The sequence below is a fragment of the Kitasatospora sp. NBC_01560 genome, assembly GCF_045208415.1.
Classification (GTDB): Bacteria; Actinomycetota; Actinomycetes; order Streptomycetales; family Streptomycetaceae; genus Kitasatospora.
The window spans coordinates 1434449-1492119 of record NZ_CP109364.1 but is presented as its reverse complement, the minus strand read 5'-3'; the positions used below and the strand labels follow the sequence as shown (position 1 = coordinate 1492119).

The 57671-nt window shown below is 75.2% G+C and carries 5 protein-coding genes and 2 pseudogenes (2 of these 7 running past the window's edge); all 7 read left to right on the top strand.

The window, feature by feature from the left end:
• Window positions 1-15486, top strand: partial view of a type I polyketide synthase gene (locus OH807_RS06050; protein ID WP_406194814.1) — the 3' portion only. Its footprint begins 12810 nt before the window's first position; 15486 of the gene's 28296 nt are visible here — the last part of the coding sequence; its start codon lies beyond the left edge, outside the window; its stop codon occupies window positions 15484-15486.
• Window positions 15483-25841, top strand: a complete 10359-nt coding sequence (locus tag OH807_RS06045) for an SDR family NAD(P)-dependent oxidoreductase (protein WP_406210738.1) — start codon at window positions 15483-15485, stop codon at window positions 25839-25841. Before OH807_RS06050 ends, OH807_RS06045 begins: the two co-directional genes overlap by 4 nt.
• A 76-nt stretch (window positions 25842-25917) precedes the next feature.
• Window positions 25918-40272 (top strand): annotated as a pseudogene (locus OH807_RS06040) (type I polyketide synthase); the annotation flags it as partial.
• Window positions 40249-40554: pseudogene (locus OH807_RS06035) on the top strand (acyl carrier protein); the annotation flags it as partial. The pseudogenes OH807_RS06040 and OH807_RS06035, both read left to right, overlap by 24 nt.
• A 156-nt stretch (window positions 40555-40710) precedes the next feature.
• Window positions 40711-41502 carry a thioesterase domain-containing protein gene (locus OH807_RS06030; RefSeq protein ID WP_406210735.1) on the top strand — a complete coding sequence of 264 codons (792 nt, stop codon included), beginning with the start codon at window positions 40711-40713 and terminating at the stop codon, window positions 41500-41502.
• A 186-nt stretch (window positions 41503-41688) separates the two neighbouring features.
• Window positions 41689-57246: a type I polyketide synthase gene (locus OH807_RS06025; protein WP_406210732.1), complete on the top strand. Its 15558-nt coding sequence runs from the start codon at window positions 41689-41691 to the stop codon at window positions 57244-57246.
• Between the two features lie 85 nt (window positions 57247-57331).
• Window positions 57332-57671 carry the 5' portion of an SDR family NAD(P)-dependent oxidoreductase gene (locus tag OH807_RS06020; RefSeq protein ID WP_406194812.1) on the top strand. The gene runs 30836 nt beyond the window's last position, so the window shows 340 of its 31176 coding nt (coding positions 1-340); it begins with the start codon at window positions 57332-57334; the stop codon falls past the right edge of the window.

Here is a 57671-nt window from a genome sequence, read left to right as displayed (position 1 = left end):
GCGTCCGCAACCGCGGCCGCCGACGACGTGGCCGAGGCGCTGACGGCGCACGGCGCGCAGCTACGGCGACTGGTGCTGGACGGGGCCGGCACCGACCGGGCCGCCCTGGCCGAACGCCTCCGGGAGCTGGGCGAGCCGGGGGGCCTGGGGGAGTTCGCCGGCATTGTGTCGGCGCTGGCCGCCGACGAGGCGCCCAGCGAGCGCCACCCGGCGCTCTCCGCGGGCCTCGCGCTGACCCTCGCCCTGGTCCAGGCCCTGGGCGACGCGGGCATCGACGCGCCGCTCTGGTGCGTCACCCGCGGCGCCGTCTCCACCGGGCGGGCCGACCGGCTGACCAACCCCGTCCAGGCGCAGATCCACGGCCTGGGCTGGACGGTCGCGCTGGAGCACCCGCAGCGCTGGGGCGGTCTGGTCGACCTGCCCGAGACCCTGGACCGTCGGGCCGGCGAGCGGCTGGCCGCCGTCCTCGCGGGCGGCACCGGCGAGGACCAGGTCGCCGTCCGGCCCTCCGGCGCGCTCGCCCGGAGGATCGTGCGCGCCGCCGCGGCCGCCACCGAGCCCGCCGCCGGGTGGACGCCGCGCGGCACCACCCTGGTGACCGGCGGCACCGGTACGCTCGGCCCGCACCTGGCCCGCTGGCTCGCCGAACAGGGCGCCGAGCGGCTGGTGCTGACCAGCCGCCGGGGCATGGCGGCGCCCGGCGCGGCCGAACTGCTCGCCGAGCTCGCCGAGCGGGGCTGCCAGGCCACCGTGGTCTCCTGCGACCTCACCGACCGCGACGCGGTCGCCCGCCTGCTGGCGGAGCTGGAGGCCGAGGGCCACACCGTCCGCACGGTGGTGCACACGGCTGCCGTGATCGAACTCGCCTCGCTGGACGAAACGACCCCCGAGGCCTTCGCCCGGGTCGTGCACGCCAAGGTCGCCGGTGCCCGGCACCTCGACGAACTCCTCGACGACGAGCAGCTCGACGCCTTCGTCCTCTACTCCTCCACCGCGGGCATGTGGGGCAGCGGGCAGCACGCCGCGTACGTCGCGGCCAACGCCTACCTCAACGCGCTGGCCGAGCACCGCCGGGCCCGCGGCGCCCGCGCCACCTCCGTCTCGTGGGGCATCTGGGCCGACGACCTCGAACTCGGCCGGGTCGACCCGGGCCAGATCCGCCGCAGCGGCCTGGTCTTCATGGAGCCGCAGCAGGCCCTGGCCGCACTGCGCCAGGCCCTCGACGAGCAGGGCGTGCTGGCCGTCGCCGACATCGACTGGGATCGCTACCACCCGGTCTTCACCTCCGGCCGCCCGACCGCGCTCTTCGAGCGCATCCCGGAGGTACAGCGCCTCCTGGCGGAGGCCGAACGCCCGGCCGGCGACGGCGAGTTCGCCGCCCGGCTGCGGGCGCTGCCGGGCGGCGAGCAGGGCCGGGTGCTGCTGGACCTCGTCCGCGCCGAGGCGGCCACCGTGCTGGGGCACGCCTCGCCCGAGGTGCTGTCCGAGCAGCGGGCGTTCCGCGAGGTCGGCTTCGACTCGCTGACCGCCGTGGACCTGCGCAACCGGCTGGCCGGCGTGACCGGGCTGACCCTGCCCAGCACCATGGTCTTCGACTACCCGAACCCCCTCGCACTGGTGGAGTTCCTGCGCACGCGGATCGCCGGCGCATCGGCGGCGGCCACCGCCGTGCCGCAGCACGCGGGCGGCGCCGCCGACGAGGACCCGATCGCCATCATCGGCATGAGCTGCCGCTACCCCGGCGGGGCCGGCTCGCCCGAGGCCCTGTGGCAGCTGGTCTCCCAGGGTGGGGACGCCATCACGGAGTTCCCGCCCGACCGTGGCTGGGACACCGAGGGGCTGTACGACCCGGACCCGGACCGCCCGGGCCGCACCTACTCGGTCCGCGGCGGCTTCCTGCACGAGGCCGCCGACTTCGACGCCGCGTTCTTCGGCATCTCGCCGCGCGAGGCGCTGGCGATGGACCCGCAGCAGCGTCTGCTGCTGGAAACCGGCTGGGAGGCGATGGAGCGGGCCGGGATCGACCCCGCCGCGCTGCGCGGCAGCCGGACCGGCACCTTCATCGGCGCGAGCTACCAGGACTACGTCGCGGGCGGCTCCGGCCAGGACGGCGCTGAAGGACACCTGATCACCGGCACCATCCCCAGTGTGCTGTCCGGGCGGCTCTCCTACACCTTCGGCTTCGAAGGCCCGGCCGTCACCCTGGACACCGCGTGCTCCTCCTCGCTGGTCGCGCTCCACCTGGCCTGCCAGTCACTGCGCAACGGTGAGAGCACGCTCGCCCTCGCGGGCGGCGTGAGCATCATGGCCACGCCCAACGCGTTCGTCGGCTTCAGCCGGCAGCGGGCGATGGCCGTCGACGGCCGCTGCAAGGCGTACGCCGAGGCCGCCGACGGCATGAGCCTGGCCGAAGGCGTCGGCCTGGTCCTGGTCGAGCGGCTCTCCGACGCGCGGCGCAACGGGCACCGGGTGCTGGCCGTGGTCCGGGGCAGCGCCGTCAACCAGGACGGCGCCTCCAACGGGCTGACCGCGCCGAACGGCCCCTCGCAGCAGCGGGTGATCCGCCAGGCGCTGGCGAACGCGCGGCTGACCGCCACCGAGGTCGACGTCGTGGAGGGCCACGGCACCGGCACCCGGCTGGGCGACCCGATCGAGGCCCAGGCGCTGCTGGCGACCTACGGCCAGGACCGGGAGCACCCGCTCCTGCTCGGCTCGGTCAAGTCGAACATCGGCCACACCCAGATGGCCTCCGGCGTGGCCGGCGTGATCAAGATGGTGATGGCGATGCGGCAGGGCGTGCTACCGCCCACGCTGCACGTCGACCGGCCGTCCTCGCACGTCGACTGGTCGGCCGGTGCGATCGAGCTGCTGACCGAGCAGCGCGAGTGGCCGTCGACCGGCCGGCCGCGCCGTGCGGGCGTCTCCTCCTTCGGCCTCAGCGGCACCAACGCGCACCTCGTCCTGGAACAGGCGCCGGCCGCGGCCGGGCCCACCGCCGCCGAGCCCGCCGCCGAGCCCGCCGCGCCGTCCGCCGTCCCGGTGGTGCTCTCCGCGCGGACCGACCTCGCGCTGCGCGCCCAGGCCGACCAGGTGCTCACCCTGCTCGGCCGGCGGCCGCAGCTGCCGCTGACCGACCTGGCCCACTCGCTCGCTACCACCCGCTCCGCACTGGAGCGGCGGGCGGCCGTGGTGACCGGGCAGCGCGAGGAGCTCGCACGCGCCCTCACCGCTCTGCGGGACGGCCTGCCCGACGGCGCCCTGGTCACCGGCCGGGCCGCCCGGGGCCGGCTGGCCTTCCTCTTCACCGGACAGGGCAGCCAGCGGCCGGCGATGGGCCGGGAGCTCTACGAGCGCCACCCGGTGTTCGCCGAGGCCCTGGACGCCGTCCTGAACCGCTTCGACCTCGAACTCGACCGCCCGGTCAGGGAGGTGCTGTTCGCCGAGCCGGGCACCCCGGAGTCCGGGCTGCTGGACGACACCGGCTTCACCCAGCCCGCCCTGTTCGCGGTCGAGGTGGCGCTCTACCGGCTCGTCGAGTCCTGGGGCCTGCGGCCGGACCACCTGGTCGGGCACTCGGTCGGCGAGCTCGCCGCCGCGCACGTGGCCGGCGTGCTCTCCCTGGACGACGCCTGCCGCCTGGTGGCGGCCCGCGGCCGGCTGATGGCCGCGCTGCCCGCCGGGGGCGCGATGGCCTCCCTGGAGGTGGGCGAGGAGGAGGTGCGGCCGCTGCTCGACGCGGCGGTCTCGATCGCCGCGGTCAACGCGCCGGCCTCCCTGGTCGTCGCGGGCGAGGAGGCGGCCGTCCGGGCGCTGGTCGACCGGTTCACGGCCGACGGGCGCCGGGCCAAGCGGCTGCGCGTCTCGCACGCCTTCCACTCGCCGCTGATGGACCCGATGCTCGCCGCGTTCGCCGAGGTCGCCGCCACGGTGACCTACCACCCGCCGGTGATCCCGCTGGTCTCCACCGTCACCGGCGGGCTCGCCACCGCCGAGCAGCTCTGCTCGCCCGACTACTGGGTCGACCAGGTCCGCCGCACCGTGCGCTTCGCGGACGCCGTGCGCCTGCTCGCCGACCAGGGCACCACCACCTTCCTGGAGCTGGGCCCCGACGGGGTGCTGGCCGGTGCCGCCCGGGACACCCTCGGCGACGCGGCGCAGCCGGTCACGATCGCGGCCCTGCGGCGCGGTCGTGCCGAGGAGGCGACCCTCACCGGCGCGCTCGCCCGGCTCCACGCGAACGGTGTGCCGCTGGACTGGGACGCGGTCTTCGCCGGCACCGGCGCCCGCCGCGTCGACCTGCCGACCTACCCGTTCCAGCGCCGGCGCTACTGGCCCGAGGCCGACGCCGTCCGGCCCGCCGGCCGACCGGACCCTGCGGACGCGCAGTTCTGGTCCGCGGTGGAGCGCGCCGACCTGCCGGCGCTCGGCGCCGGACTGCACCTGGACGACGACACGCTGCGGGTGATGGTGCCCGCGCTGTCGACCTGGCGCCGCGGGCAACGCGACCGCTCGACGGTGGACGGCTGGCGCTACCGCGTCACCTGGAAGCCGCTCCCCGCCCCGCCGGCCACGCGTCCCACCGGGACCTGGCTGGTCCTCCTGCCGGCCGGGGAGACGGCCGGTCAGGCGTGGCTCGACACGCTGTTCGACGACCCGGTCCGGCTGGCGGTCAGCGGGCCGGACCGGGCCGAGCTGGCCCGGAGCCTGCGTGAACTCACCTCCGACAGGCAGGAGTTCGCCGGGGTTCTGGCGTTGCTCGCGCTGGGCGGGGACGGCCTGCTGTCGACCGCCATGGCGGTGCAGGCACTCGGCGACGCCGGCATCGAGGCCCCGCTCTGGTGCCTGACCCGCGGCGCCGTCACGACCGGCCGCTCCGAGCACCTCACCGACCCCACCCGGGGTGCGGTCTGGGGCCTCGGGCGCAGCGTCGCGCTCGAACACCCGCAGCGCTGGGGCGGCCTGGTCGACCTGCCGGAGACGGTCGACGAGACGGCCGTCCGCCGGCTGTCGGCCGTGCTGGCCGGAGCCACCGGCGAGGACGAGGTGGCGCTGCGGCCCACCGGCGCCTTCGCCCGGCGGCTCGCCCGGCACCCGGCGGCCGACCGGCCTGCGGACCGGGCGTTCACCCCCACAGGCACCGTGCTGGTCACCGGTGGCACCGGCGGCCTCGGCGGCCACGTCGCCCGCTGGCTGGCCGGCCGGGGCGCCGAGCACCTGCTGCTGGTCAGCCGCCGCGGCCCCGAGGCCCCGGGAGCGGACGAGCTGAGCCGTGAACTCACCGCGCTGGGGGCCAGGGTCACCGTGGCCGCCTGCGACACCGCCGACCGGGAGCGGCTGGCGGCCGTGCTGGCCGCCGTGCCCGAGGAGCTCCCGCTCACCGCGGTGTTCCACACCGCCGGCGTGGTCGCGGACGGCGTCCTCGACACCCTGACCGCCGAGAGCTTCGCGGCCGTCATGCGGCCCAAGCTCGACTCCGCGGTGCACCTGCACGAGCTGACCCGCGACGCAGGCCTGACGGCCTTCGTCCTCTTCTCCTCCACCACCGGCACGTTCGGTGCCGCCGGACAGGCCAACTACGCCGCCGCCAACGCGGCCCTGGACGCCCTCGCGCAGCACCGCCGGGCCGAGGGCCTGCCCGCGACCTCCGTCGCCTGGGGCCCCTGGGCCGGGGCCGGCATGGCCGCCGACGGCGCCGGTGTCGAAGCGCGGGTGCGCCGGGGCGGCTTCGCCCCGATGGCGCCCCGGCTCGCCCTGGCCGCACTCGGTCACGCCCTCGGGCAGGACGAGCCGGTGGTGGCCGTGGCGGACATCGACTGGCAGCGGTTCGCCGCGGTGTTCACCACCCTGCGGCCGAACCCGCTGGTCGCCGACCTGCCCGAGCTGCGCCGGGCACCGGCCGCGGACCGGTCCGCGGCGGCCGACGGGGAGTCCGGGCTGCGGCAGCGACTGGCCGAGCTCACCGGCGCTGCCCGCGCCCGCCTGGTCCAGGACCTGGTGCGCGCCCACGTGGCCGCCGTCCTCGGCCACGCCGACGCCGCGGCCGTCGAGGCCGACCAGGCCTTCACCGACCTCGGCTTCGACTCGCTGACCATCGTCGAACTGCGCAACGCCCTGAACGCCACGACCGGCCTGCGCCTGCCCGCCACGCTGGTCTACGACCACCCCAACCTGCACGCGCTCGCCGACTTCCTGCTCGCCGAACTGCTCGGCGAGCTGCCGGACCACGACACCGTCGCCCCGGCCCCCAGGGCCGTCGACGACGACCCGGTCGCGATCGTCGGCATCGGCTGCCGCTTCCCCGGCGCCGTGGAGTCCCCGGAGGACCTCTGGCGGGTGCTGGCGCGCGGGGAGGACGTGATCTCGGGTTTCCCCACCGACCGGGGCTGGGACCTCGACACCCTCGGGCACGGCGCCTCGGCCACGCTCCAGGGCGGATTCCTGGACGGCGTGGGTCGGTTCGACGCCCCGTTCTTCGGGATCTCGCCGCGCGAGGCGATCGCGATGGACCCCCAGCAGCGGCTGCTGCTGGAGACCACCTGGGAGGCGCTGGAGCGGGCCGGTATCGCCGCGGACTCGCTGCGCGGCAGCGCCACCGGCGTCTTCGTCGGCACCAACGGCCAGGACTACACCTCGGTGCTGCGCCGCGGCACGGTCGAGGTCCAGGGTCACGTCGCCACCGGCAACACGGCCAGCGTCATGTCCGGGCGGCTCTCCTACACGCTGGGCCTGGAGGGCCCTGCCGTCACCGTGGACACCGCCTGCTCCTCCGCCCTGGTGGCCATGCACCTGGCCGCGCGCACGCTGCGCAGCGGCGAGTGCTCGCTGGCGCTGGCCGGCGGTGTGTCGGTGATGTCCAGCCCCGACGCGTTCATCGAGTTCACCGCCCAGGGCGGCCTGGCCCCCGACGGCCGGTGCAAGGCGTTCGCCGACTCGGCGGACGGCACGGCGTGGTCGGAGGGCGCGGGCGTGCTCGTGCTGGAACGACTCTCCGACGCCCGCCGCAACGGCCACCGGATCTGGGGCCTCCTGCGCGGCGCGGCCGTCAACCAGGACGGCGCGAGCAACGGGCTGACCGCGCCGAACGGGCGCGCGCAGCAGCGCGTCGTGCGCGAGGCGTTGGCCGACGCCGGCCTGACGCACACCCAGGTCGACGCGGTGGAGGCGCACGGTACCGGGACCACCCTGGGCGACCCGATCGAGGCCAACGCGCTGATCGCGGCCTACGGGCGGGACCGGGAACGGCCGCTGCTGGTCGGCGCGGTCAAGTCGAACCTGGGGCACACCCAGGCGGCGGCGGGCGTCGCGGGCGTGATCAAGATGGTCATGGCGATGCAGCACGGCGTGCTGCCGAGGACGCTGCACGTGGACGAGCCGTCCTCGCACGTCGACTGGGACGGCGGCGCCGTGACGCTGCTGCGCGAGGCGCAGCCCTGGCCGTCCACCGGAGCACCGCGCCGGGCGGGCGTCTCCGCCTTCGGTGTCAGCGGGACCAACGCCCATGTGATCGTCGAGCAGGCGCCGACCGTCGAGGCTCCGGCCGAGGCGCCCGTGGTGTCGCCCTCGGCGGCGCCGTGGGTGGTGTCAGGCAAGTCGTCGGCGGCACTGGCCGCCCAGCTGGAGCGGGTGTCCGGAGTGGGTGGGCCGTCCCCATTGGATGTGGGATTCTCGCTCGCCTCGGGGCGGGCGGCCTTCGGGCACCGGGCGGTGCTGCTGGACGGCGCCGAGCTGGCCCGGGGCGTGGCCGCGGATCGCTCGCCGGCCGTGCTCTTCTCCGGCCAGGGCTCGCAACGCCTCGGCATGGGACGGGAGTTGTACGACCGGTTCACGGTGTTCGCCGAGGCCTTCGACGCGGTGTGCGCACAGCCGGGCTTCGAGGCGGTGCGCGAGGTGGTCCGGGGCGAGGACGCCGAGCTGCTGGACCGGACCGCGCACGCGCAGGCCGCTCTGTTCGCGGTCGAGGTGGCGCTCTTCCGGCTGGTGGAATCCCTGGGCGTCCGGCCCGAGTTCGTCGCCGGACACTCGATCGGCGAGGTCGCGGCCGCGCACGTGGCCGGGGTGTTCTCGCTGGCCGACGCCTGCGCCCTGGTGGCCGCCCGCGGCCGCCTGATGCAGGCGCTGCCCGCGGGCGGGGCGATGGTGGCCGTCCAGGCCACGGAGGACGAAGTCCTTCCGCTACTCGGTGAGTTGCTGTCGATCGCCGCCGTCAACGGGCCGCAGTCCGTGGTGCTGTCCGGCGCCGAGGACGAAGTCCTGCGCGCTGCTGGGGAGTTCGAGGCCAAGGGTCGCAGGACCAGTCGGCTGCGGGTGAGCCATGCCTTCCACTCGCCGCTGATGGAGCCGATGCTGGCCGAGTTCCGCGCCGTGGTGGCGGGCCTCTCCTTCGGGCGGCCGTCGATCCCGCTGGTGTCGAACCTGACCGGCGGAATCGCGACGCCCGAGCTGGTCGGCACACCGGAGTACTGGGTGCGCCACATCCGGGAGACCGTCCGGTTCGCCGACGGCGTCCGGGTGATGGCCGAAGCGGGCGCGAACGCCTTCCTGGAGCTCGGTCCCGACGGAGTGCTGACCGCGCTGGTGCAGCAGATCGTGGACCGGGAGACGGTGGCCGCGGCCGTGCTGCGCAAGGACCGCGCCGAGGAGACCGCCCTGGTCACCGGCCTGGCCCGGCTTCACGTCGCGGGTCTGCCCGTCGACTGGGCCGCGTACTTCGACGGCACCGGCGCCCGCCGGGTGGACCTGCCGACCTACGCCTTCCAGCGCGAACTGTACTGGCCGGAACCCGCGCCCGCACCGGTCGCCGCCACGGACCCGGCGGACAGCGCGTTCTGGTCCGCCGTCGAGCGCGAGGACCTGGAGCTGCTCGGCTCCACCCTGGAACTCGGCGACGACACCGCCCTGTCCGCACTCGTCCCGGCCCTGTCCGCGTGGCGCCGCAAGCGCTCCGAGCAGTCCACCGTCGACGCCTGGCGCTACCGGGTCACCTGGAAGCCGCTGGCCGCTCCGACGGCCGGCCCGCAACCGCCCACCGGGAGCTGGCTGGTGCTCGTCCCGGCGGGCCGCGCCACCGACCCGTGGCCGGCCGCGCTGACCGGCGCGCTCGGCACCGACACCGTCCGCGCCGAGGCCGACCCCGCCGACCAGGACGGGCTGACCGCCCGCCTGAAGGAGCTCGGCACCCCGTTCGCCGGCGTGCTGTCGCTGCTCGCCACCGGGGACGAGCCCCTTCCGGCCGGCCTGGCCCGGCCGGACGTGCTGGTCGCGGCGGTGGCCGCGGCCGGCATCGACGCCCCCGTCTGGTGCGCCACCCGGGGAGCGGTGTCGGCGGCCCGGTCCGAGGCACCCGCCGACCCGGCCCAGGCCGCGGTCTGGGGGATCGGCCGGGTGACCGCACTGGAACACCCCACCCGATGGGGCGGGTTGATCGACCTCCCGCAGGAGCCCGACGAGCGGTCGGCGGGCCGGCTGCGCGCCGCCCTGGCGCGCGGTGACGGAGAGGACCAGCTCGCGCTGCGTCCCTCCGGCGTCTTCGCCCGTCGGCTGGTCCGGGCCGCGACGGACCCGGCGGCCGCCGGCTGGCGGCCCAATGGCACCGTCCTGGTGATCGGTGCGGCGGCCGGCTTCGGCGGGCAGGTCGCCCGCTGGCTCGCCGGCCAGGGCGCCGGCCACGTGCTGCTGCTCGGCCCGGACCACCCGGACGACGCCGAGCCGACCGCACTCGCCGCCGAACTGGCCGGACTCGGCGTCGAGTTCACTCCGGCGACGGGCGATCCGGCCGACCCCGACCGGCTGGCGGCGATTCTCGCCGCCGTCCCGGAGCGGCTCCCGCTGACCGCGGTGGTCCACGCCGGCCACAGCGCCGACCTGCCCACGCTGAGCGCCGGTCTCGACACCCTCGAAGCGGCCCTCGGCGACCACCCCCTGGACGCCTTCGTGCTGTTCACGTCGATCGCCGGGATCTGGGGCGTCCGCGGCCAGGAGAGCGGAGCCGCCGCCGGCGCCTACCTGGACGCGGTCGCCGAGCGCCGCCACGCACGAGGGGCGAACGCCCTCTCCGTCGCGTGGGGCGCCTGGGCGGACAGCACCCCCGCCTCCCTCGCCCAGCACCTGCGGCTCAGCGGACTGCCCGTCATGGACCCCGGGCGGGCGCTGTCGGCGCTGCGCCGGGCCGTCACGGACGGCGTCCCCACCGTCACGGTGGCCGACGTGGCCTGGGACCGGTTCGCACCGGCGTTCACCCGGACCAGGCCGAACCCGTTCTTCGCGGAGCTGCCCGAGGCGCGCACCGCCGTCGCCCGCGCCGCGGCCGGTACACAGGAGCAGGCGTCCACCGCCGGCACCCTGCGGGCGGGGCTGCTCGCCCGCTCCACGGCCGACCGGGCCGAGGCGCTGCTGTCGCTGGTGCGCGCCGAGGTGGCAGCCGTGCTCGGCTACCCCGACGCCACCGACATCCCGTCGGGCCACGCGTTCAAGGACCTCGGCTTCGACTCGCTGACCGCCGTCGACCTGCGCAACCAGCTCAACACCGCCACCGGTCTCGCCCTACCGGCCACGCTGGTCTTCGACTACCCGACGCCGGCGGCTCTCGCGGACCACCTGCGGGCCGAACTGCTCGGCGCCGACGAGCAGGAGAGCGCCGCCCCGGCGGCACCCACCGCAGCAGGTGGCGCCGACGATCCGGTCGTGATCGTCGGCATGAGCTGCCGCTACCCCGGTGGCGTCCGCTCGCCGGAAGACCTGTGGGACCTGCTGCGGGCGGAGGTGGACGCGATCGGATCCTTCCCGACCGACCGCGGCTGGGACCTCGAACGGCTGGCCCGGGGCGATCAGGACGGCCGCGGCCGCAGCGTCACCCGCAGCGGCGGATTCCTCTACGACGTGGCGGACTTCGACGCCGCCTTCTTCGGCGTCGCGCCGCGGGAGGCGATGGTGGTCGACCCGCAGCAGCGGATCGTGCTGGAGGCCGCCTGGGAGGCGCTGGAACGCGCCGGGATCGACCCGGTCGGCCTGCGCGGCGGCGGCACCGGCGTGTTCATCGGCGGCGGCAGCGGCGACTACCGGCCCGCCGCCGGGCAGCTCGGCCACGTGCAGACCGCCCAGTCGGCCAGCCTGCTGTCCGGCCGACTCTCCTACACCCTCGGGCTGGAAGGGCCCTCGGTGACCGTGGACACCGCCTGCTCCTCCTCGCTGGTGGCGCTGCACCTCGCCGCCCAGGCGCTGCGCGCCGGGGAGTGCTCGACGGCGCTGGCGGGTGGGGTGACCGTGATGTCCACCCCGGTGGGCTTCGTCGAGTTCGGGGAGATGGGCGCACTCTCGCCGGACGGCCGCTGCCGGGCCTTCGCCGACTCGGCGAACGGCACCGGCTGGTCGGAGGGCGTCGGCGTGCTCGTCCTCGAACGGCTCTCGCAGGCCCGTCGCGAGGGGCACCGGGTGCTCGCCGTGCTGCGCGGCTCGGCGGTCAACCAGGACGGCGCGTCCAACGGCATCACGGCGCCCAACGGCCCGTCGCAGCAGCGCGTCATCCGCCGGGCCCTCGGCAACGCCGGCCTGTCGGCCGCGGACGTGGACGTCGTCGAGGCGCACGGCACCGGGACCACCCTCGGCGACCCGATCGAGGCCCAGGCCCTGCTGACCACCTACGGCCGCGACCGGGACCCGCAGCGCCCGCTGCTGCTCGGCGCCGTCAAGTCCAACATCGGCCACACCCAGGCGGCCTCGGGCGTCGCGGGCGTGATCAAGATGATCATGGCGATGCGGCACGGCGTACTGCCGAGGACGCTGCACCTGGAGACGCCGTCCTCGCACGTCGACTGGTCGGCGGGCGCGGTCGAACTGCTCGCCGAGGAGACCGCCTGGCCGGAGACCGACCGGCCGCGCCGCGCCGGGGTCTCGGCCTTCGGGGCGAGCGGCACCAACGCGCACGTGATCCTGGAGCAGGCCCCGGCGGACGCTCCTGACACCGCGTCCGGCCCGGCCGCGGTCACCCCCGCGGTGCTGCCGGTCGCGCTGTCCGCCGTCACCCCCGAGGCGCTGCGCGCCCAGGCCGGCCGACTGGCCGCCCACCTGGCCGCCCACCCCGGCCTGGCCGTCACCGACCTCGGATACTCCCTGGCCACCACCAGGTCGGCCTTCGAGTACCGGGCCACCGTGCTGGCCGGCGACCGCGACGAGCTGCTCGGCGGTCTCACCGCCCTCACGCAGGGCCGCGGTGCGGCACACCTGGTCCAGGGCCGGGCGGCCGGGCGCGGCCGGACGGCCTTCCTGTTCTCCGGCCAGGGCACCCAGCGCGTGGGCATGGGCCGGGAACTGTACGACCGGTTCCCGGTGTTCGGGCAGGCCCTCGACGAGGTGCTGGCCCACTTCGACGCCCTGCTCGACCGCCCGCTGCGGGACGTGCTGTTCGCGCCCGCCGGCACGGCTCCGGCCGCGCTGCTCGACGACACCGGCTACACCCAGCCCGCCCTGTTCGCGATCGAGGTGGCACTCTTCCGCCTGGTCGAGTCCTGGGGCGTCAGGCCGGACTTCCTGGCCGGCCACTCGGTCGGCGAGATCGCCGCCGCCCACCTGGCCGGGGTGTTCTCGCTGGCGGACGCCTGCACCCTGGTCGCGGCCCGGGCCCGGCTGATGGCCGCACTGCCCGCGGGGGGCGCGATGGTCGCCGTCCGGGCGACCGAGGAGCAGGTCGTCGCACGACTGACCGACGGCGTGTCGGTGGCGGCGGTGAACGGCCCGCAGGCCGTGGTGATCGCCGGCGACGAGGCGCGGGTGCAGCGGATCGCCGCCGCCTTCGAGGCGGACGGCCGGAAGACTAGGCGTTTGCGGGTGAGCCATGCATTTCACTCCGTACACATGGACGCGATGCTCGATGACTTCGAACGGGTCGCCCGGGGCATCTCGTACCACGCCCCGAGCGTGCCGCTGATGTCGAACGTGACGGGGGAGCCCGCCACGGCCGATCTCGTCCGCACCCCCGAGTACTGGGTGCGCCACGTCCGCGAGACCGTCCGGTTCGGCGACGGCGTGCGCGCGCTCGCCGCGAACGGCGTCACCCGGTTCCTCGAACTCGGCCCGGACAGCGCACTGACGGCACTGACCCGGGAGGTCCTCGACGGCGAACCCGAGCTGTCGCGCCGCCCCGTGCTCGCCGTGCCGGCTCTGCGCAAGGACCGGAACGAGGAGACCAGCCTGCTCACGGCACTGGCCCGGCTTCAGGTCGACGGCCTGGGCCCGGACTGGTCCGGCGTGTTCGCGGGCACCGGCGCCCGCCGGGTGGACCTGCCGACCTACGCCTTCCAGCACGAGCGGTTCTGGTTGCAGGCGGCCGAGGCCGACACCGCCGCCGGGACCGCCACCGGGACGGAGGACGAGGAGTTCTGGTCCGCGGTCCGCGAGGAAGCCTTCGACACCCTGGCCGGGACCCTCGACGTGGACAGCGACTCGCTGGCCAAGGTGCTGCCCGCCCTCCGTGACTGGCGCACCCGGCGCAGCGAGCAGGCCATCCTGGACGGCTGGCGGCAGCGGATCGGCTGGAAGCCGCTGGACCGCGCGGGAGCCGGCACCCCGAACGGGACCTGGCTCGCCGTCACCCCGGCCGGACGCTCCGCGGAGGGCCGGATCGCCGAGGTCGTGGCCCTGCTGGGCCCCGACGCCGTCGGCGTCGAGGCCGCCGCCGGCACCGACCGCAAGGCTCTGGCCGAGCGGCTGCGCGAAGCGGCCGGGGGCCGCACCGGCGTCACCGGTGTGCTGTCCCTGCTCGCCCTCGACGACTCGCCCGCGGCAACGGCGGACAGTGCGGCGCCCGCGGGCGTCTCCGGCACCGCGACCCTGCTGCAGGCGCTCGGCGACGCCGGGATCACCGCACCGCTGTGGTGCGTCACCCGGGGCGCCCAGGCGGTGTCCCCCGAGGAGCCGGTGGCCGGCCTGCACCAGGCCGGCGTCTGGGGCCTGGGCCGGGTCGCCGCGCTGGAGTACCCACGGCGCTGGGGCGGCCTGATCGACCTGCCCGACGAGCTCGACCGGAGCTCGGCGGCCCGGTTCGCCGGCTTCCTCGCGGACCCGGACGGCGAGGACCAGGTCGCGGTGCGGACCTCGGCGGTCTACGGCCGCCGCCTGCGGCAGCTGCCCGCCGGCGTCGGCCCGGTGCGCAGCTGGGACCCGGCCGGGACCGTCCTGGTCACCGGCGGCACCGGCGCCCTGGGCGCCCACGTCGCCCGGCGCCTCGCCGAGCAGGGCGCACGGCACCTGGTGCTGCTCAGCCGCGGCGGCCCGGCCGCGCCCGGCGCGGCGCAGCTGCAGGCCGAGCTGACCGCCGCCGGGGCCCGTGTCACCATCGCCGCCTGCGACGCCGCCGACCGCGACGCGCTCGCCGCCGTGCTGGCGGCAGTCCCCGCGGACGCGCCGCTCACGGCGGTCGTGCACGCGGCCGCCGTGGTCGACGACGGCGTCGTGGAGAGCCTCACCCCGGCCCGCTTCGAGCCGGTGTTCCGGGCCAAGGTCGCCTCGGCGCTCCTCCTGGACGAGCTGACGCGGGGGCAGGACCTCGCGGTCTTCGCCCTCTTCTCCTCCGCCTCCGCGGCGGTCGGCAACCCCGGGCAGGGCGCGTACGCCGCCGCCAACGCCGTGCTGGACGCCCTGGCCGAGCGGCGCCGGGCCCAGGGCCTGGCCGCCACCTCGATCGCCTGGGGAGCCTGGGGCGGGGACGGCATGGCCGCCACCGACCGGGCGGCCGCCGCGGCCCGGCGGACCGGCATCCGGCCGCTCGACCCGGACCTGGCGGTCCGGGCCCTGCGGCAGGCGGTGATGGACGCCGAACCGACGACGGTCGTCTCCGACGTCGAACCGGCGGCGTTCCTGCGGGCCTTCACGGCCGTGCGGCCCAGCCGGCTGCTCGCCGAACTCCCGGGCCACGCGGAGCTGCCCGCCGCCGGGACCGCACCGCGCGACAACGGACCGTCGGCCGGCCTCGCCCTGCGCGAGGAACTGGACGGGCTCTCCCACAGCCGCCGGTCGGCGGCCGTGCTGCGGCTGGTCCGCAGCCGGGCGGCGGAGGTGCTGGGCCACACGAGCACCGACCTGGTCGGCCCGGACAAGGCGTTCCGCGACCTCGGCTTCGACTCGCTGGGGGCGGTGGAGCTGCGCAACCAGCTCAACGCCGCCACCGGGCTGAGCCTGTCCGCGACGCTCGTCTTCGACCACCCGACGCCGGCCGAACTGGCCGAGCACATCCTGCGGGAGCTCTCCCCGGCGGGCCGGGACGAGCTGCCGGACGAGGCCGACCAGTCGCGGATCCGGTCCCTGCTCGCCTCCGTCCCGATCGCCCAACTGCGCCGGATCGGGGTGCTGGAACCGCTTCTGAAGCTGGCCGCCACCCAGGACACCGCGCAGGGCGAAGAGGCCGAGGACACCTTCGGCGAGTCCATCGACACGATGGATGTCGACGCCCTGGTGCAGGCGGCCCTGCAGCACACTTCTGACCACGAGCAGGACTGACGGAGCGACACATGACCACGCCCACCGACAAGGTTGTCGAAGCCCTCCGGTCCTCGATGAAGGAGACCGAACGGCTGCGGCGGCAGAACCGCAGTCTCGTCGCCGCGGCGACCGAGCCGATCGCCGTGGTCGCGATCGGCTGCCGGTACCCCGGCGGGGTGGCGTCCCCGGAGGACCTCTGGGAGCTGGCGGCGGCCGGCACCGACGCGATGTCCGCCTTCCCGGCCGACCGCGGATGGGATCTCGACGCCCTCCACGCGGCCGGCGTCGACGAGCGGGGCACCAGCGTCAGCCGGCGTGGTGGCTTCCTCGACTCCGTCGCCGGGTTCGACGCCGACTTCTTCGGCATCTCGCCGCGCGAGGCCGTCACGATGGACCCCCAGCAGCGGCTGCTGCTGGAGACCTCGTGGGAGGCGTTCGAGCGGGCCGGGATCGATCCGGTGACGCTGCGCGGCACCCGGACCGGTGTCTTCGTCGGCACCAACGGCCAGGACTACGCCTACCTCCTGGTGCGGGGCCTGGACGACGCCACCGGGGACATCGGCACCGGGATCGCCGCCAGTGCCGCGTCCGGCCGCATCTCGTACCAGCTGGGGCTGGAGGGCCCGGCCGTCACGGTCGACACCGCCTGCTCGTCCTCCCTCGTCGCCCTGCACTGGGCGGTGCAGTCCCTGCGGTCCGGCGAGTGCTCCCTCGCGCTGGCCGGCGGCGTGAACGTCATGTCGACGCCCGGCTCCCTGATGGAGTTCAGCCGGCAGGGTGGGCTGGCTTCGGACGGTCGGTGCAAGGCGTTCGCGGAGGCGGCGGACGGCACGGGCTGGTCGGAGGGTGTGGGTGTGCTGGTGCTGGAGCGGCTGTCGGACGCGCGGCGCAACGGGCATCCGGTGCTGGCGGTGGTGCGCGGCAGTGCGGTGAACCAGGACGGTGCCTCGAACGGCTTCACCGCGCCGAACGGTCCGTCGCAGCAGCGGGTGATCCGCGAGGCGCTCGCCAATGCAGGCCTGGCGGCCGCCGACGTGGACGCGGTCGAGGGCCACGGGACGGGCACGCCGCTGGGCGACCCGGTCGAGGCGCAGGCCCTGCTGGCGACGTACGGCCAGGACCGGGACGTGCCGCTCCAGCTGGGCTCGATCAAGTCCAACATCGGGCACACGCAGGCGGCTGCGGGTGTGGCGGGTGTGATCAAGATGGTGATGGCGATGCGGCACGGCGTGTTGCCGAAGACGCTGCACGTGGACGCGCCGTCCTCGCACGTCGACTGGTCGTCCGGTGCGGTCGGGCTGCTCACGGAGACGCGGCCCTGGCCCGAGCTGGACCGGCCACGGCGGGCCGGAGTCTCCTCGTTCGGGATCAGCGGGACGAACGCGCACGTGATCGTCGAGCAGGCTCCGGTGGAGGACGAGGTGGCTGCCGCGGAGCCCGTGGTGTCGCCGGGTGTGGTGCCGTGGGTGGTCTCGGGGAAGTCGGAGGCGGCACTCGACGCGCAGCTGGAGCGGGTGGCCGAGTCGGTTGAACTGTCGCCGGTCGATGTGGGGTTGTCGTTGGCGGGGCGTACCCGCTTCGGGCACCGGGCGGTGCTGTTGGACGGCGTGGAGGTGGCGCGCGGTGTGGCCGTGGGTCGTCGCTCGCTGGCGGTGCTGTTCTCCGGTCAGGGATCGCAACGCCTGGGTATGGGGCGGGAGTTGTATGCCCGGTTCCCGGTGTTCGCGGAGGCGTTCGACGCGGTCTGTGCGCAGCCGGGCTTCGGGTCGGTGCGCGACATCGTCTGGGGTGCGGACGCGGGGCTGCTGGATCGGACGGTGCATGCCCAGGCGGCGCTGTTCGCGGTCGAGGTGGCGCTGTTCCGGCTGGTCGAATCGCTGGGTGTGCGGCCGGACTTCGTGGCGGGGCACTCGATCGGTGAGGTGGCGGCCGCGCATGTGGCGGGAGTGTTCTCGCTGGCGGACGCCTGCACGCTGGTGGCTGCCCGTGGCCGGTTGATGGAGGCGTTGCCCGCGGGCGGTGCGATGGTCGCGGTCGAGGCCACCGAGGCCGAAATCCGGCCTTTCGTCGATGAGTTCGTGTCGATTGCTGCTGTCAACGGCCCGTTGTCCATCGTGGTCTCTGGGGTCGGGAGCGCAGTCGAGGGGGTCCGGGAGTTCTTCGCGGGGCAGGGTCGGAAGACCTCCCGTCTCTCGGTGAGTCATGCGTTCCACTCGCCGCTGATGGATCCGATGCTGGACGAGTTCCGCACGGTCGTGAAGGGCCTGTCGTACGGTGCGCCGGAGTTGGCGTTGGTGTCGAACGTGACCGGCGGTGTCGCGACGGCCGAGCTGGTGTGCTCGCCGGAGTACTGGGTGCGCCACGTTCGGGAGACCGTCCGCTTCGCCGACGGGGTGCGGGCGCTGGTCACCGAGGGTGTCTCGGCATGCCTGGAGCTCGGCCCCGACGGGGTGCTGACCGGGCTGGCGCAGCTGGCGGTGGCCGAGGAGCTCGCGGCGGCGCCGGCCATGCGCAAGGACCGCGGTGAGGAGTCTGCCCTGCTCGCGGGCCTGGCTCGGCTGCACGTCGCCGGCGTGGCCGTCGACTGGGTGCGGGTCTTCGACGGCACCGGCGCCCGCCGGGTCGACCTGCCCACCTACGCCTTCCAGCGTGAGCGCCACTGGCCGGCGCTGGCGCCGGCCGTGGGTGACGTGACGACGGCGGGGCTCTTCAGCGCCGGGCACCCGATGCTGGGTGCGGCGATCCCGCTGGCCGGCTCCGAGGCGGTGCTCTTCACCAGTCGGCTCTCCTCCCGGACGCATCCGTGGCTGGCCGAGAACACCATGGACGAGCCGGTGGCCTTCCCGGCCACCGGCTTCCTGGAACTGGCCGTCCGGGTGGGCGACCACGTCGGCTGCGACCGGGTCGAGGAGCTCACGCTGACCGCACCGCTGCTCCTCACGGGCCGCGACGGCGTCATGTTCCAGGTGCGGGTCGGCGCGCCGAATGAATCGGGTGCGCGAACCCTGGGCTTCTTCTCATGCGGTGAAGGGGCGCTGGACGGCTCCTGGACCGAGCATGCCTCGGGTGTGCTGGTGGTGGGGGAGCGGGTGGCGGACTTCGACGGGTCGGTGTGGCCGCCGCGTGGTGCGGTGGCCGTGGCGTCGGGCGACGGGCTGTCGGTGTGGCGGAGGGGTGAGGAGACCTTCGTCGAGGCCGCGTTGGCGGGTGAGGTGGGCCGGGACGCGGGGCGGTACGGGATTCATCCGGCGTTGTTGGGGGCGGTGGTGCGGGCTGTCGGCGGCGAGTTGGTGCCGGTGGCGTGGGGTGGTGTGTCGCTGCATGCGGCGGGTGCGGCGGTGGTTCGGGCGGGGGTGCTCCGGGTCGGTGGGGACGTGGTGTCGCTGGCGGTGGTGGATGTCGAGGGTGAGCCGGTGCTCTCGGTGGAGTCGCTCACGCTGGGCACTCTGGCGGCCGGGGCTGTTGCCGTGCAGGACGGGTTGTTGCGGTTGGAGTGGGTGCCGGCGGTGTCGCGTCCGGTGTCGGGGGTGGTGCGGTGTGTGACGTTGGGTGTGGAGGTGTCGTGCCTGGCGGAGGTGTCGGGGGATGCGGGGCTGGTGGCGGTTCCGGTGTCGGGCGCGGGGAGCGACGTTCCCGGTGGCGTGCATGAACTTTCGGCGTGGGTGCTGGGGTTGGTGCAGGAGTGGGTTGCTGCGGAGCGGTCGGCGCGGCTGGTCTTCGTGACGCGCAATGCTGTGCAGGCTGATGCCGGTGAGGTGGTGCGGGACCTGGCTGCCGGTGCGGTGTGGGGTCTGGTGCGCTCGGCGCAGTCGGAGAACCCGGGCCGGTTCCTGCTGGTGGATCTGGACGAGGGTGGTGAGCTGCCGGTCGGCGAGGTGCTGGCTGCGGACGAGTCGCAGCTGGTGGTGCGTGGTGGTGTGGTGCGGGTGGGTCGGTTGGGTCGTCTGGCGGTCGGTGGTGACGGGTCTTCGGTGTGGGCCGGGGCGGGGACGGTGCTGGTGACGGGTGGCACGGGTGGTCTGGGTGCGGTGGTGGCCCGGCATCTGGTGGTCGAGCACGGTGTGCGGAAGTTGCTGTTGGTGAGCCGGCGTGGTCTGGAGGCGCCGGGTGCGGTGGGGTTGCGTGCGGAGCTTGCGGGGCTGGGTGCGGAGGTCGCGGTCGTCGGGTGTGATGTGGCGGATCGCGGGGCGTTGGCCGGGGTGCTGGCGCGGGTGGGTGATCTGTCGGCGGTGGTGCACACGGCGGGTGTGCTGGACGACGGCATTGTCACGGGTCTGACGCCCGAGCGGCTCTCCGTCGTGTTGCGGCCGAAGGTGGATGCGGCCTGGTACCTGCACGAGCTGACCGAGCACCTGGACCTGTCGGCGTTCGTGCTGTTCTCGTCGGTCTCGGGTGTGATGGGCAGCGCGGGCCAGGGCAACTATGCGGCGGGCAACGTGTTCCTGGACTGTCTGGCGCAGTTCCGTGCTTCGCGTGGTCTGCCGGCGCAGTCTCTGGCGTGGGGTGCGTGGGTCCGGTCCGCGGGCATGACGGGGACGTTGTCGGAGGCGGACATGCGGCGGATCGCCGGGTCCGGGGTTCCGCCGCTGTCGGTGGAGCAGGGCCTGGCCCTCCTCGACGCCGCGACCACCACCGACGAACCGTTCCTGGTACCCCTCGGCCCGCTCGCCGGAACCGCGCAGCCGAACCGCGAGGTACCGCCGCTCTTCCACCACCTGATCCGTGGCGCACGGCGCAGGGCGGCGACCACGGCCGGCGGGGCCGGTACGGCCACCGCCCTCGCGACCCGCCTGCGCGAGCTGCGGGACGGCGACCGGGCCCGCTCCGTCGTGGACCTCGTCCGTAACGAGGCCGCCGCCGTGCTGGGGCACGCCTCCGCCATGTCGGTCGACGCGGGCCGGGAGTTCCGGGAGCTGGGCTTCGACTCGCTGACCGCCGTCGAGTTGCGCAACAGGCTGACCGCGGCCACCGGGCTGCGGCTGCCGGCGACCCTGGTCTTCGACTACCCGACCCCCACCGTCCTCGCCGAGCACCTCCTCGCCGAACTCCTCGACGACCAGGGGGAGAAGGACACCCCGGAGCCGGCCCTCCTGGACAGCAACGAGCCCATTGCCATCGTCGGCATGGCCTGCCGGATGCCCGGTGGCGCGGACACTCCCGAGGAGCTGTGGCAGCTGCTGTTCGACGGCCGGGAGGGGATGGCGGACTTCCCCACCGACCGGGGCTGGGACCTGCCGGCGCTCCTCGGCGGGGCCGGTGCGGACGGCCGCGGAGTCAGTGCGACCCGGCGTGGGGGATTCCTCGCTGGACTGGCCGGGTTCGACGCCGGCTTCTTCGGCATCTCGCCGCGCGAGGCACTGGCGATGGACCCCCAGCAGCGGCTGCTGCTGGAGACGTCCTGGGAGGCCTTCGAGCGGGCCGGGATCGACCCGGTGACGCTGCGCGGCACCCGGACGGGTGTCTTCGTCGGCACGACCGGCCAGGACTACGCCTCGCTGGTGATGAACTCCCGTGAGGACGTGGAGGGCCACGCCAGTACGGGCCTGGCGAACAGCGTGATCTCGGGCCGGATCTCCTACACCTTCGGCCTGGAAGGACCGGCCGTCACGCTGGACACGGCCTGCTCGTCCTCCCTGGTGGCGCTCCACCTCGCCACCCGGTCGCTGCGTAGCGGTGAGTCCTCACTGGCGCTGGCGGGCGGGGTGACGGTGCTCTCCACGCCGATGAGCTTTCTGGGCTTCACCCGGCAGGGTGGGCTGGCTTCGGACGGTCGGTGCAAGGCGTTCGCGGAGGCGGCGGACGGCACGGGCTGGTCGGAGGGTGTGGGTGTGCTGGTGCTGGAGCGGCTGTCGGACGCGCGGCGCAACGGGCACGAGGTGCTGGCGGTGGTGCGTGGAAGTGCGGTCAACCAGGACGGTGCCTCGAACGGCCTCACCGCGCCGAACGGCCCGTCGCAGCAGCGGGTGATCCGCGAGGCGCTCGCCAATGCAGGCCTGGCGGCCGCCGATGTGGACGCGGTCGAGGGCCACGGGACGGGGACGCCGCTGGGTGACCCGATCGAGGCGCAGGCGTTGCTGGCGACGTACGGGCAGGACCGGGACGTGCCGCTCCAGCTGGGTTCGATCAAGTCCAACATCGGGCACACGCAGGCGGCTGCGGGTGTGGCGGGTGTGATCAAGATGGTGATGGCGATGCGGCACGGCGTGTTGCCGAAGACGCTGCACGTGGACGCGCCGTCCTCGCACGTCGACTGGGACGGGGGAGCGGTCGCGCTGCTCACCGAGCCGACTCCGTGGCCTGCGGTGGACCGGCCATGGCGAGCCGGGGTGTCGTCGTTCGGGCTGAGCGGGACGAACGCGCACGTGATCGTGGAGCAGGCGCCGGTGGTGGAGGAGGTTGCCGCCGAGCCGGTGGTCTCGCCGGGTGTGGCGCCGGGTGTGGTGCCGTGGGTGGTGTCGGGGAAGTCGGAGGCGGCACTCGACGCGCAGCTGGCGCAGGTGGCCGAGTCGGCCGAACTGTCCTCGCTCGACGTGGGGTTGTCGCTGGCAGGGCGTACCCGCTTCGGGTATCGGGCGGTGCTGTTGGACGGCGTGGAGGTGGCTCGGGGCGAGAGCGGTGAGCGGTCGCCGGCGGTGCTGTTCTCCGGCCAGGGGTCGCAGCGGTTGGGGATGGGGCGGGAGTTGTACGCCCGGTTCCCGGTGTTCGCGGAGGCCTTCGACGCGGTGTGTGCGGAGCCGGGCTTCGGGTCGGTGCGTGACATCGTCTGGGGGGCGGACGCGGAGTTGCTGGATCGCACGGTGAACGCCCAGGCCGCGCTGTTCGCGGTCGAGGTGGCGCTGTTCCGGCTGGTGGAGTCGCTGGGCGTGCACCCGGACTTCGTGGCCGGTCACTCGATCGGTGAGGTCGCGGCCGCGCACGTGGCGGGTGTGTTCTCGTTGGCGGACGCCTGCACGCTGGTGGCCGCCCGCGGCCGGTTGATGCAGGCGCTGCCCGCGGGCGGTGCGATGGTCGCCGTCGAGGCCACCGAGGCCGAAGTCCTGCCTCTGCTGGGTGAGTCGGTGTCGATCGCGGCGGTGAACGGCCCGTCGTCCGTGGTGGTCTCCGGCGCTCACGAAGCAGTGGAGGTGGTCCGCGCACGCTTCGAGGGCGAGCGCCGCAGGACCACCCGGCTCAGGGTCGGCCATGCGTTCCACTCGCCGCTGATGGACCCGATGCTGGACGAGTTCCGCACGGTCGTCGAGGGTCTCTCGTACGGCGCGCCGCGGATCCCGCTGGTGTCGAACGTGACGGGCGGGCTCGCGACGGCCGAGCTGGTCGGTGCTCCGGAGTACTGGGTGCGCCACGTCCGGGAGACCGTTCGCTTCGCCGACGGCGTGCGGGCGCTGGCCGCGGCAGGAGCCTCCGCCTTCGTGGAGCTCGGCCCTGACGGGGTGCTGACCGCCCTGGCCCAGCCGGTGCTGGAGCAGGACGTGGTGGCGGTGCCGGCGCTCCGCAAGGACCGGGCCGAGGAGTCTGCCCTGCTCGCCGGCCTGGCCCGGCTGCACGTCGCGGGTGTGGCCGTCGACTGGGCCCGGCTGTTCGACGGCACCGGCGCCCGCCGCGTGGACCTGCCCACCTACGCCTTCCAGCACGAGAAGTACTGGCCCGTTCCCGCGGCCCGGACCGGCGATGTGAGCGGCGCGGGCCTCACCCCGACCGAGCATCCGCTGCTCGGAGCGGCGGTCGAGCTCGCCGGATCGTCGGCCGTGCTGCTGACCGGCCGACTGTCGACCGACTTGCAGCCCTGGCTCGCCGACTACCGGATCGGCGCGCCCGTCCTCCTCCCGGCCACCGGATTCCTGGAGCTGGCGGTCCGCGCCGGGGACCAGGTCGGCTGCGGCCGGGTCGAGGAGCTGACCCTGACCGATCCGTTGGTGATCGCCGAGGGGAGCGCCACCGTACTCCAGGTCTCGGTCGGAGCCGCCGACGGGAGCGGCCGTCGGCAGTTGAGCTGCTACGCGCGCCCGGCCGGCATGCCGGACGCCCCGTGGACCCGCCACGCCACCGGCACCCTCGCCGCGGACACGCGGACGGCGCCGGACTTCGACGCGGCGGTCTGGCCGCCCCGGGACGCCCTCGCGGTGGACCTGGCGGGCTTCTACGAGCCGACGGAGTACGGGGCGGCGTTCCGGACGCTGCGGTCGGTGTGGCAGCGCGGTGACGAGGTGTTCGTCGAGGCGGCGCTGCCCGGCCGGGCGGACGACGCCGGGGCGTTCGGTCTGCATCCGGCGTTGCTGGAGGCGGTCGTGCAGGTCGCCGGTCTGGCCGGGGTGGACGACGGCGAGAGCCTGGTGCCCTCCGCGTGGACCGGGGTGGAGCTCCACGCGAGCGGCGCGTCCGTGCTCCGGCTGCGCGTGGTGAAGACCGGCGACAGCTCGGTCGCCGTGGAGGCGGCCGATGCCGACGGTGCTCCGGTGCTGTCGGTGGAGTCCCTGGTGCTGTCCGCCCCCGCGGCCGCTCCCGACACCGCCGCCGACCGCGGCCCGGACGGGTTGTTGCGGTTGGAGTGGGTGCCGGCGGTGTCGCGTCCGGTGTCGGGGGTGGTGCGGTGTGTGACGTTGGGTGTGGAGGTCTCGTGCCTGGCGGAAGTGTCGGGGGATGCGGGGCTGGTGGTGGTTCCGGTGTCGGGCGCGGGGAGCGACGTTCCCGGTGGTGTGCATGAACTTTCGGCGTGGGTGCTGGGGTTGGTGCAGGAGTGGGTTGCTGCGGAGCGGTCGGCGCGGTTGGTGTTCGTGACGCGCAATGCTGTGCAGGCTGATGCCGGTGAGGTGGTGCGGGACCTGGCTGCCGGTGCGGTGTGGGGTCTGGTGCGCTCGGCGCAGTCGGAGAACCCGGACCGGTTCGCTCTCCTGGACGTCGAACGGGAGACGGAGGCGGCCGGCGTGGTCAGCGGCCTCGCCCCGTTGCTCGCCGACGGTGAGGCGCAGTTCGTGGTGCGTGGTGGTGTGGTGCGGGTGGGTCGGTTGGGTCGTCTGGCGGTCGGTGGTGACGGGTCTTCGGTGTGGGCCGGGGCGGGGACGGTGCTGGTGACGGGTGGGACGGGTGGTCTGGGTGCGGTGGTGGCCCGGCATCTGGTGGTCGAGCACGGTGTGCGGAAGTTGCTGTTGGTGAGCCGGCGTGGTCTGGAGGCGCCGGGTGCGGTGGGGTTGCGTGCGGAGCTTGCGGGGCTGGGTGCGGAGGTCGCGGTCGTCGGGTGTGATGTGGCGGATCGCGGGGCGTTGGCCGGGGTGCTGGCGCGGGTGGGTGATCTGTCGGCGGTGGTGCACACGGCGGGTGTGCTGGACGACGGCATCGTCACGGGTCTGACGCCCGAGCGGCTCTCCGTCGTGTTGCGGCCGAAGGTGGATGCGGCCTGGTACCTGCACGAGCTGACCGAGCACCTGGACCTGTCGGCGTTCGTGCTGTTCTCGTCGGTCTCGGGTGTGATGGGCAGCGCGGGCCAGGGCAACTATGCGGCGGGCAACGTGTTCCTGGACTGTCTGGCGCAGTTCCGTGCTTCGCGTGGTCTGCCGGCGCAGTCTCTGGCGTGGGGTGCGTGGGTCCGGTCCGCGGGCATGACGGGGACGTTGTCGGAGGCGGACATGCGGCGGATCGCCGGGTCCGGGGTGCCGCCGCTGTCGGTGGAGCAGGGCCTGGCCCTCCTCGACGCCGCCACGCAGACCGACGAGCCCTACCTGGTGGCGACCGGTCGGGCCGCCGGCGCCAGGCGCATGCAGGGGCACGTCCCCGCGCTGCTGCGCGGTCTGGTCCGGGGGGCCAGGCGGACGGCGTCGAGCGGGGGAGGCGGGGCGGCGACATCCGCGGCTCTCACCGCCCGGCTGCGGGCGATGCGGGACGGCGAGCGTCTTCGCACCGTCATCGACCTGGTCCGGACCGAAGGGGCCGCCGTGCTGGGGTACGTCTCCGCCAAGTCGGTGGACGCGGGCCGGGAGTTCCGGGAGCTGGGCTTCGACTCGCTGACCGCCGTCGAGCTGCGCAACCGGCTGACCACGGCAACCGGACTGCGGCTGCCGGCCACCCTGGTCTTCGACCACCCCACCCCCACCGTCCTCGCCGAGCACCTGCTCGGCGAACTCCTCGACGAGCACGGCACGGCCGACGCGTACGCGCTGCTGACGGAACTCGACCGCCTGAGCGCCGCGCTGACGGCCGAGGAGCCGGACGAGCCGACCAAGGCCGCGTTGTCCGTCCGACTGCGCCGGATGCTGGAGCAGGTGCAGGGCAACACGGCGGCCACCTCGGCGAGCAGTGTTGCCGAGCGGATCGAGTCCGCGAGCGCGGACGAGATCCTCGCCTTCATCGACAACGAGCTCGGCCGTCCGAGCGACCGCTGATCCGGTCCTCATCACCACAGGAAGGTTCCTCTCCACCATGTCGAACGACAGCAAGCTCGTTGACTACCTCAAGTGGGTCACGGCGGACCTGCACCAGACCCGCCAACGGTTGCTGGAGGTCGAGTCGGGCCAGCACGAGCCGGTCGCCATCGTGGGCATGGCGTGCCGGCTGCCCGGCGGGGTGGGCTCCCCGGAGGATCTCTGGCGGCTGCTCGCCGAGGGGCGGGACGGCGTCGCGGAGTTCCCCACGGACCGCGGGTGGGACCTGGACGCCCTGGCGGGTGACGGCAACGGGAGCAGCGCGGCGCTGGAGGGTGGCTTCGTCGATGCCGGCGCCTTCGATGCGGACTTCTTCGGCATCTCGCCGCGCGAGGCCGTGGCGATGGACCCGCAGCAACGGCTGCTGCTGGAGACCTCGTGGGAGGCGTTCGAGCGGGTCGGCATCGACCCGGTGACGCTGCGGGGCAGCCGGACCGGTGTCTTCGTCGGCACCGCAGGGGTGGACTACGTCGGCGTGGTGATGAACTCCGCCGAGGACGTGGAGGGCCACGCCACGACGGGCCTCACGGCGAGCGTGCTGTCGGGTCGGATCTCGTACGCACTCGGCCTGGAGGGGCCGGCGGTCACGCTGGACACGGCCTGCTCCTCCTCGCTGGTGGCCCTGCACCTGGCGGCGCACTCGCTGCGGTCCGGCGAGTGCGCGTTGGCGCTGGCGGGCGGGGTGACGGTGCTCTCCACGCCGATGAGCTTCTCCGGTTTCACCCGGCAGGGTGGGCTGGCTTCGGACGGTCGGTGCAAGGCGTTCGCGGAGGCGGCGGACGGCACGGGCTGGTCGGAGGGTGTGGGTGTGCTGGTGCTGGAGCGGCTGTCGGACGCCCGGCGCAACGGGCACGAGGTGCTGGCGGTGGTGCGCGGTAGTGCGGTCAACCAGGACGGTGCCTCGAACGGCCTCACCGCGCCGAACGGCCCGTCGCAGCAGCGGGTGATCCGCCAGGCGCTGGTGAGTGCCGGTCTGTCCGCGGCAGACGTCGATGTGGTGGAGGGCCACGGCACGGGTACGCCGTTGGGTGACCCGATCGAGGCGCAGGCGTTGCTGGCGACGTACGGCCAGGAGCGGCCGGCGGGCCGGCCGTTGCTGTTGGGTTCGCTGAAGTCGAACATCGGGCACACGCAGGCGGCTGCGGGTGTGGCGGGTGTGATCAAGACGGTGATGGCGATGCGGCACGGCGTGTTGCCGAAGACGCTGCACGTGGACGCGCCGTCCTCGCAGGTCGACTGGTCGGCCGGGTCGGTGGAGCTGCTGACCGAGGCGGTGGCGTGGCCGGAGAGTGACCGTCCGCGTCGTGCGGCGGTGTCGGCGTTCGGGATCAGTGGGACGAACGCGCATGTGATCGTGGAGCAGGCGCCGGTGGTGGAGGAGGTTGCCGCCGAGCCGGTGGTGGCGCCGGGTGTGGTGCCGTGGGTGGTGTCGGGGAAGTCGGAGGCGGCGCTCGACGCGCAACTGGTGCAGGTGGCCGAGTCGGCCGGACTGTCGCCGGTCGATGTGGGGTTGTCGCTGGCCGGGCGTACGGCGTTCGGGCACCGGGCGGTGCTGTTGGACGGCGTGGAGGTGGCGCGCGGCACGGCCGTGGAGCGGTCGCCGGCGGTGCTGTTCTCCGGGCAGGGGTCGCAGCGGTTGGGGATGGGGCGGGAGTTGTACGCCCGGTTCCCGGTGTTCGCGGAGGCCTTCGACGCGGTGTGTGCGGAGCCGGGCTTCGGGTCGGTGCGCGACATCGTCTGGGGCGCGGACGCGGAGCTGCTGGATCGCACGGTGCATGCCCAGGCCGCGCTGTTCGCGGTCGAGGTGGCGCTGTTCCGGCTGGTGGAGTCGCTGGGCGTGCACCCGGACTTCGTGGCCGGTCACTCGATCGGTGAGGTCGCGGCCGCGCACGTGGCGGGAGTGTTCTCGTTGACGGACGCCTGCACGCTGGTGGCCGCCCGCGGCCGGCTGATGCAGGCGCTGCCCGCGGGCGGTGCGATGGTCGCCGTCGAGGCCACCGAGGCCGAAGTACAGTCCCTGCTCAACGAGTTCGTGTCGATCGCTGCCGTCAACGGACCGTCGTCCGTGGTGCTCTCGGGTGAGTGTGAAGCAGTTGAGGCGGTCCGCGCCCACTTCGCGCACCAGGGCCGCCGGACCACTCCGCTGTCGGTGAGCCACGCGTTCCACTCGTCGCTGATGAATCCGATGCTGGACGAGTTCCGCACGGTCGTGAAGGGTCTGTCGTACTCCGCGCCGCGGATCCCGCTGGTGTCGAACGTGACGGGCGGGCTCGCGACGGCCGAGCTGGTCGGTGCTCCGGAGTACTGGGTGCGCCACGTCCGGGAGACCGTTCGCTTCGCCGACGGCGTGCGGGCGCTGGCCGCGGCAGGAGCCTCCGCCTTCGTGGAGCTCGGCCCTGACGGGGTGCTGACCGCCCTGGCCCAGCCGGTGCTGGAGCAGGACGTGGTGGCGGTGCCGGCGCTCCGCAAGGACCGGGCCGAGGAGTCTGCCCTGCTCGCCGGCCTGGCCCGGCTGCACGTCGCGGGTGTGGCCGTCGACTGGGCCCGGCTGTTCGACGGCACCGGCGCCCGCCGCGTGGACCTGCCCACCTACGCCTTCCAGCACGAGAAGTACTGGCCCAGGCCGGCGACGCACCTGGGCGACCTGACCGGGGCCGGGCTGATGCCCGCGGAGCACCCGTTGCTCGGCGCGACCGTCGCCCTGGCGAACTCCGAGGGCATGCTGTTCACCGGTCGGCTGTCGCCGAAGGCGCACTCGTGGCTGGCCGAGCACACCGTGGACGGGGTCGTGACCTTCCCGGCCACCGGCTTCCTGGAGCTGGCCGTCCGGGCCGGCGACTTCGTGGGCTGCGACCGGGTCGAGGAGTTCACCCTCTCGGCGCCGCTGGTCCTGGCCGAGAGCAGCGCGGTGTCGGTCCAGGTCTGGCTGGGCGCTCCCGACCCGTCGGGCGCGCGGACGCTGAGCCTCTTCTCGCGTCCTGACGGAGTCGTCGAGGGCCCTTGGACGGAGCACGCCTCGGGTGTGCTGGTGGTGGGGGAGCGGGTGGCGGACTTCGACGGGTCGGTGTGGCCGCCGCGTGGTGCGGTGGCCGTGGCGTCGGGCGACGGGCTGTCGGTGTGGCGGAGGGGCGAGGAGACCTTCGTCGAGGCGGGGCTGCCGGACGCGGTGGCCCGGGACGCTCAGCAGTACGGTATACACCCGGCGTTGCTGGCGGAGGTGGTGCGGGCCGTCGGCGGCGAGTTGGTGCCGGTGGCGTGGGGTGGTGTGTCGCTGCATGCGGCGGGTGCGCCGCGCGTGCGGGCGCGGGTGGTCCGGGTCGGCGAGGACGTGGTGTCGCTGGCGGTGGTGGATGTCGAGGGTGCGCCGGTGCTCTCGGTGGACTCGCTCGCGTTGGGCACTCTGTCGGCCGGGACGGCTGCGGCGCAGGACGGGTTGCTGCGTCTGGAGTGGGTTCCGGCTGCGTCGAGTCCGCCGGCGGTGTCGCGTCCGGTGTCGGGGGTGGTGCGGTCGGTGACCTTGGGCGTGGAGGTCTCGTGCCTGGCGGAGGTGCCGGAGGACGCCGCGCTGGTGGTGGTTCCGGTGGCCGGCGCTGGGTCGGACGTCCCGGGTGCGGTACATGAACTCACGGCTCGGGTGCTGGGGTTGGTGCAGGAGTGGGTTGCTGCGGAGCGGTCGGCGCGGCTGGTCTTCGTGACGCGCAACGCGGTGCAGGCCGATGCCGGTGAGGTGGTGCGGGACCTGGCTGCCGGTGCGGTGTGGGGTCTGGTGCGGTCGGCGCAGTCGGAGAACCCGGGCCGGTTCCTGTTGGTGGATGTGGACGAGGGCGCCGAGCTGCCGGTCGGCGAGGTGCTGGCTGCGGACGAGTCGCAGCTGGTGGTGCGTGGTGGTGTGGTGCGGGTGGGTCGGCTGGCCCGCCAGGCCACGGGTTCGGGATCCTCGGTGTGGGCCGGGGCGGGGACGGTGCTGGTCACGGGTGGGACGGGTGGTCTGGGCGCGGTGGTCGCCCGCCACCTGGTGGTCGAGCAGGGGGTGCGCACGCTCCTGCTGCTGAGCCGTCGCGGCCCGGAGGCGCCGGGAGCGGCGGAGTTGCGGGCGGAGCTCGCCGGGCTGGGTGCCGAGGTGGCGGTCGTTGCGTGTGACGCGGCGGACCGTGTGGCGTTGGCCGGGGTACTGGAGCAGGTCCGCGATCTGTCGGCGGTGGTGCACACAGCGGGTGTGCTGGACGACGGTGTCGTCACCTCGCTGACGGCGGAGCGCCTCTCGGCCGTGTTGCGGCCGAAGGTGGATGCGGCGTGGAATCTACACGAGTTGACCGAGCACCTGGACCTGTCGGCCTTCGTGCTCTTCTCCTCGATCTCGGGCCTGATGGGCAGCGCCGGTCAGGGCAACTACGCGGCGGGCAACCTCTTCCTGGACTCGCTCTCCCGGCACCGCCGTTCCCGTGGCCTGGCGGCGCAGTCGCTGGCCTGGGGCGCTTGGGCCCCCTCGGGCGGTATGACGGGGACGCTCTCCGAGGCGGATCGCCGGCGGATCGCCGCGTCCGGGGTGCCGCCGCTGTCGGTGGAGCAGGGCCTGGCCCTCCTCGACGCCGCGACCGCCACCGACGAACCGTTCCTGGTGCCCCTGGGCCCGTTGGTGACAGCGGGACCGCCGCGCCTTCGGGGCGAGGTGCCGACCATGTTCCGCGGCCTGGTCCGGGGCGGGCGCCGGATGGCCGCCACCACCGCGGACGGGGCCGGCACCGCGGTGGCGCTCGCCGCACGGCTGTGGGCACTGCGCGAGAGCGAGCGGGCCAGGCACCTGGTGGAGCTTGTCCGCACCGAGGCCGCCTCCGTCCTGGGGCACGCCTCGGCGCGGTCCATCGGCGCCGAGCGGGACTTCCACGACCTGGGCCTGGACTCGTTGACCGCGTTGGAGCTGCGCAACCGGCTGACGTCGGTGACCGGGCTGAGGCTGCCGGCCACCCTGGTCTTCGACCACCCGACCCCCACTGTCCTGGCCGAGCACCTGCTCGCCGAACTGCTGGACGATCACGGTGAGGTGACCGTCCCCGCTGCGGTGGCCGCGGGCATCTCGGACGACCCCGTCGCGATCGTCGGCATGGCCTGCCGCCTCCCGGGTGGGATCGCCTCCCCGGAGGAGCTCTGGCAACTGGTCCTCGACGGCGGGGAGGGGATAACCGACTTCCCCACCGACCGGGGCTGGGACTTGGACACCCTGCAGAGCGGCGGCCAGGACGGTCGTGGCCGCAGTGCCACCGCCAAGGGTGGATTCCTCTCCGAGGTGGCCGAGTTCGACGCCGGCTTCTTCGGCATCTCGCCGCGCGAGGCCATGGCGATGGACCCGCAGCAGCGGCTGCTGCTGGAGACCTCCTGGGAGGCGGTCGAGCGCGCCGCGATCGACCCCGCGACCCTGCGCGGCAGCCGGACCGGTGTCTTCGTCGGCACGGGCGGTCAGGACTACCTCATGCTGGTGATGAACTCGCGCGAGGACATCGAGGGCCACGCCAGTACGGGCCTCGCCGCGAGCGTGGTCTCCGGCCGCGTGTCGTACACCTTCGGCCTGGAGGGCCCCGCGGTCACCGTCGACACGGCCTGCTCGTCCTCCCTGGTGGCGATGCACCTCGCCGCCCAGTCGCTGCGCAGTGGCGAGTGCTCGCTCGCCCTGGCCGGTGGCGTCACCGTGATGTCCTCCTCCCTCGGTTTCCCCGGTTTCACCCGGCAGGGTGGGCTGGCTTCGGACGGTCGGTGCAAGGCGTTCGCGGAGGCGGCGGACGGCACGGGCTGGTCGGAGGGTGTGGGTGTGCTGGTGCTGGAGCGGCTGTCGGATGCCCGGCGCAACGGGCACGAGGTGCTGGCGGTGGTGCGGGGCAGTGCGGTCAACCAGGACGGCGCCTCGAACGGCCTCACCGCGCCGAACGGCCCGTCGCAGCAGCGGGTGATCCGTCAGGCCCTCGCCAACGCCGGCCTGGCGGCCGCCGACGTGGACGCGGTCGAGGGCCACGGCACGGGTACCACGCTGGGTGACCCGATCGAGGCGCAGGCGTTGCTGGCGACGTACGGCCAGGACCGGCCGGCGGGCCGGCCGTTGCTGTTGGGTTCGCTGAAGTCGAACATCGGGCACACGCAGGCGGCTGCGGGTGTGGCGGGTGTGATCAAGACGGTGATGGCGATGCGGCACGGCGTGTTGCCGAAGACGCTGCATGTGGACGCGCCGTCCTCGCACGTCGACTGGTCGGCCGGTGCGGTCGGGCTGCTCACGGAGGCGCTGCCCTGGCCCGAGGTGGATCGTCCGCGTCGTGCGGCGGTGTCGGCGTTCGGGATCAGCGGGACGAACGCGCACGTGATCGTCGAGCAGGCGCCGGCGGTGGAAGAGCCTGCCGCGGGGTCCGTGGTCTCGCCGGGTGTGGTGCCGTGGGTGGTCTCGGGCAAGTCGGAGGCGGCACTCGACGCCCAGTTGGGGCAGGTGTCCGCACTGGAGGAACTGTCCTCGCTCGATGTGGGGTTGTCGCTGGCCGGGCGGACGGCGTTCGGGCACCGGGCGGTGCTGCTGGACGGCGTGGAGGTGGCTCGGGGTGAGAGCGATGAGCGGTCGCTGGCGGTGCTGTTCTCCGGGCAGGGCTCGCAACGCCTGGGTATGGGACGGGAGTTGTATGCCCGGTTCCCGGTGTTCGCGGAGGCGTTCGACGCGGTGTGTGCGGAGCCGGGCTTCGGGTCGGTGCGTGACATCGTCTGGGGTGCGGACGCGGGGTTGCTGGATCGGACGGTGCATGCCCAGGCCGCGCTGTTCGCGGTCGAGGTGGCGCTTTTCCGGCTGGTCGAGTCGCTGGGCGTGCGGCCGGACTTCGTGGCCGGTCACTCGATCGGTGAGGTCGCGGCCGCGCACGTGGCGGGCGTGTTCTCGCTGGCGGACGCCTGCACGCTGGTCGCTGCCCGTGGGCGCCTGATGCAGGCGCTGCCGGCCGGCGGCGCGATGGTCGCCGTCGAGGCCGCCGAGGCCGAAGTCCTCCCCCTGATAGGCGAGTTCGTCTCGATCGCCGCTGTCAACGGACCGTCGTCCGTGGTGCTCTCGGGTGACCGTGAAGCGGTCGAGGCGGTCCGCGCCCACTTTGCGCACCAGGGCCGCCGGACCACCCCGCTGCCGGTGAGCCACGCGTTCCACTCGCCGTTGATGGATCCGATGCTGGACGAGTTCCGCACGGTCGTCGAGGGTCTCTCGTACGGCGCGCCGCGGATCCCGCTGGTGTCGAACGTGACGGGCGGGCTCGCGACGGCCGAGCAGGTGTGTTCGCCGGAGTACTGGGTGCGCCACGTCCGGGAGACCGTCCGCTTCGCCGACGGAGTAAGGGCGTTGGCCGAGAGCGGCGCGTCGGCCTTCCTGGAGCTGGGCCCCGACGGAGTGCTGACCGCCCTTGTCCGGCAGAGTCTGGACCAGGACAGCGTGGTGGCCCCGGTCCTCCGCAAGGACCGCGGCGAGGAAGCTGCCCTGCTCTCGGGCCTCGCCCGGTTGTACGTGGCGGGCGTGGCCCTCGACTGGGCCAGGCTCTTCGACGGCACCGGCGCCCGCCGCGCGGCACTCCCCACCTATGCCTTCCAGCACGAGCGCTACTGGCCGGACAACCGCCCCGTCGCCACCCGGGCGCCGGGCGCCGACGAGGATCCCTTCGACGCACGGTTCTGGGCCGCCGTGGACGGCGAGGTCCTGGACACGCTCGCGGCGGATCTCGACGTGGACAGCGAGGCCCTCGGGGCCGTGCTGCCGGCGCTCTCCTCCTGGCGGCGCCACCGCCGTGACCAGTCGCTGCTGGACGCCCTGCGCTTCCACGAGTCCTGGCAGCCGATGACCGGGGTGTCCGCACCCCGGGCGCCGGGCGGGTGGCTGGTCGTCGCCCCGGCGCGCACCTCCGACGAGGAGTGGACGGCTGCCGTGATCGAGGCGGTCGGACCGGAGGCGCTCTGCCTCACGGTCGAGACGGTCGAGTCCGCGCCGGACCGTCTCGCGCTCGCCACGCAGCTGCGTGAGCTCCCCACCACCGGAATCCCGTTCGCCGGCGTCGTGTCGCTGCTCGCGACGGCGGAGCCGGCCGGTGCCGGCGGGCCGGGGGCGGTGGTCTCGACCGCGGTGCTGCTCCAGGCCCTGCGGGATGCGGGGATCGCGTCGCCGCTGTGGTGCGTGACCCGCGGTGCGGTGGCGGTCGGCAGCAGTGAGTCGCCCGGGTCTCCGGCGCAGGCCGGGGTATGGGGCCTGGGCCGGGTCGCGGCGCTGGAGCACCCGCAGCAGTGGGGCGGCCTGATCGACCTGCCGGACTCGTTCGACCGGCGGGCGGCGCGACGCTTCGCGGGTGTGCTGGCGGGCCCCGGCGGTGAGGACCAGCTCGCGGTGCGGTCGGGGGCCGTCCACGCCCGCCGACTGGTGCCCGCTCCCGCCGGTTCACCGGATGCGGGCTGGACCCCCGGGGCCACCCGGGGCACCGTCCTGATCACGGGCGGGACCGGTGGCCGGGGTGCGCAGGTGGCCCGTTGGCTGGCCGGGGCCGGTGCGAGTCACCTGCTGCTGGTGAGCCGTCGCGGCCCGCAGGCGCCGGGTGCGGCGGAGCTGGCCGCGGAACTGCGCTCGCTGGGAGCCGACGTGACCGTGGCCGCCTGCGACGCCGCCGACCGCGAGGCGCTGGCGGCCGTCCTGCGGGCAGTGCCGCAGGACGCGCCGCTGACCGCGGTGGTGCACGCGGCCGCACTCGTCGACGACGGCGTGCTGGACGATCTGACGCCCGAGCGCTTCGCCGCGGTGTACCGCTCCAAGGTGGTGTCCGCGCTGTACCTGGACGAGCTGACGCGTGAGCAGGAGCTCTCCGCGTTCGTCCTCTTCTCCTCGGTGGCGGGTGCGGTCGGCACTCCCGGGCGGGCGACCGCTGCCGCCGCCAACGCGGTGCTCGACGCACTGGCCCGGCGGCGCCGGGCCGAGGGGCTGGCCGGGACGTCCCTGGCCTGGGGCGCCTGGGTCGGTGCGGAGGCGGCCGGGCCGGCCGGTTCCCAGCACGGCCCGGCACGCCGCACCACGGTCCCGGTGGTCCACCCCGAGCTGGCCCTCGCCGCGCTGCGGCAGGCCGTCACCCGGCCGGCGGCGACGCTGGTGGTGCTCGACCTGCGTCAGCCGCAGATCATCGACACGCTGGTGGGCCTGCGCGGCAATCCGCTCCTGAAGGACCTGCCGGCGGCCCGGCAGGCCATCGCCGACGCGGACGCGGCACGTCAGGAGTTCGCCTCGGCCTCCTCGGAGCTCGGGCAGCGGCTGCGGCCGTTGGGCGAGGGGGAGCGGCTGGCGGCGGTGACGGATCTCGTGCGGACGCAGGTGGCGGCCGTACTCGGGTACGCCGACCGGGCGGCCGTGGCACCCGACCGGAAGTTCCGGGACCTGGGCTTCGACTCGCTGACCGCGATCGAGCTGCCCGAGCGGCTGCACCTGGCCACCGGCGTGAAGCTGTCGGCGACCTCCGTCTTCGACTACCCGACCTCGGCCGTGCTGGCCGGACACCTCCTCGCGGAGCTGCTCCACGACCAGGACGACCCGCGCGACCGGCAGGGCCGGGCCGCCGGACGGCTTCCGTCCGCGGCGGCTCCGGTCACCGACGACCCGATCGCGATCGTCGGCATGGCCTGCCGGCTGCCGGGCGGGGTCGCCTCGCCGGAGGACCTGTGGCGGCTGGTCGCCGAGGGACGCGACGGGATCTCCGACTTCCCGGAGGACCGCGGCTGGGACCTCCGGACGCTGCTCGTCGGCGACCGGAACGGGCGTGGGCGCAGCGCGACCCTCGAAGGCGGTTTCCTGCGGGACGTCGCCGACTTCGACGCCGCCTTCTTCGGGATCTCGCCGCGCGAGGCGCTCGCGATGGACCCGCAGCAGCGCCTGCTCCTGGAGACCTCCTGGGAGGCGGTCGAGCGCGCGGGCATCGATCCGGAGCGCCTGGAGGGCAGCCGGACCGGTGTCTTCGTCGGCACCAACGGCCTGGACTACGCGACGCTCATGATGAACTCGCGGGAGGACATCGGCGGTCACGCCGGCACGGGTCTGGCCACCAGCGTGCTCTCCGGACGCATCTCGTACACCCTCGGCCTGGAAGGGCCGGCCGTCACCGTCGACACCGCGTGCTCCTCCTCGCTCGTGGCGCTGCACTGGGCCACCCAGGCGCTGCGCAACGGCGAGTGCACGCTCGCCCTCGCGGGCGGCGTCACGGTGATGACCACTCCGGTGAGCTTCGCCGGGTTCACGGTGCAGAGCGGGCTGGCCTCGGACGGCCGGTGCAAGGCGTACTCGGACGCGGCGGACGGCACCAACTGGTCCGAGGGCGTGGGCATGCTCGTCCTGGAGCGGCTGTCGGACGCGCGGGCCAACGGGCACGAGGTGCTGGCGGTGGTGCGCGGGAGTGCGGTGAACCAGGACGGCGCCTCCAACGGCATCACCGCGCCCAACGGCCCGTCGCAGCAGCGGGTGATCCGCCAGGCGCTGGCGAGCGCCGGTCTGACGGCCGCCGACGTGGACGCGGTGGAGGGGCACGGCACGGGCACCTCCCTCGGCGACCCGATCGAGGCGCAGGCGCTGCTGGCGACCTACGGGCGCGACCGCGATCCGCAGCGTCCACTGCTGCTGGGTTCGCTCAAGTCGAACATCGGGCACAGCCAGGCGGCGGCGGGTGTCGCCGGCGTGATCAAGACGGTGATGGCGATGCGGCACGGCGTGCTGCCGAAGTCGCTGCACATCGACCGGCCGTCCTCGCACGTCGACTGGTCGGCGGGTGCGGTGGAGCTGCTGACCGAGGCGCGGCCCTGGCCCGAGGTGGCCCGGCCGTGGCGGGCGGGCGTGTCGTCGTTCGGGATCAGCGGTACCAACGCGCACGTGATCGTCGAGCAGGCGCCCGCGGCCGAGGAGGCCGCCGGGGAGCCGGTGGTGTCACCTGGGGCGGTGCCGTGGGTGGTGTCGGGCCGGTCGGAGGCGGCGTTGGAGGCCCAGCTGGGGCAGGTCTCGGCGCTCGCCGGACTCTCCCCGCTCGATGTGGGGCTGTCGCTGGCGGGGCGTACCCGCTTCGGCTACCGGGCGGTGCTGCTGGACGGCACCGAGGCGGCCCGCGGCACCGCCGTGGAGCGGACGACGGCGGCACTCTTCTCCGGCCAGGGCTCGCAACGCCTCGGTATGGGGCGAGAGTTGTACGCCCGGTTCCCGGTGTTCGCGGAGGCCTTCGACGCCGTCTGTGCGGGGTTCGACGGACCGCTGCGCGAGGTCGTCTGGGGTACGGACGCGGGGCTACTGGATCGGACGGTGCACGCCCAGGCCGCGCTGTTCGCGGTCGAGGTGGCGCTGTTCCGGCTGGTCGAGTCGTTGGGCGTGCGCCCGGACTTCGTGGCCGGGCACTCGATCGGCGAGGTCGCGGCCGCGCACGTGGCGGGAGTGTTCTCGCTGGCGGACGCCTGCGCGCTGGTCGCCGCCCGCGGCCGGCTGATGGAGGCGCTGCCCACCGGAGGCGCGATGGTGGCCATCGAGGCCACCGAGGCCGAACTTCTGCCCCTGCTGGGCGAGTCCGTGTCCATCGCGGCGATCAACGGTCCGAACTCGGTCGTGCTGGCCGGAGCCGAAACCGACGTCCTGCACATCGCCGACGGTTTCGCGGCCCAGGACCGCAGGACGAGCCGCCTGGCGGTCGGCCACGCGTTCCACTCGCCGCTGATGGATCCGATGCTGGACGAGTTCCGGACCGCCGTCGAGGGCCTCTCCTACTCCGCGCCGCGGATCCCGCTGATGTCGAACGTGACCGGCGGCATCGCGACGGCCGAGCTGGTGTGCTCACCGGAGTACTGGGTCCGGCACGTCCGCGAGGCCGTCCGCTTCGCCGACGGTGTGCGGGAGTTGCGGGCCAAGGGGGTGTCCGCCTTCCTGGAGCTCGGCCCCGACGGGGTTCTGACGGCCCTGGCCCAGCTGAGCCTGGACCAGGAGTGCGTGGTCACCCCGGTCCTCCGCAAGGACCGCGGCGAGGAGGCCGCCCTGCTCACCGGCCTCGCCCGGCTGCACGTCGCCGGCGTGGCCGTCGACTGGGCCCGGGCCTTCGACGGCACCGCCGCGCGCCGCGCGGACCTGCCCACCTACGCCTTCCAGCACGAGCAGTACTGGCCGCGCCCGGCCGCCCTGTCGGGCGACGTGACCTCCGTCGGCCTGGTGCCGGCCGAGCACCCGCTGCTGGGCGCCGCCGTTCCGCTGGCCGGCTCCGACGGCGTGCTGTTCACCAGCCGCCTGTCGCCGCGCGTGCACCCCTGGCTGCTCGACCACACGGTCGACGGGCAGGCGTTCTTCCCGGCCACCGGCTTCCTGGAGCTGGCCGTCCGGGCCGGGGACCAGGTCGGCTGTCAGCGGATCGTGGACTTCACCACGACCACGCCGCTGCCGCTGTCCGGGGACGACGAGCCGGTGGTACAGGTGTGGGTCGGCGCCGCCGACGACTCGGGTCTGCGCAGCGTCACCTGCTTCGCGCGCCCGGCGGAGGCCGCGCCGGACGAGCCGTGGACGCGCTGCGCCACCGGCACGCTGGCCACCGGGGCGGGGGAGCCGGCCGCCGAGCTCGACGGGGTGATCTGGCCGCCGGCCGGTGCGGCCGAGCTCGACCTGGACGGCTTCCACCGGGAGACCGGCCACGGGCCCGCGTTCCACGGCCTCCGGGCCGCCTGGCTGCGCGGCGACGAGGTGTTCGCCGAGGCCGAACTGCCCGGCGACCTCGCGGAGGACGCCCGGTACTTCGGCATGCACCCGGCTCTGCTCGGCGCGGCGCTGCAGGCCGCCGTGCTGCTAGGGCTGGGTGAGGAGGAGCGGATCCCGCTGCTGTGCGCGTGGCAGGACGTGTCGCTGCAGGCCGGTGGCGCCGCCGCCGTCCGGATCCGGCTGACCCGGCTCGGCGAGGACTCGGTGTCGGTCACGGCGATCGACGCCGAGGGCGCACCGGTGCTCTCGGTACGGTCGCTGACCCTGCGGGCCCCGGAGACGGAAGCCACGACGGCCGGGCCGCGGAGCCGCCGGGAACCGCTGTTCACGCTGGAGTGGCCCGAGGTCGGGCAGCACACCGGCGCCGCGGCGCCGCGGTCGGCGGCGCTGGGCACCGACGAGTTCGGGCTGGGCGCGGCGGTCGGCTCGCTGGCCGAGCTGGCCAGGAGCCGGGCGGGCGTCGTCCCGGACCTGGTGGTGGCCGCACTGCCGGCCGCGGCCGGCGACGATGTACCCGCCGCCGTCCATGCCCTGACCGCGCGGGTCCTGGGCCTCGTGCAGGAATGGCTGGCCGAGGAGCGGTTCGCCCGCTCGCGCCTGGTGTTCGTGACCCGCAACGCCGTCCGCGCCGCCGACGGCGAGGAGGTGCGGGACCTCGCCGGTGGGTCCGCGTGGGGCCTGGTCCGCTCGGCGCACGCCGAGCACCCCGACCGGTTCGTCCTCCTCGACGTCGAGAAGGACGAGGACGTGCGGGCCGCGCTGGCCGGCCTCTCCGGCCCGCTGGCCGACGGCGAAGCCCAGTTCGCGGTGCGCGAGGGCGTCGTGCGGGTCGGGCGGCTGGCGGCCCTGACGCCCGGCAGCGGGAGCGGGCTGCCGAGCTGGGACCGGGACGGGACGGTCCTGATCACCGGCGGCACCGGTGCACTCGGCCGTCACCTGGCCCGCCGGCTCGCCGGCTCCGGTCTGCGGCACCTCCTGCTCACCAGCCGGCGCGGGCCGGCGGCGCCCGGTGCGGCCGAGCTGACGGCGGAACTGCGCGCGCTGGGCGCGCAGGTGACGATCGCGGCCTGCGACACGGCGGACCGGGCGGCAGCGGCCGACCTGCTGGCGGCCGTCCCGGCCGAGCACCCGCTGACCGCGGTGATCCACACCGCCGGCGTGCTCGACGACGGCATCGTCACCGCGCTGACGCCCGAGCGCCTGTCGGCCGTCCTGCGGCCGAAGGTGGACGCGGCCTGGCACCTGCACGAGCTCACCCGCGAACTCGACCTGGCCGCCTTCCTCACCTTCTCCTCCGTCGCGGGCGTGATGGGCAGTCCCGGCCAGGCGAACTACGCCGCGGCCAACTCCTTCCTGGACACCCTCGCCGACCACCGCAGGTCCCTCGGACTGGCCGGGACCTCGATCGCCTGGGGTCCGTGGGTCCAGGACGACGGCATGACCAGTGAGTTGACCGACACCGACATGCGCCGCATGCAGTCGGGCGGCATGCCGCCGCTCTCGATCGAGCAGGGGCTCGCCCTGTTCGAGGCGGCGACCGGCCGCACCGAACCGCTGCTCGTCCCGCTCGGGCTGACCGCCGGCGGCATGCGGCCGCAGGGTGAGGTGCCCCCGCTCTTCCGCGGGCTGGTGCGCAGCGCCCGCCGCACCGCCGCCGGCGCCTCGGGCGGCGCGGCCGCGGTGGCCGGCTTCACCCGGCAGCTGGGGGAGCTGGGGGAGCAGGACCGGGTCCGTTTCCTCGTCGAGACGGTCCGGGCCGAGATCGCCACCGTGCTCGGCCACGCCTCGCCCAGCACCGTCGAGGCGGACCGGGACTTCTACGAGCTGGGGTTCGACTCCCTGACGGCGGTGGAACTGCGCAACCGGCTGGCCGCGGTCACCGGGCTGCGGCTGCCGGCGACGGTCGTCTTCGACAGCCGGACACCCGCCGACCTCGCCGCCTGGCTGCGCAGCGAACTCTCCGCGCAGCCGGGCCCGGACACGGCGGGCGCCGGAGCCGCCGCCCTGCCCGCCGGCGGGCAGGAGCTCGACTCGCTGGAGCGGCTGTTCCTGGAGGCCCTGGCGGTGGGGAAGACCGGCGAGGCCCAGCGGATGCTGGCGACCGTGGCCGCGCTGCGCCCGACCTTCGAGGCGACCGCCGAACTGGAGGACCTGCCCTGGGCGGCCACGCTGGCCGAAGGCCCGCGAAAGCCGCGGCTGATCTGCGTCAGCGCGCCCACCGCCAACGCGGGCATCCACCAGTACGCCAGGCTCGCCGCGCACTTCCGCGGCGACCGGGACGTCTCCGCCCTGCCGCTGGTCGGCTTCGCCACCGGCGAGCGGCTGCCGGCCACGCCGGAGGCCGCCGTGCGGGTGATCGCCGAGAGCGCGCTGCGGGCGAGCGAGGGCCACCCCTTCGTCCTGGTCGGCCACTCCTCCGGCGGCTCCTTCGCCTACGCGGCCGCCGGACTGCTGGAGAGCACCTGGGGGATCAGGCCCGCGGGCGTCGTCCTGCTGGACACCCTGAGCTTCCGGCACCAGGCGGACGAGGGGGTCGACTACTCCGGCATGATGCGGGTCAACTTCACCCAGGCGGACGCCTCTCCGGTGCGGCTGACCAACTCCAGGCTGTCGGCGATGGGGCGCTGGATGGTCCTGCTGAACCAGCTGGACGTCCAGCACACCACGGCCCCGGTCCTGCTGGTCCAGTGCGGCAAGCCGCTCTTCGGCGCGGTCGACGCCGGTGAGCCGGTCGCGCCCGCGCAGGGCCGGAGGGAGCCGCTGGTCGCGGGCGCGGACGTGCGCCTGGTCGCGGCGGACCACCTGTCGATGATCCGGGAGGACTCGGCGCGGACGGCACGGATCGTGGAGGAGTGGCTGCGCGCCACCGACGCGGTGGAGTGACCGAGCGGCACACCGGGCGCACCGGGCACCCCAGGGTGCCCGGTGCGCCTTCGCGCGCCCGTCCCGAGGCGCCCCGGGGGCCGCCCGGCTCTAGGGAATTCCGCAGTCGACCGTGGTCAGACTGGGCGGCGGGTCGGACCTGGATGTCAGGAGCCCGGCATCTCACCCCGAGAGGTTGACATCGTGATGTCGAACGAGGAGAAGCTCCGCGACTATCTGAAGCGGGCCGTCGAGGACCTCCACGAGACTCGCGAGCAGCTGCGCGAGGCGGACGGGCGGAGCCGGGAGCCGATCGCGATCGTCGGGATGGCCTGCCGCTATCCGGGCGGTGTCCGGTCGCCCGGCGAGCTGTGGGAGCTGGTGCGTGACGGCGTCGACGCGGTCTCGGGCTTCCCCGCCGACCGGGGCTGGGACCTCGACGCGCTGTACGACCCCGACCCGGACCACCCCGGCACCACCAGCACCCGAGCGAGCGCGTTCCTGCACGAGGCGGCGGAGTTCGACGCCGCCTTCTTCGGCATCTCGCCGCGCGAGGCGCTCGCGATGGACCCCCAGCAGCGGCTGCTGCTGGAGACCGCCTGGGAGGCCGTCGAGCGCGCCGGGATCGCCCCCGACTCGCTGCACGGCACGGACACCGGTGTGTTCGTCGGCGCCGGCCACGGTGGCTACGACTCGGTCCTCACCGGGCGGCGGCAGGAGGAGGAGACGGGCGGGCACCTGCTGACCGGGAACACCGTCAGCGTCGCCTCCGGGCGCATCTCCTACGTGCTCGGCCTGGAAGGGCCGGCCGTGACGGTCGACACCGCGTGCTCGTCCTCGCTGGTGGCCCTGCACCTGGCGGTCCAGTCGCTGCGCCGCGGCGAGTGCTCGCTGGCGCTGGCCGGCGGCGTCACCGTGATGTCGACCCCGCAGATGTTCGTGGAGTTCTCCCGGCAGCGCGGGCTGGCGCCGGACGGGCGGTGCAAGCCGTTCGCGGCCGCGGCCGACGGCACCGCGTGGAGCGAGGGCGTCGGGCTGCTGCTGGTCGAGCGCCTCTCGGACGCCCTGCGGCTCGGCCACCCGGTGTTGGCGGTGGTGCGCGGCAGCGCGGTGAACCAGGACGGCGCGTCGAACGGTCTCACGGCGCCGAACGGTCCTTCGCAGCAGCGGGTGATCCGCCGGGCGCTGGCCGACGCCGGGCTGTCCGCGGCGGAGGTGGACGTGGTCGAGGCGCACGGCACCGGCACCCGGCTGGGCGACCCGATCGAGGCCGAGGCCCTGCTCGCGACGTACGGGCAGGGCCGGCCGGCGGGCCGGCCGCTGCTGCTCGGATCGCTGAAGTCGAACATCGGTCACACCCAGGCCGCTTCGGGCGTCGCGGGCGTGATCAAGATGGTGCTGGCGATGCGGCACGGCCTGGTGCCCAGGAGCCTGCACATCGACGCCCCCTCACCCCACGTCGACTGGTCCGCCGGCGCCGTCGAACTGCTCACCGAGCCGGCCGAGTGGCCCGCCACCGACCAGCCGCACCGGGCGGCGGTCTCCTCGTTCGGGGTCAGCGGGACCAACGCCCACGTGATCGTCGAGCAGGCTCCCGAGGCCCCGTCCGATCAGCCGGGCGCCGATCAGCCTTCGCTTCCGGTCTGGCTGTTGTCGGCCAGGAGCGGTGAGGCGCTCCAGGCGCAGGCGGAGCGGCTGGCCGCCCGGGTGCGGTCCCTGCCGGAGCTCGCCACCGCGGACGTGGCCCTCTCCCTGGCGACCACGCGGGCCCTGCTGGAGCACCGCGCCGTCGTGGCCGCGGCCGACCGGGAGGAGGCGCTGCGCGGACTGGACGCGCTGGCCGAGGGACGTACCGCCGCCGGACTGGTCGACGGGGTCGCGGCGAAGGCGCCGGTGGCCTTTCTCTTCTCCGGCCAGGGCTCGCAGCGGCTCGGGATGGGGCGGGAGCTGTACGACCGGTACCCGGTCTTCACGGGGGCCTTCGACGCCGTCTGCGCGGGGTTCGACGGACCGCTGCGCGAGGTCGTCTGGGGCGAGGACGCAGAGCTGCTCGACCGGACCGAGTACGCCCAGGCCGCGCTGTTCGCGGTCGAGGTCGCGCTGTTCCGGCTGCTCGAATCCTGGGGTGTCAGGCCGCAGTTCGTGGCCGGACACTCGATCGGTGAGATCGCCGCCGCGCACGCGGCCGGGGTCTTCTCACTGGCGGACGCCTGCACCCTGGTCGCCGCGCGGGGTCGGTTGATGCAGGCGCTGCCCGCCGGCGGGGCGATGCTGGCGGTGCAGGCCACGGAGGGCGAAGTCCTCCCGCTCCTCGGCGAGTTCGTCTCGATCGCCGCGGTCAACGGTCCGACGTCCGTGGTGGTCTCCGGCACCGAGGAGGCCGTCGAGACGATCCGCGTCCACTTCGAGCAGCAGGGCCGCAGGACGACCCGCCTGCGGGTCAGCCACGCCTTCCACTCGCCGCTGATGGACCCGATGCTGGACGAGTTCCGCACGGTGCTGGAGCGCCTCTCCTTCGCCGCACCCACGCTGCCGGTGGTGTCGAACCTGACCGGTGGCCTGGCCACGGCCGAGCAGCTCCGCTCGCCGGAGTACTGGGTGCGCCACGTCCGCGAGACGGTCCGCTTCGCCGACGGCGTGCGCACCCTGCACGCCCAGGGCGTCACCCGCTTCGTGGAGCTCGGCCCGGACGGCGTGCTCTCCGCCGTGGCCCAGGAGTCGGCCGGGGAGGACGCCGTGCTGGTCCCCGTCCTGCGCAAGGACCGTGCCGAGGCGGAGACGGCGCTGAACGCGCTGTCGCAGCTCCACGTCCACGGCGTGAAGGTCGACTGGACCGCGCCGGCCCCCGGCACGCGGGCGCGCCGCGTCGAGCTGCCGACCTACGCCTTCCAGCGCCGGCGGTTCTGGCCGCCGACCGGCGCCCTGGACGTGCTGACGGGCGAATCGCCGACCGATCCGCTGGAGACCGCCTTCTGGGCGGCGGTCGAGCGCGGCGACCTGCGGGAGGCGTCCGCCGTGCTCGGGATCGAGGGGCGGGCGGCCACGGCCTCGCTCGACGACCTGCTCCCCGTGCTGGCGTCCTGGCGGCGGCAGCGGCGGGAGTCCTCCACCGTGGACGGGTGGGGCTACCGGACGTCCTGGACGCCGGTCACCGCCCGCCCCGGGCGGGCCGTGACCGGTCGCTGGCTGGTCGTCGTCCCGCAGGGCGCCGACGAGGACGGCTGGTCGGCCGCCCTCGTCGACGGCCTGGCCGCCCGGGGGGTGCGGGTCGAACGCCTGACCGTGGCGGGGGTGGACGCCGACGAGGTCACCGCCCGTCTGGGCGCGGATCAGCTGACCGCGGAGCCGCCGGCCGGCGTGCTCTCCCTCCTGGCCCTGGACGAGCGGCCGCACCCCGTGTTCCCGGCGGTGCCGCGCGGGCTGGCCGCGACGGCCGGGCTGCTGCGCGCCCTGGAACGGTCGGGCGTCCGGGCACCGCTGTGGTGCGTCACCCGCGAGGCGGTGGCCGCCGACCGGACGGACCGGGTGTCCGGTGCGGCGCAGGCGCAGTTCTGGGGCCTCGGGCGGGTCGCCGCGTTGGAGCACCCGCAGCTGTGGGGCGGACTCGTCGACCTGCCGGCGGTGCTGAACAGCCGGATCCCGGCGGGGCTGGCCGACGTCCTGGCCGGCGTCGGCGAGGACCAGGTCGCGGTCCGTGCGGCCGGCGTGCTCGCCCGCAGGCTGGCCCGGACCCCGGCGGCCGACACGCCGACCGCGGCCGCCGCGGACGGCTGGACGGCGCCCGGCGGCACGGTGCTGGTCAGCGGCGGTACGGGCGCACTGGGCGCCCAGGTGGCGCAGTGGCTGGCCGCCGCGGGCGCCGAGCACCTGCTGCTGGTCGGCCGCCGGGGCGCGGCCGCCGAGGGCGTGGCCGAACTGGAGGCACGGCTGACGGCGCTGGGGACGAGGGTCACCGTGGCCACCTGCGACCTCGCGGACCGGGCGGCGGTGGCCCGGCTGCTCTCCGGGATCCCGGCGGAGCTGCCGCTGACCGGAGTGGTGCACGCGGCCGGCCTGCTGGACGACGGCGTGCTGGAGTCGCTGACCACCGACCGCTTCGACAGCGTGCTGCGCGCCAAGGCCGAGGGGGCACGGCACCTGCACGAGCTGACCCGCGACCACGACCTGGCGATGTTCGTCCTGTTCTCGTCGGTCTCCGGCGTGCTGGGCAACGCCGGGCAGGCCAACTACGCGGCGGCCAACGCCTACCTGGACGCGCTGGCCGAACAGCGCCGGGCCGAGGGCCTGGTGGCGACCTCGGTGGCCTGGGGCCCCTGGGCGGGCCGCGGCATGGCCGCCGCCGCCGAGCTGCCGGCCGAGCGGACCCGTCGGAGCGGGCTTCTCCCGATGGCGCCGGAGCCGGCGCTGCTGGCCCTGCGCCGGGCGGTCGCGAGCGGCACGACCAGTGTGACCGTGGCCGACGTCGACTGGCCGTCGCTGGCGGCCGTCCTGACGGCGGCCCGCCCGAGCCCGCTGATCGGCGACCTGCCCGAGGTACGGGCGCTGCGCGCCGCCGACCGGCCCGCCGAAGCCGGCGCCGCGACGCTGCGCGGGCGCCTGGCCGGCCTCGCCGCGGCCGAGCAGGGGCGCATCCTGGTCGAACTTGTGCGCGAGCAGATCGCCCGGGTGCTCGGCCACGCCTCCCCGGGCAGCATCGACGCCAAGCGCGCCTTCCGGGAGCTGGGCTTCGACTCGCTGACGGCCGTCGAGCTGCGCAACCGGCTCGCCGCCGTGACGGGCCTTCGACTGCCGGCCACCCTGCTCTTCGACCACCCGACGGCCGTCGCGGTCGCCGCCCACCTGCGGGCCGAGCTGACCGGCGGCCGTGGCACGGCCGCTCCCGTCGCCGCGGCCGGCTCCGACGAGCCCGTCGCGATCGTGGCGATGGCCTGCCGCTTCCCGGGCGGGGTGAGCACCCCGGAGGAGCTCTGGCAGCTGCTCGCCGACGAGGTGGACGGCATCACCGGCTTCCCGGCGGACCGCGGCTGGGACACCGAGCGGATCTACCACCCGGACCCGGAGCACCCGGACACCAGCTACGTCCGCGAGGGCGGGTTCATCGCGGACCCGGCCGGTTTCGACGCCGAGCTCTTCGGCATCTCGCCGCGCGAGGCGCTGGCGATGGACCCCCAGCAGCGCCTGCTCCTGGAGACCGCCTGGGAGACCCTCGAACGGGCGGGCGTGGCACCGGACTCGCTGCGCGGCAGCGCCACCGGCGTGTTCGTCGGCTCCAACTTCCAGGACTACCCCAGGCTCCTCGACACGGCCGAGGACGACGTCGCGGGCTACCTGATGACCGGCAGCGCGTCGAGCGTGGTCTCCGGCCGGCTCTCCTACACCTTCGGCTTCGAGGGCCCGGCCGTGACGGTCGACACCGCGTGCTCGTCCTCGCTGGTGGCCCTGCACCTGGCGGTCCAGTCGCTGCGCCGCGGCGAGTGCTCGCTGGCGCTGGCCGGGGGCGTGACGCTGATGTCGACCCCGCAGGCCTTCGTGGAGTTCTCCCGGCAGCGCGGGCTGGCGCCGGACGGGCGGTGCAAGCCGTTCGCGGCCGCGGCCGACGGCACCGGCTGGAGCGAGGGCGTCGGGCTGCTGCTGGTCGAGCGCCTCTCGGACGCCCTGCGGCTCGGCCACCCGGTGTTGGCGGTGGTGCGCGGCAGCGCGGTGAACCAGGACGGCGCGTCGAACGGTCTCACGGCGCCGAACGGTCCTTCGCAGCAGCGGGTGATCCGCCGGGCGCTGGCCGACGCCGGGCTGTCCGCGGCGGAGGTGGACGTGGTCGAGGCGCACGGCACCGGCACCCGGCTGGGCGACCCGATCGAGGCGCAGGCCCTGCTCGCCACCTACGGCCAGGACCGCCCCGGCGACCGGCCGCTGCTGCTCGGATCGGTGAAGTCCAACCTCGGCCACACCCAGGCCGCCGCCGGTGTCGCGGGCGTGATGAAGATGGTGCTGGCGATGCGGCACGGCCTGGTGCCCAGGAGCCTGCACATCGACGCCCCCTCGCCGCACGTCGACTGGTCCGCGGGCGCGGTCGAACCGGTCGCCGAGGCGACCGCCTGGCCCGCCACGGACCGCCCGTACCGCGCCGGGGTCTCCTCCTTCGGGCTCAGCGGCACCAACGCCCACGTGATCCTGGAGGCGCTCCCCGGACCGGCACCCCGCTCCGCCGCCGACGCACCGTCGCTGCTGCCCTGGGTGCTGTCCGCGCACACCCCGCAGGCGCTGCGCGCACAGGCCGGCCGCCTCGCCGCGCACCTGGCGGCCGCCGGCACCGAGCCGGCCGGCCTCGCCCACGCACTGGCGACCACCCGGGCCGCGCTGGACCACCGCGCGGCCGTCGTGGCCGCCGACCGGGCGAGCCTGCTGGACGGGCTCGACTCGCTGGCCGCGGGCCGGGCCCACCCGGCCGTCCGCGAGGGTCACTGCGAGGGCGACGGCGAGACGGTGTTCGTCTTCCCCGGCCAGGGTTCGCAGTGGGCCGGGATGGCGCTGGAACTGCTGGACACCTCACCGGTCTTCGCCGAGCGGCTGGACGCCTGCGCGGCCGCGCTCGCACCCCACGTCGACTGGTCGCTGCACGACGTGCTGCGCGGTGCGCCCGGCGCGCCGCCGGCGGACCGCGTCGACGTCGTCCAGCCCGTGCTGTTCGCCGTCATGGTCTCCCTCGCGCAGCTGTGGCAGGCACACGGGGTGCGGCCGGCCGCCGTGGTCGGTCACTCGCAGGGCGAGATCGCCGCGGCCTGCGTGGCCGGCGCGCTCTCGCTGGACGACGCCGCCCGGGTGGTCGCCCTGCGCAGCAAGGCGCTGACCTCGCTGTCCGGCCAGGGCGGGATGGTCTCGGTCGCGACCTCGGCCGAGGCCGTCCGCGAGCTCGTCCGCCCCTGGGGCGAGCGGGTGTCGCTTGCCGCCGTCAACGGCCCGGACTCGGTGGTGCTCTCCGGCGAGCCGCAGGCCCTCGACGCGCTGATCGCCGCCTGCGAGCGCGACGACATCCGGGCCCGCCGGATACCGGTGGACTACGCCTCGCACTCCGCCCAGGTGGAGCGCATCGAGGAGGAGCTGCACGCCCTGCTGGCGCCGATCGCGCCCCGCCCGGCGGAGATCCCCTTCTACTCGACGGTCAGCGGCACACCGCTCGACACCACCGGGCTGGACGCCGCCTACTGGTACCGCAACCTGCGCGGGACCGTGCAGTTCGAGCAGGCCACCCGGGCCCTGCTGGCCGACGGCTACCGGGTGTTCGTCGAGATCAGCCCCCACCCGGTGGTGACCACGGGCGTGCAGGAGACCATCGACTCCACCGGGATCGCCGCCGCGGCCACCGGCACGCTGCGACGTGACGAAGGCTCACTCGCGCGGTTCCTGCTCTCGCTGGCCGAGGCCCGCAACCACGGCACCCGGATCGACTGGACCGCGCTCTTCACCGGCCGGCCCGCCGACCCGGCGCAGCTGCCGACCTACGCGTTCCAGCACCGGCGGTTCTGGCCGCGCCCCTCGCCGACGGCGGGGGACGTCACCGCGGCGGGCCTGGGCACGCTGGACCACCCGCTGCTCGGCGCCGCCGTGGAACTCGCCGGCGGCGACGGGCTGGTGGCAACGGCTCGCTGGTCGCTGCGGAGCCACCCCTGGCTCGCCGAGCACGCCGTGACCGGCGCGGTGGTGGTGCCCGGCGCGGCCCTGGCGGAGGCGGTGATCCGGGCCGGCGACGAGCTCGGCTGCGGCCGGATCGAGGAACTCACCCTGCACGCACCGGTGCTGCTGCCCGACACCGGCGAGCTGCGGGTGCAGATCGCCGTCGGCGCCGCCGACGGGTCGGGGCTGCGCCCGGTGACCGTGCACACCGGCCGGGGCGACACGGGCGCGCCGTGGACCGAACACGCCACCGGCACCCTGACCGCACCCCGGGCCGGGGACGCCTCCGACGGCCTCGCCGACTGGCCGCCGCGCGGGGCGCAGCCGCTGCCCGTCGACGGCTTCTACCCGGCGCTGCGCGAGGACGGCTACGAGTACGGCCCGGTGTTCCAGGGCGTCCGGGCGGCCTGGCGCCTCGGCGAGGAGGTGTTCGCCGAGGTGGAGCTGCCCGAGGCGGCGCAGCCGCAGGCGGCCCGGTTCGGGATCCACCCGGCGCTGCTGGACGCCGCCCTGCACGCGGCCGGCCTGGGGCCGCTGCGCGTCGAGGACGGCCGGCCCGGCCTGCCGTTCTCCTGGACGGGCGTCTCGCTGCACGCCGCCGGGGCCACCGCCCTGCGGGTGCGGCTGAGCCCGGCCGGGCCCGGCAGCGTCCGCGTCCTGATGGCCGACCCGGCGGGTCGGCCGGTGGCCGTGATCGACGCGTTGGCCGTACGACCGCTCGCGGCCCACTCCCTGGAGGCCGGGCCGAGTGCCGTCCGGGACGCGCTCCTCGGCATCGAGTGGCCCGAAGTACCCGTCCCGGAACGGACCGTGGCGCCGGCCGCCCGGTGGGCACTGATCGGCCCCGAGCCGCGTCACGCGGCGGCCCTGGCCGAGGGCGGGGTCGTGCTGGCGGCCTGGGACGACCGGGCCGGGCCGGAGGCGCCCGAGGTCGTCATGGTGACGGCGCCGCAGCCGCTCCCCGGCGTCCCCGGTGACCCCGGCGTCCCCGGGGCGACCGCCGCGACGCTGGAGCGCGTCCTCGGGCTGCTCCAGGAGTTCCTCGCCGACGACCGCCTCGCGAACATCCGGCTGCTCGCGGTCACCGAGCAGGCCGTCGCGACCGAGGCCGGCGGGGACGTCACGGACCTGCCCGGCGCCGCGCTGTGGGGCCTCGTCCGCTCGGCGCAGACCGAGCACCCCGGCCGGATCGTGCTGGCCGACCTCGACGGGCAGCCCGCCTCCTGGCGCGCGCTGCCCGGCGCGCTGGAGGCGGACGAACCGCAGCTCGCGCTGCGGCAGGGCGCCGCCCACGCGCCGCGGCTGGCCGGCGACCCGGCGGGCGAGGCACTGACCGTGCCGGACACCGCAGGACCGTGGCGGCTGGACATCACCGAGAAGGGCACCGTCGACCGGCTCGCCCTGCTGCCCGGCCCGGAGGCGGTGGCCGCGCTGGAACCGGGCCAGGTCCGACTGGCGGTACGGGCCGCCGGTCTGAACTTCCGCGACGTCCTCAACGCGCTGGGCATGTACCCCGGCGGCGCCCGCCTCCTCGGCTCCGAGGCCGCCGGGACGGTGGTCGAGGTCGGCCCGGGGGTGACCGGACTGGCCCCCGGCGACCGGGTGATGGGCATGGTGACCGGCGGCTTCGGCCCGCTGGCCGTCGCCGACCACCGGGTGCTGGTGCGGATGCCGCAGGGCTGGACCTTCGCCGAGGCGGCCGCCGTCCCCGTGGTCTTCCTCACCGCCTACTACGCCCTGCGCGACCTCGCCGGCCTGGCCCGCGGTGAGTCCGTCCTGGTGCACGCGGCCACCGGCGGCGTCGGCATGGCCGCCACCCAGCTGGCCCGGCTCTGGGGAGCCGAGGTCTACGGCACCGCGGGCGAGGCCAAGCAGGAGCTGCTGCGCGCCGAGGGGTGGCCCGCCGAGCGTCTGGCCTCCTCCCGGACACTCGACTTCGAGGACGCCTTCCGCACCGCCACCGGCGGCCGGGGCGTGGACGTCGTGCTGAACTCCCTGGCCGGGGAGTACGTCGACGCCTCGCTGCGCCTGCTGCGCCCGGGCGGCCGGCTGATCGAGATGGGCAAGACCGACGTCCGCGCGCCGGAGCAGGTCGCCCGGGACCACCGGGGCGCCGGCTACCGCGCCTTCGACCTGATCGAGGCCGGACCGGACCGGATCCAGCAGATGCTGACCGAGCTGGTCGCGCTCTTCGAGCAGGGCGCGCTGCACCCGCTCCCGCTCACCACCTGGGACGTGCGGCACGCCCGTGAGGCGTTCCGCCACATGGCCCAGGCCCGCCACATCGGCAAGGTCGTGCTGACCGTACCCCGCCCGTGGGACGCGGACGGCACCGTGCTGATCACCGGCGGCACCGGCGAGCTGGGCGGTCTGCTCGCACGGCACCTGGTCGCCGAACGCGGAGTCCGCCACCTGCTGCTGGTCGGCCGGCGGGGCCCGGACGCCCCCGGCGCCGAGGCACTGCACGCGGAACTCACCGCCCTCGGCGCCCGGGTCACCGTGGCCGCCTGCGACGTCGCCGACCGGGAGGCGCTGGGCGACCTGCTGGCCACGGTGGCGCCCGAGCACCCGCTCACCGCCGTGGTGCACGCCGCGGGCGTGCTCGACGACGGCGTGATCGCCTCGCTCACCCCCGACCGGCTGCGCACCGTCCTGCGGCCCAAGGCCGACGCCGCCTGGCACCTGCACGAGCTGACCGAGCGGCTGGACCTGGCCGAGCTGGTGTTCTTCTCCTCCGCCGCGGGCGTCTTCGGCTCGGCCGGACAGGGCAACTACGCGGCGGCCAACACCTTCCTGGACGGCCTCGCCCAGCACCGCCGGGTCCGCGGGCTGCCCACCACCTCACTGGCCTGGGGCCTGTGGGCGCAGGCCAGCGGGATGACCGGGCACCTGGACGCCGCCGACCTGACCCGCGCACGGCAGACCGGCGGGCTGCCCCTGGACACCCGGGACGGACTCGCACTCTTCGACGCGGCCGTCGCGGCGGGGCGGGCCCAGCTCGCCCCCGTCCGGCTCGACGCCGCCGCGCTGCGCTCCCGTACCCGGGACCACCTCCCGCCCCTGCTGCGGGCGCTGTTCCGCGGCAAGGCCCGCCGGACGGCCGAGCGCACCGAAGCCGCCGCACCGGACGGACTGCGGCGGAGGCTGGCCGGGCTGACGCCCGCCGACCGCCGGGCCCTGCTGCTCGGCCTGGTGACCGGCAACGCCGCCGCGGTGCTGGGCCACGCGGGTACGGACGCCGTCCACGCGGGCCGGGCCTTCCGGGACCTCGGCTTCGACTCGCTCACCGCGGTCGAGCTGCGCAACCGGCTCAACACCGCCACCGGCCTGCGGCTGCCGGCCACCCTGGTCTTCGACCACCCGAGCCCGGGCGCGCTCGCGGACCACCTCGACACGCAGCTCGCGGGCGGTGCGGCCGAGTCCGGCGCACCGGCCGCAGCCGCAGCCGCAGCCGCAACCACGGCCACGGCCGTCGCCGCCGACGAGCCGATCGCGATCGTCGGCATGGCCTGCCACTACCCCGGCGGCGTCCGCTCGCCGGAGGACCTCTGGACCCTGCTCGCCTCGGGCACCGACGCCGTCGCGGGCCTGCCCACCGACCGCGGCTGGGACTTGGAGCGGCTCTACGACGCCGTCCCCGACGACCTCGGCGGCTCCCGCACCCTGGAGGGCGGGTTCCTGCACGAGGCCGCCGACTTCGACGCCGACTTCTTCGGCATCGGCCCGAACGAGGCCCTGGCCATGGACCCGCAGCAGCGGCTGCTGCTGGAGACCGCCTGGGAGGCGGTCGAGCGGGCCGGCATCGACCCGAGGACGCTGCGCGGCAGCCGGACCGGCGTCTTCGCCGGCCTCTCCTCCAGCGACTACATCGGCCGGGTCGGGCAGCTCCCCGAGGAGCTCGCGGGCTACGTCAACAACGGCAACGCCGGCAGCGTGGTCTCCGGCCGGGTCGCCTACACCCTGGGGCTGGAAGGCCCGGCGGTCACCGTCGACACGGCCTGCTCCTCGTCCCTGGTGGCCCTGCACCTGGCGGCGCAGGCGCTGCGCGGCGGCGAGTGCTCGCTGGCGCTGGCCGGCGGCGTGACCGTGATGTCCTCCCCGGGGATCATGGTCGATTTCTCCCGGCAGCGCGGGCTGGCCGCCGACGGGCGCTGCAAGCCGTTCGCGGCGGCCGCCGACGGGACGGGCTTCGCCGAGGGCGTCGGCCTGCTCGTCGTCGAACGGCTCTCCGACGCGCTGCGCAACGGCCACGAGGTCTGGGCCGTGTTGCGCGGTTCCGCGGTCAACCAGGACGGCGCCAGCAACGGCCTCAGCGCCCCGAACGGCCCCTCCCAGCAGCGGGTGATCCGCCGGGCGCTGGCCAACGCCGGGCTGACTCCAGGCGAGGTGGACGCGGTCGAGGCCCACGGCACCGGCACCCGGCTCGGCGACCCGATCGAGGCCCAGGCCCTGCTGGCCACCTACGGGCGGGAACGGGCGGAGGGGCGGCCGCTGCTGCTCGGCTCCATCAAGTCGAACATCGGGCACAGCCAGGCCGCGGCCGGCGTGGCCGGCGTGATGAAGATGGTGCTGGCGATGCGGCACGGCCTGCTCCCCAAGAGCCTGCACATCGACGCCCCCACCCCGGAGGTGGACTGGTCCGCCGGCGCCGTCGGCCTGCTCACCGAGGCCGCCCCCTGGCCGGCCACCGGGCGGCCGCGCCGGGCCGGCGTCTCCTCCTTCGGCATCAGCGGCACCAACGCGCACGTCATCCTCGAACAGGCTCCCGGCGCCGATCCCGGCCGGGCCGAGCCCGTGCCCGCGCCCTCGGCACTGCCCCTGCTGCTGTCGGCGCGCAGCGCACCCGCCCTGCGCGGTCAGGCCCGGGCGCTGCTCGACCACCTGGACGAGGCCGCGGCACTCGACACCGCCGCCTCGCTGGTCGGCGGGCGCGCCACCCTCGAACACCGGGCCGTCGTGGTCGGCACCGACCACGAGGCCCTGCGGACCGGACTGCGCGCGCTGGCCGAGGCCCGGCCGGCACCCGGCGTCGTCCACGGCCGCTGGGCCACCGGCCGCGACCGCAAGGTCGTCCTGGTCTTCCCCGGCCAGGGTTCCCAGTGGGCCGGTATGGGCGCCGAACTGCTCGACGGCTCACCGGCGTTCGCCGGCCGGATCGCCGAGTGCGAGCAGGCACTGGCGCCGTACACCGACTGGTCGCTGAGCGCCGTACTGCGCGGCGACGCCGGCGCGCCCGGCCTCGACCGGGTGGACGTCGCCCAGCCCGCACTGTGGGCGATGATGGTCGCGCTGGCCGAGGTGTGGCGCGCCCACGGCGTGGAGCCGGCCGCGGTACTGGGGCACTCCCAGGGCGAGATCGCGGCCGCCTGCGTCGCAGGCCTGCTCACGCCGGCCGACGCGGCCAAGGTGGTCGCCCTGCGCAGCCGGGCCATCGCCACCGGACTCTCGGGCCACGGCGGAATGGTGTCGTTGACCGTGCCGCACGCCGAGGTGCCGGCCCGGCTCGCCGCCTGGCGCGGCCGGATCTCGATCGCCGCGGTCAACGGACCCGCCGGCGTGGTCGTGTCCGGCGATCCCGGGGCGCTGGCCGAACTGATCGAGTCCTGCGCGCGCGACGGCGTGCGCGCCAAGCGGATCCCGGTGGACTACGCCTCGCACTCGGTGCAGGTCGAACGGATCCGCGAGACCCTGCTGGCGGACCTCGCCGGCATCGAGACCCGCCCGGGCCGGATCCCGTTCTTCTCGACGGTGACGGCCGACTGGGCCGACCACGGGACCCGGCTCGACGCGCACTACTGGTACCAGAACCTGCGGCACACCGTGCGCCTGGAGGAGTCGGTACGCGCGCTGCTCGGCCAGGGCCACGACGTCTTCGTCGAGTCCAGCCCGCACCCCGTCCTCACCATGGGTATCGAGGACACCGTCGCGGCCGCGGAGGCGGAGGCGGTGGTGATCGGCTCCGTCCGCCGTGACGAGGGCGGCCCGGCCCGGGTGCTGGCCTCCCTCGCCGACGCGCACGTGAACGGCGTCCGGGTCGACTGGAGCGGCGCCGTCGCGGGCGGCAGGGCCGTGGACCTGCCCACCTACGCCTTCCAGCGGGAGCGCTACTGGCTGGACGCGGCGCCCCGGGCCGGCGACGCCCTGCCGCAGGCCGACCCGCAGGGTTCGCTGTACCGCGTCGAATGGAGCGAGCTGCCCGGTGCGGCGGCCGCCGGCCCGGCCGCCGCACCGGCCCGCACCTTCGACGGGCCGGCGGACCTGCGCGCGGCCCTCGTCACCGACCCCGCCGCCGACCCCACGTCCGGAGAGCTGGACCCGGAGCCGGCGCCCGAGACCGTGCTGCTGCGATTCGCGCCCGGGACACCGCCCGACGGCGCCGGCGTCCCGGCGGCCGTGCACGAAGCCGTGCACACCGTGCTCGACCTCGCCCGGCGCTGGCTGGCCGACGCCCGGTACGCGGCCGCGCGGCTGGTCCTGGTGACCTCCGGCGCGGTCGGCACCGGACCGCGGGAGGACGTCCGGGACCAGGCGGCCGCGGCCGCCTGGGGCCTGATCCGCTCCGCGCAGTCCGAGCACCCCGGCCGGTTCCTGCTGGCCGACCTGGACGGCCTGGCGGACTCCGAGCAGGCCCTGCCGGCCGCCACGGCGGCCGCCGTCGCCGCCGGGGAGTCCCAACTGGCCGTCAGGAACGGGACGGCGCTGGTGCCACGGCTGCTCCCGGCAGCCGCCGCGGACCCCGCCGGCACCGCCCGGCCCTGGGAGGGCGCCGCGGAGGGCACCGTGCTGATCACCGGCGGGACGGGCACGCTCGGAGCCCTGGTCGCCCGGCACCTGGTCACCCGCCACGGCGTACGCCACCTGCTGCTGACCGGACGGCGCGGACCCGACGCCCCCGGGGCCGAGGCGCTCCGCGAGGAGCTGGCAGGGCTCGGAGCCGAAGTCTCCGTGGTCGCCTGCGACGCCGCCGACCGGGACCGGCTCGCCGCGGTCCTGCGCGACATCCCGGCCGAGCACCCCCTGACCGGGGTGGTCCACGCGGCCGGCGTACTCCGGGACGGCCTGCTGGAGACCCTGACGGACGAACAGGTCGATCAGGTCCTGCGGCCCAAGGTGGACGCGGCCTGGAACCTGCACGAGCTGACCCGGGGCGCGGACCTCTCCGCCTTCGTGCTCTTCTCCTCCTTCGCCGGCCTCGCCGGCGGCATGGCGCAGGGCAACTACGCGGCGGCCAACGCCTCCCTCGACGCCCTGGCCCGGCACCGCCGGGCGCGCGGCCTGCCCGCCGTCTCGCTGGCCTGGGGATACTGGGGAGATTCCAGTGGAATGACGGCCACCCTGGGCGACATGGATGTCGCCCGCCTCGCCCGCTCCGGGATGCTGCCGCTCTCGGCCGCCCGCGGACTCGCACTGCTCGACACGGCCTCGGCCGCCGACAGCCCGCTGCTGGTCCCGGTCCGGCTGGACCTGCGGTCCCTCACCTCCGGTGACGTGCCCGCGCTGCTGCACGGCCTGCTCCCCGCCCCGGTGCGCCGGGCCGAGCACCCGGCCGCGACCGGGGCACGGGACGCGCAGGTCGCGGAGCGGGAACTCCGCGCCCGGCTGGCCGGGCTGAGCACGGCCAAGCAGGAGCACCTGCTGCTGGAGCTGATCGTCGGGCACGTCGCCACCGTCCTCGGCCACGGCTCCACCGCGGCGATCGAGGCCGAGCGGGGCTTCCTGGACCTCGGCATGTCCTCGCTGACGGCGGTCGAACTGCGCAACCGCCTCAACACGGAGACCGGCCTGCGGCTGCCGACCACCGCGATCTTCGACCACCCGACCCCCGTCCGGCTGGCCCGCCACCTGCGCACAGCACTGGACACCGGGCCGGCCACACCCGTCCTCGCCGAGCTCGACGGCCTGGAGAAGGCCGTCGCCGGCGCCGAACTGGACACCGAGACCCGCGCCCAGCTGGTCCTCCGGCTCAGGACACTCCAGTGGAAGCTCGACACCCCCGACGAGGACGACCCCGCCGAGCACGGCGACGCCGACCTCACGGCCTCGACCGACGACGAGATCTTCGACCTCATCGACAACGAACTCGGCCTCGCCTGACCGGGCCCCACCGATCACCCGGGGTCACCCCGAACACGCGGCACGCCGCACAACGCCCTTTCCGAACTGCGAGGTTTTCCCACCCATGGCCAGCACCTCCGAGGACAAGCTCCGCGACTACCTCAAGAAGGTCACCGCCGACCTCAAGCGGACCAGGCAGCGCCTGGAGACCGTCGAGGCCAGGGAGAACGAGCCGATCGCCATCGTCGGCATGGCCTGCCGCCTCCCCGGCGGCGTCCGGTCGCCGGAGGACCTGTGGCGGATGGTCGCCGACGGCGTCGACGCCATCGGCGAGCTGCCGGAGGACCGCGGCTGGGACACCGAGGCGCTCTTCGACCCCATCCCCGGCACACCGGGCAAGAGCTACGTGCGCCACGGCGGCTTCCTGGACGGCGTGGGCGACTTCGACGCGGAGCTCTTCGGCA

Excerpts from the sequence above, each read along its gene's own strand:
- OH807_RS06030 (WP_406210735.1), top strand. The coding sequence starts at position 40,711 with ATGCTGGCGACCGTGGCCGCGCTGCGCCCGACCTTCGAGGCGACCGCC.
- OH807_RS06025 (WP_406210732.1), top strand. The coding sequence starts at position 41,689 with ATGTCGAACGAGGAGAAGCTCCGCGACTATCTGAAGCGGGCCGTCGAG.